At 35.6% G+C, this 54637-nt stretch carries 28 protein-coding genes (1 of these 28 running past the window's edge); 25 read left to right on the top strand and 3 right to left on the bottom strand.

The window, feature by feature from the left end:
• Positions 1-299: 299 nt before the first annotated feature.
• Both pelA and BOW55_RS04725 read right to left on the bottom strand, forming a co-directional pair.
• On the bottom strand, positions 300-1490 hold the full coding sequence (pelA, locus tag BOW55_RS04730) for a pectate lyase (RefSeq protein ID WP_129023193.1): 1191 nt from the start codon (positions 1488-1490) through the stop codon (positions 300-302).
• Positions 1491-1503: 13 nt separating this feature from the next.
• The gene (locus BOW55_RS04725) at positions 1504-3186 is read right to left on the bottom strand and encodes a glycoside hydrolase family 28 protein (RefSeq protein ID WP_129023192.1); all 1683 of its coding nucleotides are present in this window, start codon (positions 3184-3186) and stop codon (positions 1504-1506) included.
• Positions 3187-3616: 430 nt separating this feature from the next.
• Between BOW55_RS04725 and BOW55_RS04720 the strand changes: the two genes are divergently transcribed.
• The 3 genes from BOW55_RS04720 (at position 3617) to BOW55_RS04710 (ending at position 8947) form a co-directional block, all read left to right on the top strand.
• On the top strand, positions 3617-6130 hold the full coding sequence (locus BOW55_RS04720) for an L-rhamnose mutarotase (protein ID WP_129023191.1): 2514 nt from the start codon (positions 3617-3619) through the stop codon (positions 6128-6130).
• A gap of 175 nt (positions 6131-6305) precedes the next feature.
• A complete protein-coding gene (locus BOW55_RS04715) occupies positions 6306-7370 on the top strand; it encodes a Gfo/Idh/MocA family protein (RefSeq protein WP_129023190.1) in 1065 nt (354 codons plus the stop codon).
• Entirely contained in the window at positions 7367-8947 is a 1581-nt protein-coding gene (locus BOW55_RS04710) for a sodium:solute symporter (protein WP_129023189.1), read from the top strand. The genes BOW55_RS04715 and BOW55_RS04710 overlap by 4 nt, the downstream gene beginning before the upstream one ends.
• A gap of 365 nt (positions 8948-9312) precedes the next feature.
• Here the strand turns inward: BOW55_RS04710 and BOW55_RS04705 are convergent, their stop codons facing one another.
• Positions 9313-10524, bottom strand: coding sequence for an MFS transporter (locus BOW55_RS04705; protein WP_129023188.1), 1212 nt, complete (start codon positions 10522-10524; stop codon positions 9313-9315).
• 99 nt (positions 10525-10623) lie between these two features.
• Here BOW55_RS04705 and BOW55_RS04700 point away from each other — a divergent pair, with 99 nt between their 5' ends.
• The 22 genes from BOW55_RS04700 to BOW55_RS04595 form a co-directional block, all read left to right on the top strand.
• Entirely contained in the window at positions 10624-11442 is an 819-nt protein-coding gene (locus BOW55_RS04700; RefSeq protein ID WP_241686473.1) for a helix-turn-helix domain-containing protein, read from the top strand.
• Between the two features lie 476 nt (positions 11443-11918).
• Positions 11919-14105 (top strand): alpha-L-rhamnosidase C-terminal domain-containing protein, encoded by a 2187-nt coding sequence (locus BOW55_RS04695; RefSeq protein WP_129023187.1) that lies wholly within the window; start codon positions 11919-11921, stop codon positions 14103-14105.
• Between the two features lie 232 nt (positions 14106-14337).
• Entirely contained in the window at positions 14338-16017 is a 1680-nt protein-coding gene (locus BOW55_RS04690) for a hypothetical protein (RefSeq protein WP_129023186.1), read from the top strand.
• 155 nt (positions 16018-16172) lie between these two features.
• Positions 16173-17300 (top strand): glycosylase, encoded by a 1128-nt coding sequence (locus BOW55_RS04685; protein ID WP_129023185.1) that lies wholly within the window; start codon positions 16173-16175, stop codon positions 17298-17300.
• Between the two features lie 152 nt (positions 17301-17452).
• The gene (locus BOW55_RS04680) at positions 17453-20779 is read left to right on the top strand and encodes a glycoside hydrolase family 2 TIM barrel-domain containing protein (protein WP_129023184.1); all 3327 of its coding nucleotides are present in this window, start codon (positions 17453-17455) and stop codon (positions 20777-20779) included.
• 284 nt (positions 20780-21063) lie between these two features.
• Complete coding sequence (locus tag BOW55_RS04675; RefSeq protein ID WP_129023183.1) at positions 21064-24450, top strand: glycosyl hydrolase; 3387 nt, start codon at positions 21064-21066, stop codon at positions 24448-24450.
• An 82-nt stretch (positions 24451-24532) separates the two neighbouring features.
• Positions 24533-25957: a sialate O-acetylesterase gene (locus BOW55_RS04670; protein ID WP_129023182.1), complete on the top strand. Its 1425-nt coding sequence runs from the start codon at positions 24533-24535 to the stop codon at positions 25955-25957.
• 247 nt (positions 25958-26204) lie between these two features.
• Positions 26205-28535: a DUF5703 domain-containing protein gene (locus BOW55_RS04665; protein WP_129023181.1), complete on the top strand. Its 2331-nt coding sequence runs from the start codon at positions 26205-26207 to the stop codon at positions 28533-28535.
• Between the two features lie 15 nt (positions 28536-28550).
• Positions 28551-31010: a polysaccharide lyase family 1 protein gene (locus BOW55_RS04660; RefSeq protein ID WP_129023180.1), complete on the top strand. Its 2460-nt coding sequence runs from the start codon at positions 28551-28553 to the stop codon at positions 31008-31010.
• A gap of 178 nt (positions 31011-31188) precedes the next feature.
• Positions 31189-33207 (top strand): glycoside hydrolase family 127 protein, encoded by a 2019-nt coding sequence (locus tag BOW55_RS04655; RefSeq protein WP_129023179.1) that lies wholly within the window; start codon positions 31189-31191, stop codon positions 33205-33207.
• A gap of 138 nt (positions 33208-33345) precedes the next feature.
• A complete protein-coding gene (locus BOW55_RS04650; protein WP_129023178.1) occupies positions 33346-34332 on the top strand; it encodes a pectinesterase family protein in 987 nt (328 codons plus the stop codon).
• Between the two features lie 686 nt (positions 34333-35018).
• Positions 35019-38237, top strand: coding sequence for a SusC/RagA family TonB-linked outer membrane protein (locus BOW55_RS04645; protein ID WP_129023177.1), 3219 nt, complete (start codon positions 35019-35021; stop codon positions 38235-38237).
• 21 nt (positions 38238-38258) lie between these two features.
• The gene (locus BOW55_RS04640; RefSeq protein ID WP_129023176.1) at positions 38259-40271 is read left to right on the top strand and encodes a RagB/SusD family nutrient uptake outer membrane protein; all 2013 of its coding nucleotides are present in this window, start codon (positions 38259-38261) and stop codon (positions 40269-40271) included.
• 86 nt (positions 40272-40357) lie between these two features.
• Entirely contained in the window at positions 40358-42067 is a 1710-nt protein-coding gene (locus tag BOW55_RS04635; RefSeq protein ID WP_129023175.1) for a polysaccharide lyase, read from the top strand.
• A 189-nt stretch (positions 42068-42256) separates the two neighbouring features.
• Positions 42257-42946 (top strand): DUF3826 domain-containing protein, encoded by a 690-nt coding sequence (locus BOW55_RS04630; RefSeq protein WP_129023174.1) that lies wholly within the window; start codon positions 42257-42259, stop codon positions 42944-42946.
• A gap of 54 nt (positions 42947-43000) precedes the next feature.
• Positions 43001-44707 carry a thrombospondin type 3 repeat-containing protein gene (locus BOW55_RS04625; RefSeq protein WP_129023173.1) on the top strand — a complete coding sequence of 569 codons (1707 nt, stop codon included), beginning with the start codon at positions 43001-43003 and terminating at the stop codon, positions 44705-44707.
• 243 nt (positions 44708-44950) lie between these two features.
• Positions 44951-48052 carry a DUF6298 domain-containing protein gene (locus BOW55_RS04620; RefSeq protein ID WP_241686472.1) on the top strand — a complete coding sequence of 1034 codons (3102 nt, stop codon included), beginning with the start codon at positions 44951-44953 and terminating at the stop codon, positions 48050-48052.
• 316 nt (positions 48053-48368) lie between these two features.
• Positions 48369-49772 (top strand): glycoside hydrolase family 140 protein, encoded by a 1404-nt coding sequence (locus BOW55_RS04615; RefSeq protein WP_129023172.1) that lies wholly within the window; start codon positions 48369-48371, stop codon positions 49770-49772.
• Positions 49773-49968: 196 nt separating this feature from the next.
• Positions 49969-51537, top strand: coding sequence for a glycoside hydrolase family 28 protein (locus tag BOW55_RS04610; protein WP_129023171.1), 1569 nt, complete (start codon positions 49969-49971; stop codon positions 51535-51537).
• 79 nt (positions 51538-51616) lie between these two features.
• A complete protein-coding gene (locus BOW55_RS04605) occupies positions 51617-52534 on the top strand; it encodes a glycoside hydrolase family 43 protein (RefSeq protein ID WP_129023170.1) in 918 nt (305 codons plus the stop codon).
• Positions 52535-52610: 76 nt separating this feature from the next.
• Complete coding sequence (locus BOW55_RS04600) at positions 52611-54473, top strand: six-hairpin glycosidase (protein WP_129023169.1); 1863 nt, start codon at positions 52611-52613, stop codon at positions 54471-54473.
• 145 nt (positions 54474-54618) lie between these two features.
• On the top strand, positions 54619-54637 hold the 5' end (the start) of the coding sequence (locus tag BOW55_RS04595) for a glycoside hydrolase family 78 protein (protein WP_129023168.1). Its footprint extends 2762 nt past the window's final position; the window shows 19 of its 2781 coding nt (coding positions 1-19); its start codon is at positions 54619-54621; its stop codon lies off the right edge, out of view.

Below are 54637 nucleotides of genomic sequence, written 5' to 3'. Positions count from 1 at the left end.
TTTTTTTTGTTCTTCCTCTTTGTCAAAGTTCAAAATTTTGACAAAGATTCTACTCGCAAACTTGTCAAATATAGCCCTTGGTTTCAACCACGAGAGCACAATACGGGACGCTACAATATTTCGTCCCCGCGGTTGAAACCACGGGCTATGGATTTAAACGAGAAATTAGATTAATCTCGTCGTAGTATGTCATTTCGACCGAAGGGAGAAATCACACTAGTTTGTCTACAAAGATTAGCGATTCTCTTTGTGGAGTTCCTTGTGCGATTTCTCCCTTCGGTCGAAATGACAAAATATTCCTAATTCTTCAAAACATCATTTCCTGCGCCCCATTTTTTCTGCCAAGCGGGATACTTTTTTAATGCTTTTTCAGGTTTATCTGTATACCATGCATAACCGCTTCTACGCTCTCGGCTGACTTCTGCCAAAGAATACAAAAACTGGCTGTCTCTATCGCAGAATAAAGGTTTGTGAGTTCCTAATTCATAATATCTCGTCCAGATTGGCGGTGCAGTAGAATCAGTTACAACACGCACATCGTTGGTGATTTTCTTGTATTTGGAATCCATTTCTGGAGCTTGAAAACTTTCTACTCTGATATTGTATATTTTAGAATCCTGAAACCATTTAATAGCACTTTGAATCGAGTTAATTATTTTCTCATTGGGATTATCGATTGCCATTAAAAACAATACTACATCAACACTTTCGGCGTTACAGATACTTGGCGGTTCGAACTTTCGTGCCCATGCAGGTAAAAGCGTAATTTCATCATGCTGCTGGCACCAAGCCGTTAGTTTTCCATCTTCTTTAATCTGCATTTTTAAAATACAGTCGATTCCTTTTTCATACGAAACGGTCACTTTTTTTCTGGTTTTAGCATCAATAAATGCAAAATCAGGATCATTGTTGACGATCTTTTTCAAAAGATTCATAATGCCCATATAAGCACCGTCATTAAATGTAATATGTCGGCTGTAACCTTTTTCTAAAGGAAAATATTGAGGCCAGCCTCCGTTGTCGTATTGCGCTTCCAAAATAAAATCAATTCCTTTTAACGCGCCGTCTTTGTATTTAGCTTCTTTAGTCAAAGTATAAACCTGAGCTAGATAATTGACGTGCGTGTAAGTCGTTTCATTGTCAAAAGTAGTATGCAGAATCGGTTTGGTTGCAATAACTGTATCAATTTGCTTTGGAGTCAGAATTGCTTTCATATCGTAATTCTTCGGCCATCCGCCATTATTACGCTGAAAAAGCAAAATATTATCAGCAATTTTAGCGTAATCCGTTTCAGCATATTGAGGCTGATTCGGAATTGGATTTACGATATTAGTTTTGTCTTTAATATGGTACCAATGATTGGTCCCATCTGTAAAAACTTTTGTACTGATTACTGATTTTTCCTCTTTGTTAGTTTGTGCATTCGAATGTAGAAACGAGAAAACACAAAGACTTAAAACAACTGCTTTTGAACTATTGATAAATTTCATTTTGAAATCGTGATTAAAATTTTACAGCTCCTTTTGGAACATCACTTCCAAGTGTAGTTGTTTTTGAAAAATCTAAATTTTTAGAAGAAACTAATTCAATATTTGCGTTTCCTTCACCGTTTATATTTACGGCTTTAGCCGATGTAGAATTGAATTCGACATTTTTTAAAGACATATTTTTTACATTGTAAACTTCAAATACATTGCTGTTTTCGATATCTAATCTCGCATTGGTGATTTTGATTCCGTTTGCGTCAATAATCGAAAATCCTTTTTCAGCCGTAACTGTCAAGTTTGAAATTTCGATATTCTCTAAATTCATTTCAGGTAGACCTTGTAAAAATACCGCTTGCTGAGCACCTTTGATCGTAATATTTTTAATTGAAATATTTTTAAACTGAGGCGTTTCAACCGTTACAGGCATTGCTTTATTAATGATTTTATCTCCCCCTTCTTCTAAAGTTTCTGCTATCGATTTTCCTCCATAATACAAATTGAAAGAAATAGCCTGCGACGGAATATCAGTCATATAAACATCCGAAATAAATACGTTTTCTACGACACCGCCTCTTCCGCGTGCACTTTTAAAACGTAAACCAACATCAGTTCCCATAAAAGTACAATTTGAAACATGCAGGTTTTTTACACCGCCAGACATCTCGCTTCCAACCGTCACACCACCGTGTCCGTGATATACAATATTGTTTCTTACGATGATATTTTCGCTGGGAATACCTCTTTCACGACCATCTTTATCTTTTCCTGATTTAATGCAAATGGCATCATCACCAACATCAAAACTTGAATTTTCAACCAAAACATTTTTACAGCATTCTATATCAAGACCGTCTCCGTTTTGAGAATACCAAGGGTTACGAACCGTTACATTTCTCACAATTAAATCTTCAACCATAAAAGGGTGAATATTCCAAGCTGGCGAATTTTGAAAAACAGGACCGTCAAATAAAACTCTTTTACTGTTTTGGATACTCACCAATACAGGTCGTAAAAAGTCATGAATTTTTTCAAAATCTTCTTTAGTTTTTAAATCAGGACGCACGTTTTGATCTGCGCCTTTAGAAGCATTCATAAATATTTCTGATGGATACCAGCTCGTTTTTTGAGCATTTAAAACACCGCCTTTTGAAATTGCTTCTTTCCATTGGCTCTCAGTTAATTTGCTCTTTTTAATTTGTCTCCAAACTTCTCCAGAACCATCCCAAACACCATTTCCTGTAAAAGCAATGTTTTCAAGGTTTTTGCCATAAATAGGAGAGATACATCGCCAAGTGTTTAATCCTTCAAAATTAGTTTCGATAATAGGATATAAAGATTTATCTGTAGAAAATTTTATTAGCGCACCTCTTTCAGCATGTAATTCAATATTGCTTTTTAGAATAATTGGACCTGTAAGCCAGATTCCAGGAGGAATAATAACTTTTCCGCCGCCTTTTTTTGAAACCGCATCTATAGCATCGGCGAAAGCCTTAGTGTTTAAAACATAACCGCCGTTTACGGCACCAAAATCTTTTATGTTTACACTGTTTTTGGGAATAACCGGCTCTTTTATTTTGGTCATTTTAAATTCAATGTCTTTGTAAGTGTCAGATGCTTTTTGCGCCAAAACTGGTACAGAAAAACTTGCTGCCAGAATGGTCAAAGCTGTACAGAAAAGGTTAGTCAGGTTAGTTTTCATTAGAATTGTATTATGGTTAAAATTTACTTTTGATGTCGGTTAGATTTTTTATCTGCTATTTTTTTATTTGATGAATAAAAAAATCCGTTATAAACTATAATTTAACAATGTAATCGATTACACAAATTTATTAAAAAAATATTATCAAACGACAATTTTGATTTAATTATAACAGATTTTTTATGAATTTGATTTTTTTATGGGAAATGGATTAAGATTTCCATTTGAATTTCTAGATTAAAAGCTAGAGCAAAAATCTGATATTTATCCTAGTTACAGGAGGGTACAGGATACCTGTCATTTTATATTCTTATAAATTGTCCTAATTATTTGGTAAAAGTGTTAAAAATACATTTATTTGTAAAGATAATAATACTTAAAATTAATGCCTCGTAATTTTATCCCAATAAAAAAATCAATACTATAAATAATGCGTTTAATTCCTTTCAACAAATTACTAATCGTTTTTTTAACGGTATTTACAATTTTTTCGGCAAACGCTGCAGAAATTTGGGTTTCACCATCTGGAAATGATTCCAACCTCGGAACAAAATCAAATCCGCTGGCAACTGTTCATATGGCAATGCGAAAAGCCAGAGAACTACGCCGATTAAAAGATCCATCAATTAAAGATGGTGTTCATATTATAGTAATGAATGGTACATATTATTTAAATGAACCTTTGTTTGTAAGACCAGAAGATTCAGGAACTCTCGATAGTCCAACAACAATTGAAGCCGATGTAAACGCTAAACCCATTATAAGCGGTGGAATTGAAATAAAAAATTGGAAAAAAGTTAATATTTTAAATGGTAAAAAAGGTGTGTTTTGGGTAGCCGATGCGCCTCAAAAAGCGGGTTCATTAATTAATTACAGACAATTGTGGGTAAACGGAAAAAAAGCCGTTAGAGCCAAAAGTACGGCAGGAAATACAATGGACAGAATTTTGTCTTGGGATCATAAATCGCAGACTTGCTGGATTCCGTTTAAAGATAAATCGGTTAAGTTCGAACCGGGAATGGAAATGTTTATTGTGCAATGGTGGTCGATTGCGAACCTTCGAATTAAAAATATTGAAGTACAGAAAGACAGCGCCAGACTTTCGTTTGAAGAGCCTGAAAGCCGAATTCAAAGTGAGCATCCTTGGCCTGCACCGTGGATTTCTAAAAACAACGGAAATTCTGCTTTTCATTTAAACAATGCTCTTTCATTATTAAATGAACCTGGAGAATGGTTTTTAGATAAAAAGAATGCTAAAGTCTATTATATTCCACGTCAGGGTGAAGATATTAATTCGGTTAAAGTTACTGTTCCAGTTTTAGAAAATCTGGTTGAAGTAAAAGGAACGATTGATTCTCCTGTACATCATTTTCAATTTAAAGGAATTTCATTTCAATACAGCAATTGGCTTCGTCCTTCAGAACAAGGTCATGTGCCTTTGCAGTCTGGTATGTATTTATTGGATGCTTATAAATTGAAACAGCCAGGAACGCCAAATCAGGCGAGTTTAGAAAATCAGGCTTGGGTAGGAAGACCTCGCTCGGCAGTCGAAGTAAATTATGCCAATAATATTCAGTTTGAATCGTGTCGTTTTGAACACTTGGCTTCGACCGGTTTAGATTTAAATAAAGGAACAAATCATAATACTGTAAAAGGAAATTTGTTTAAAGATATCGGCGGAAGCGCCATCAATGTTGGTGTTTTCTCTGAAGAAGCTTTTGAAGCGCATTTGCCTTTAATCATAAAAGATGAAAGAGAAATGTGTTCGGATGAAGTGATTTCAGATAATTTAATCACAAACGTTACCAATGAAGATTGGGGAACTTTAGGAATCAGCGCTGGTTTTGTTAGAAATATTACGATCGAACACAACGAAATTTCGGATGTTTCGTATTCTGGAATGGCAATGGGCTGGGGTTGGACACACACGCCAAACGTAATGCAGAACAATAAAATTCTAGGCAATAAAATTCATCATTATGCAAAACATTTACATGATGTTGCTGGAATTTATACGCTTTCGGCTCAACCAAACAGCCGAATCGAAGAAAATTATATTGACAAGGTTTACAATAGTCCATACGCACACGATCCGTTTTTATGGTTGTATTTGTATACCGATGAAGGTAGTGAAGGTTTTACGATTAAAAACAATTGGATTGCTGAAAAGAAAATCTTAAAAAATCATAATGGTCCAAAAGGAAATATTTGGGAACATAATGATCCGTATGTAAGTGCTAAAATAAAAGATGCTGCAGGAATTAGAGCTCCTTACAAAGATTTAGAAAAAGAAGTCGTAATAGATGAAAAATGGGGATTGCAGGAAATGCCAAAACCGTATGCAATCGAGTTGATAGGTTCTGATTTTGATATCGCAAAAATCAAATCGACTTTAACAGGTTTTAGAATTGTAGGTCAGGAATTGTATCAATGGAAAAATCATTTAGTGATTTACGGGAAAATGAATCAGCCGGAAAGAACGAAGCGAAAGTTGGCAGGCGCTTTTCCTTCTTTAGAAATTAAAATCTATGAAGATTTGGTTTATGATTTCCAAAATTTCGAAAGATGTAAAGATTCAAAACCTGCATCAGACTGGGAAAATGTGGTTTTAACAGCCAATCTTCCTGCTGATGAAAAATTGCAAAAAGAATATATAGAGTATCATAAAACGCAATTCGAGAAATGGCCGGAAGTTGCCAAAGGTTTCTGTAATGCCGATTTTCAGCAATTACAGGTTTTCAAAAAAGAGAGACAATTAATTTTGGTAATCAGTATTCCGAAAGGCGAAAACTTGGATAAACTAAATCCAAAAAGCACAGAAAATAATCCAAGAGTAGATCAATGGAATGCTTTAATGAAAAAATACCAATCGGGAATTGAAGGTGCAAAACCAGACGAAACATGGATTTTCTTGAATAAGGTGAATGTAGAAGAGAAAAAGTAGAAGAAAGAGCCAAGAAGAAAGAATTTATTGGAGAATCAAGAAAAAAGAAAATCTGCTCAATCTACTCAATCTGCTCAATCTGCTCAATCTGCGTGAAAAAATAAAAACTAACCTCAAAGTAGGTTTCAGAAATAATCTAAAATCTAAAATCAACAATCTAAAATAACCACACCTCATGTTAAAAATAGCCATTCTGGGACTTGGAGAAGGACGAAGCACAATGTCGGCTGCTATAGAAAGTTCAAAACTAGAACTCGTTAAGATATGCGACCGAAACGAAGAATTGTGCAAACAGCGAGCAAAAGAATTCGATTTTCATTCGTACACCACCAATTACGATGATTTATTAAATGATCCTTCAATTGATATTATCGCCATTTATACGCCAGATCATCTTCACGCACAACATGTGAAACAAGCTTTGTTGCACGGAAAACACGTTGTTTGTACAAAACCATTTATCGATGATCTTTCGGATGCAAAGGAATTACTAGAATTAAGTAAATCAACAGGAAAGAAAGTTTTTATCGGACAAAGTTCCCGTTTTTTCGAGCCAGCCAAAAGACAAAGAGCCGATTATGAAGCAGGATTAATAGGAGATTTAATTACAATTGAAGCGCAATATCATGCCGATCACAGATGGTTTTTAAAGAAAGAATGGTCGCTTTTGCAATCGTTTAAATGGCTGTATGGAGGCTTGAGTCATCCTGTAGATTTTATCAGATGGTATTTGCCAAATATTCAGGAAGTAATGGGGTACGGAATGATCAGCAGTAACGGACAAAATGCAGGATTGAAGAATGAAGATACGATGCACTTTATTTTTAAAGCAACCGATGGAAGAATTGCACGTGTAAGTGGAGTTTATACTTCGCCAACTCAGCCAGCACAACGCGACAGTGGAATGAGCACGATTTTAAGAGCCACAGAAGGAGCAAGTCAGGCTGATTATCACGAATTGCGTTATGCCGTTACAGACAAAACTGGGGAAGAAAAAGTAATTACTTGGGGCGACAGTACGATAAAGTATTATTTCCGTTTTGAAGGACAAAGTCATCATGGCGGTGAATATCAGAATTATTTAGAATATTTTGTAGACAGTATTGAACAAGGTTTTGAAGCGTATCCAAACATGGAAGAAGGGATTGGAACTGTGGCTTTACTTCAAGCGATGGATAGATCGTTGCAAAGTGGCGCTCCCGTTAAAATTGCTAGTATTCTTAATGAATATGGATTATGAACAGTATCTACGATAAATTAACCACGCTAGATTTTGTAATTGTTGCCGTTTATTTAGTGGCTTTATTGGTCATTGGATATGTGGTAAGTATGAAACAGAGAAAGAAAAACGAAACGCTTTTCTTGGCCGGCAATTCATTAAACTGGTACAGCATCGGGTTTAATATGTGGGGAACCAACGTTGGGCCTTCGTCATTATTGGCTTTTGCGAGTATTGGTTACGCTACGGGAATTGTAGCAGGAAATTTCGAATGGTACGCTTTTGTGTTTTTATTGCTTTTGGCGATGGTTTTTGCACCAAGATATATTGCGAGTAAAGTAAGCACAATGCCCGAATATATGGGAAAACGTTACGGCGACAGTACGCAGAATATTTTGGCTTGGTACGCTTTGGTAAAAATATTAGTAAGCTGGCTGTCTTTAGGATTATTCAGCGGAGGCGTTTTAGTACGTCAGATTCTGGGAATTCCGATGTGGCAGAGCGTTACCGTTTTAGTGATTTTCTCTGGAATATTTACATTTGCAGGAGGATTAAAAGCGATTGCAAAAGTGAATGTTTTCCAAATGATTCTGTTGATTGTCGTTTCATTAACTCTTTCTTTTTTAGGTTTACAAAAACTGGGCGGAATCGATGTTTTAATTGCTAAAACACCTTCAAACTTTTGGAATTTAGTCCGTCCTTCAGATGATGCGCATTATCCGTGGCCGGCTATTTTGTTGGGATATCCTGTTGCGGCAGTTGCTTTTTTCTGTACTGATCAATCGATGGTGCAGAGTGTTTTAGGAGCTAAAAATCTAGAGCAAGGACAATTGGGCGTAAACTTCATTGGTTGGTTAAAAGTAATGGCTTTGCCGTTGTTTATTCTTCCTGGAATTTTGTGTTATGCGTTATATCCAGAATTAGGAAGCAACTCCGACTTAGCTTATATGACAATGGTTACGAATCTTTTTCCAAGTGGAATGAACGGTTTGGTAATTTGTGTAATGATTGCTGTTTTGGTGGGAACAATTGGCTCTTCACTAAATGCTTTAAGCACTGTTTTTACTAATGATATTTATGTGAAGAAAATCAACCCGACGGCAACGATTCAGGATCAAATTAAAATTGGTCGTTTAACAATTGCTGCTGGATGTGTTTTTGCGATTCTAATTGCTGTTGCGATTGACAATATCAAAGGGCAGAATTTATTCAATATATTTCAGGCGGTTTTAGGTTTCTTGGCGCCTTCGTTGTCTGTTGTTTTCCTTTTGAGTGTTTTCTGGAAACGTACTACCAAAAAAGCCGTAAATGCAACGCTTTCCTGGGGTTCGGCTTTTAGTTTGTTTGTAGGTGTTTTGTATTTATGGATTTTTCCTGCCGATAAATATCCAGTTTGGCCTCACTTTTTATTGATTTCGTTTTACATTTTTGCTGTGCTTTTAATTACAGCTGTTATTATTTCTTTAACCGATAAAAATCCTGAAGTCAATGTTTCAGATGAAACGGATATTCCTAAAACTAGTAAAAAGGTGAAACTTTTGTTTGGTTTACTAGGGTTGACGATTTTGGTTTTGTATTTGGTTTTTAATGGAAATTAATAAATTCAAAGAATTTCAAGTATAGCCCGTGGTTTCAACCACGGGAACACAATGTATAACATTACGTTTACGAAAATACGTTTCCCGTGGTTGAAACCACGGGCTATGTCTTGAAAAAGATTGTAAATACACAGATAAAATTTTGCTCGCAAAGCCGCTAAGGCGCAAAGTTTTTTATGAGTTGCCTCCAGTTTTAACTGGAAGTATATGTAAAAAGAATAGAAAAGGCTTTAACCAAATATCTATAATTTGGCTAAAGCCTTTTGAGCTTTATATTTTTTCTCATCCCGATTTATCGGGACGCAATTAAAACTTAATTTTTAAAATAAAACTTTGCGCCTTAGCGACTTTGTGGCATAAAAAAATTACTCAACCTTCTTTTTCTTCTCCAAATTAGGCAAGAACCCAGTAATAACACCAATCAAAGGCAAGAATGCACAAATTTTAAATACATATTCTATACTTGTAGCATCGGCGATTTTCCCTAAAATAGCAGAACCTAAACCGCCCATTCCGAAAGCAAATCCGAAAAAAAGACCAGCAACAAGTCCTACTTTTCCAGGCATTAATTCAGTTGCATAAACCAGAATCGCTGAGAATGCCGAAGAAAGAATCAATCCGATAATTACAGATAAAGTTCCAACCCAAAATAAAGAAACGTAAGGCAACATCAATGTAAACGGAGCAACGCCAAGAATAGAAACCCAGATTACATATTTTCTACCATATCGGTCGCCAATTGGTCCTCCAATTAAAGTTCCTGCAGCTACAGCACCTGAGAATAAGAATAAATATACTTGTGATTGCTGAATTGTAATGTGGAATTTATCTATCAAGAAGAAAGTATAATAACTTGTAATACTGCTCATGTAGAAATACTTAGAGAAAATCAGAACCAATAAAATTATCAACGAACCGATTACTCTATTTTTAGACAAATGATGCGTTTCAATTTTATGAGAAGCTTTATTCGCATTTCTTTCAGATAGATGTGCAGTATACCAAATCGCAATTTTATACAAAGCAAAAACACCAACTAATGCAATAATACAGAACCAAGCGATATAAGATTGTCCATGCGGAATAATGATAAAAGCTGCTAATAAAGGACCAATCGCACTTCCTGCATTTCCTCCCAATTGAAAAATAGATTGTGCCAAACCTCTTTTTCCGCCCGAAGCCAAGTGTGCTACTCTAGAAGATTCAGGATGGAAAATCGAAGATCCAATTCCGATTAAACTTACTGATAACAATAAATTGATAAAACTCGAAGCGATAGAAACAAAGAAAAGTCCAACCATTGTAAAACACATTCCGATAATCAATGAATATGGTCTTGAATTTTTATCAGTGTACATCCCCACAAATGGTTGTAAAATAGACGCCACCATTTGATACGTTAAAGTGATAATACCAATTTGAGTAAAACTTAGATTAAAATTTTCTTTTAATAGAGGATATATTGAAGGAACTAGAGCCTGTAAAAGATCATTAATTAAATGAGAAAAACTTATAATGAATAAGATCGAGTAGGTTGTTTTTTTTACTATATCAGGATTTGCTTTAATAGTGTCCATGCGTTATTTTTTTAATTTTAATTAGTGTTAAAACAACAATTGTGTTGTTTTTTGCAAAGATTAAAAGAATACTAATGTCAGAATTGCTATATTTGGACAATGAATAACCAGATTCGGACATATCGAATGGCGCAGGAACATGGATACAGAGTAGATCCATCGATTCCTGTTATTGGCTATACCGAAATGGTAACAAACGAAATGTGTATTTCGCACTCACATCCAAGAGGTCAGCTTATTTATGCAACTCGTGGCGTAATGAACGTTGTCGTTGGAAATCATATTTGGGTTGTGAATCCGTTGCAGGGCTTGTGGCTTCCGGGTGACGTAGAACATCAGGTTACTTTTCAGAAAGACGTTAATTACTACAGCGTTTTTATCGATCCGTCTGCAATGGAAGGATTGCCAACAAACAGTTTTTCATTTGATATTCCGATGTTTTTAAAGCAGTTGGTTTTCAAAATCATTTCTTTCGGAATAGAAGGAAATCTAACTCCGCCACAAAAAAGAATCATCGCAGTTTTCTTGGACGAATTAGCTTTAATTGAGCCAAGTGCGACTTTTTTGCCAACAACCAATCACGAAAGACTTCAAAAAGTAGTGGAACTGTTAATGGAAGATATTGCCAGCAAAAACACGATCGAATATTACGCCGAAATTTCTTTTATGAGTACCAGAACTTTATCCCGATTGTTTATCAAAGAACTGGGAATGAATTTCAGCGACTGGCGTACACGTTTAAAACTACTCGAAGCCATAAAACGTTTAGGCGAAAAGCAATCCATAAAGGAAATCGCCTTTAATTTAGGTTACGAAACTACAAGCGCCTTTATTTATATGTTTAAAAAGCATTTAGGCAAAACACCTTCTAATTATATTTTAGAAGATGAAAATGAATCAGATAGAATGATTGCTTAGCTTTTGAGCATAAAATTGAACGCAGATGAGACGGATTTACTTCGTAAAGACGCGGATTTGCACGGATTTTTTTAGTTTTATCTAGAATAACCACAATCATTGTCATTTCGACTGAAAGGAGAAATCACACTAGTAATTCTACAAAGATTGGCGACATACGTTGCGTAACCCCGCGTGTGATTTCTCCTTTCAATCGAAATGACAAAACTATATGGAAATTCCAAGTTTTACAGGAATGACAAAAAAGAGTAAAAAAAGAAAAAATCCGTTTTTATCCGCGTCTTTACGAAGTAAATCCGTCTCATCCGTGTCCTCTAAAATTGTAACATCATTTTTTTTAGTACTAAAAAAGTGATAACTCGTAATTTTTCCCTTAAAAAATTATCAAACATTGCATTTTTTTATGAAATAACAGGATACTACAGGTTGTGAAATGTAAAAATAACACTTATCTTTAGTCCCTAAATATACTAACTATGCTAAACCGCTTTTCTATTTTTAGGACTTTACTTCTTTTTGCTGGCCTTTTTTATTGTTCGCTATTATCAGCACAGGAAAAATCAAAAGAAGCGACATGGATCTGGTATCCAGGAGATTTTGAAGTTTGGTTAAGCAATAAAATGCAGGTAAGACGTACAGAACGTGAAGCTGTATTTCCTCCGCTTTGGCAATACTATAGTCCTTATGCTTTGGTCACTTTTCAAACAGAAGTAGATATTCCACAGCCAGACGAAGTAAAAATCTTCTCAGAAGGCCCTTTTCAGTTACTATTAGACGGCGTTCAAATTTACGGACAGCCAAAATCTATAACAATTCCTGCCGGAAAACATAAAATTTCTTTTAAAGCGTATAATCAAGAAGTGTTGCCTGCAATTTATATTAATGGTAAATATGTTAAATCTGATGCCTCTTGGAAAGTTACCAATGAGGATAAACTTTGGATTGATGAAACTGGAAAAGCACAGCAATCTGGTACACCTTGGGTTCCTGTTGGTTCTTGGAATTTTAATTCGTCAGAGAATAAGCCTTCTGAGTTTAAATTAACAACCAAACCTTTGAGTGCAAAGAAAACTGAAAAAATAGGAGCAGGTCAGTTGGTAGATTTTGGTAAAGAAACTTTTGGCTATATTAAAATTCACGGTTTAAAAGGAAAAGGCAAACTAGCACTTTATTATGGTGAATCTCGTGAAGAAGCTTTGGATTCTGCTAAATGCGAAACTTTAGACCATTTATCTTTTGATGGAAAACAGTCTGAAACCTATACACACGATGGGTCGAAAGCATTCCGTTATGTTCAGGTTCAAGCAGATGCAGGCGTAAAATATGATTCGATTTCGATGCTTTATGAGTATCTGCCATTAGACTATCGTGGTGCATTCAAATCTTCTGATCAACAATTGAATCAAATTTGGGATGTCTCAGCTTACACCATGCATTTAACGTCTCGCGAATTTTTTATTGACGGAATTAAACGTGATCGTTGGGTTTGGTCTGGCGATGCTTATCAGAGTTATTTAATGAATTATTATTTATTCTTTGATTCGGCTTCGGTAGAACGAACCATGTTGGCACTTCGCGGAAAAGATCCTGTTACAGCTCACGTCAATATCATAATGGATTATTCGCTGTATTGGTTTGTGGGTGTTTACGATTACTACTTGCATACGGGCGATACGAAATTCATCAAAACTTTTTATCCGAGAATGAAATCACTTATGGATTTCTGTTTAGAAAGAAGAAACAAAAACGGATTCCTTGAGCCATTAGAAGGTGATTGGGTTTTCATCGACTGGGCAGACGGATTGCCAAAAACAGGCGAAGTTAGTTTTGAGCAAATGCTTTTAGCCAGAAGTTTAGAAGCTATGGCAGTAAGTGCTGAAATTGCTGGCAAAACTGAAGACCAAAAACAATATCAAAAATTAGGAACTGATTTAAAAACCAAATTATTTGATGTCTTTTGGGATAAAAAAGAAAACGTTATGAAACACCAGCGTATCGATGGAAAAATCCAAAATATAGTAACTAGATATGCTAATATGTTCGGTATTTTCTTCAATTATTTTAATGAAGAACAAAAACAAAGTGTAAAAAATAAAGTGTTATTGAATAAAGATGTTCTTCAAATCACAACACCATATATGCGTTTTTATGAGTTAGAAGCTTTATGCGCGATGGGCGAACAGAATTACGTTTTAAAAGAAATGAAAGATTATTGGGGTGGAATGCTGAATGAGGGCGCAACCTCTTTCTGGGAAGAATACAATCCAAACAAAAAAGGAACTGAGCATTTAACTATGTACGGTCGCCCTTACGGGAAAAGCCTTTGTCACGCTTGGGGCGCAAGTCCAATTTACTTATTGGGAAAATATTATTTAGGTGTAAAACCAACTGCTCCGGGTTATTCCCAATACGAAATCAAACCAAATCTTGGAGGATTAAAATGGATGGAAGGAAAAGTGCCAACACCAAACGGAGAAGTTGCCGTGTATTGCAGTACCAAAGAAATCAAAGTAAAAGCAGGTGAAGGAGAAGGAAAATTGATTTTTGAAAGTACATCAAAACCAAAAACAAACTCTGGAATAATTACAGAATTAGCAAAGAATAAATATCAGTTGATTGTAAAACCCAATGTGGAGTATAAAGTGAGTTACAAAGTTCTATAGTACTTAGTGTATAGTTTATAACGTCGAGTTTGTCATTCCGAGGGACGAGGAATCACACTCGTAATCACAAAGATTGTCATGCCAGTTTTGTCATTTCGACGAAGGAGAAATCTTCGCAAGTAGCTCCGCACAGAATGTCGCCAATCTTTGTAGAGTTTCGCACGAAGATTTCTCCTTCGTCGAAATGACAAGATTGGGGAAATTTAGAAATCAAAAAAAATATATAAAACCAATGTTTTCAAAAAGTAAGAAATACAACTTCAAATTAAAAACTGCTTTCTTAATGCTATTAGCTTTCTGCATCCAAGCCACAGCGCAAACCACCGCATGGAAACCAGCATCATTTGAAATTGTAAAATCCAATTACAAAACTTTCAAAACGACACAATACGCTCATGTATTTTCAGGAAGCAAACACAATATTGTTCGTTTAGCCCCAGAATTACAAGGTTTAACAGGCGTTGAACTTCCTTTAGATAAATATAAAAATGGAACTAATTCTCCATTACAATTAAAATTTAAAGAACCTGTTACGGTTTTGATTGGTGTTTTTCAGGATAAAAATGCTGAGTATCTTCAATCCAATCAAATTGGAAATAATAATGAGATTCTAGAAAACGGAGTTACGATTACAGGTTTACCGCCAGTAAGCGTTTATGCAATACCTTACGGAAAAGGAACTCACACTATTTTACCAAATCAAAAAGGATTATTTGCTGTTTTGGGAGTTTTGAAAAGCGACCAGCAATTGAATGCAAGAGATGTTAAATTACCAGATGGTAAACTTTGGAATCCAACTTTTATCGTTGAAGGATTTTCAGATGAAAAACCACTTTTCGAAGTTATCGGCGGAGAAAACAAGCCCGTTATTGATGAAGGAATGTCTGGAACAGAAGGAATTCAGGGAGGTTTTGAAGGCGGGCGTGTGGTAAAAGTCGGAGACACTTATCATATGTTTCCAACCGAAAGAGCAGGAGAAAAAGGCGTTGATTATTATTACGATCGCGTAAAAACCAAAATCGGGCATTGGAAAAGTAAAGATGCCATTCACTGGAAAAGAGAATCTACAATCTATCAGGCAAGCGGAACTTACGCCTTTACCGAAGATGACAACCCAATGAACGATCGTCGTGGTGCAATTTGGTCATACATGCCAGTTTTCAATGAAAAAGCAAACAAATGGTACGGCTATTATTTAGCTTATACCGTAAGTAAAACAATAGAACCAAATCACTCTTTTGGAAGAATTTGGCGTTGTGAATCGATTGTAGAAGGAATCAACGGAATTGGCGGGCCTTATAAAGATATGGGAATTATTATGGAACCCGGATTAGATTCTCAGCCTTGGGAAGGGCGTCAAGGTGTTGCTTCGTTTTTTCCGTATCAGGTTGGCGATAAGTGGTTCGGATTTTATAGTGGCGCTTATCCGTTCAATTCTTGGGCAGATTATCCGAAGAAATCAGGAAAAGGCTGGTTTGTAGCTTTAGCCGAATCCAAAAGTTTAGAAGGCCCTTGGTTGAGAATGAATAAAGGTTTGGAACCCATTAAAACCATGCATCCACAGTTTGTTGAAAATCCAATTGTAAGTCAGTTGCCAAACGGAATGTACATTGCAATCTTCGATGGAGGCCCAGACGGTTGGGGACATCATTTACCAAATATGATTGCCTATTCATTATCAGCAGACGGTGTTAATTGGGCAGAAGCGCATTATTTACCAATCGAAACCAAAGTAGATAAATGGTGGGATATTATGAGAACTCCGCTTTGTCTAATCCCAGAAGGAAATGATGTTTACACAATCGTATACAATGCAATCGATCTAAAAAGAAGATTTCATCCAACAGGAATGGTAAAAGTAAAATTAAACAAAGACGTGATGGAATCTAAATTAAAAGAGTTAAAGAAATAGAAGAGAGTGGGAAAGAAGAAAGATGCAAGAAGCAAGATTTTAGAATATAGAGCATAGAAAATAGAAACTTTGCGACTCTGCGACTTTGCGAGATTAAATAATTCCCAAACAAAAAACTTTGAGCCTTAGCGCCTTCGTGGCAAAAAAACATAAAAATGAAAATTAAATATCTAATCGTTGCCATTTCAGCACTTGCCATTACCAGCTGTGCAACCAAATACAAGAAAAGAGAAATTACTGACAGCGTAATGCAGGAGATTTACGAAGAAATCAAAACGCCTTATAAATATGGTTTGGTGATGGTTCCAACAGACAACTCATACAAAATGGACTGCCCGAGTGTGTTTAGAAAAGACGGGAAATGGTATATGACGTATTTAATTTACGACGGAAGAGGTTATGAAACCTGGCTAGCTGAAAGCGACAATCTTTTAGACTGGAAACATCTAGGAAAAGTAATGTCTTTCTCAGAAAACGAAAAACATTGGGATGTCAACCAAAAAGCAGGATATATTTCGTTGCAGGATCTGACTTGGGGCGGAAGCTACGAATGGGAAAAATACGATGACAAATACTGGATAAGTTATTTTGGCGGAGACAGCAAAGGTTACGAAGCAGGTGTTTTATCAATCGGAATGGCATATACCAAAGAAGCGCCTACAAAACCACACGAATTTCAAAGATTAGAAAATCCGGTTTTAACCCCAAAAGACAAAGATGCTAAATGGTGGGATAACAGCACAATGTATAAAAACAGTGTGATTCGTGATAAAGATAAATTGACAGGACACAATTTTATCATGTATTACAATGCCCGTGGGGATAGTATCAATCCAGCTAAAGGTGCAGAACGCATTGCTATGGCAGTCTCAAATGATATGAAACACTGGGAGCGTTATGGTAATAAACCTTTAATTAACCATCATAAAGGAATTTCGGGAGATGCTTATATTCAGCGTATTAATGATACTTGGGTAATGTTCTATTTTGGAGCTTTCTGGACGGGTTGGAATCAAGGTGCATTTAATCGTTTTGCAGTTTCGAATGATTTAGTAAACTGGACCGACTGGAAAGGTGATGATTTAGTGAAATCATCTGAACCTTATGATGATATGTTTGCGCATAAGTCATTTGTGGTAAAACATGACGGCGTTGTCTATCATTTTTACTGTGCTGTTAACAAAGCAGAACAAAGAGGAATTGCAATTGCCACTTCTAAAGATTTAGGAAAAAGCAAATTGAATTTTGTAGCACCGCCGGAGAAGAAAGCAAAGAAGAATTAAGTATAGAGAATTAAGTATAGAGAATTAAGTATTAAGACCTAGTTTGTCATTTCGACTGAAAGGAGAAATCACACTCGTAACCACAAAGACTGTCGATTATAATTGCGGAATTTCTCGTTCCTCGAAATGACAAAAAAACTAAAAACAAAAGAATGTTTCAACCAATTCAAAATAATAACTGTTCAAGGTTTCGATTTTCGATGCTAAAATCAGTATTCACATTTTACATTTTACTGTTCACAATTTACACGCAAGGACAATCCGTAACAGGAGAACCAGCGGGAGTTCCAGAATTGCATAAAAAATACGAATTTGCACCTTGGGAAGATCCAACAGTTACAAGTATCAACAGACAGCCTTCAAGAGCAACAGCCTATTCATACACAAGTGTTGAAGACGCTTTAAAAGGCGACAGAACCAAAAGCCGAATCCAAATGTTGAATGGCGATTGGAACTTTAAATATGCAGTAAACTTAAATTTAGCTTCAAAGGATTTCTATAAAAATACTGTTTCAGGTTGGGATAAAATCGAAGTGCCTTCAAATTGGGAAATGAAAGGACACGATAACCCAATTTACAAAAGTGCCGTTTATCCGTTTAGACCTATAAATCCGCCTTATATTCCTAAAGATTATAATGGAGTTGGTTCTTACCAAAGAAGTTTTACCGTCCCTGAAAACTGGAAAGATATGACTGTAACTTTACATTTCGGAGCTGTAAGTTCAGGTTTTGAAGTATGGTTAAACGGAGAATTTTTAGGTTATGGAGAAGACAGTTTTTTACCATCAGAATTTGATGTTACACCATATTTAAAAGCAGGAGAAAATATAGTTTCAGTTCGCGTAATTCGTTGGACAGATGGTTCTTATTTAGAAGATCAGGATCATTGGCGTATGAGCGGAATCCAGCGAGAAGTTTTCATTATGGCGGAACCAAAATTGCGTATTCAGGATTTCTTTGTTCAAACAAAACTAGACAAAGAATATAAAGACGCGATTTTTAAACTAAGACCAAAAGTAGAAAACCTTACAGGAGAAAAAGTGAAAGATTATACCATGAATGTTCAGTTGTACGATGCCAATAATACGGCAATGTTCAAAGAACCGCTTCAAAGATCTGTAATCGATTTAATCAACGAAAGTTATCCTCGTTTGGATAATGTTCGCTTTGGATTCTTCCAAGAAAATATTAAAAATCCTAAAAAATGGAGTTCAGAAGAACCGAATTTATATACGATGGTCATTTCTATAAAAGACAAAAACGGAAATGTTACAGAAGCCAAAAGCTGTAAAGTGGGTTTCCGTTCGATTGAATTCTCGAAAGAAAACGGAAAAATGCTTATCAACGGAAAAGAGACTTATGTCTATGGTGTAAACCGTCACGATCATCATCCAACAAGAGGAAAAGCGGTTACGAGAGAAGATATCAAACAAGATATTACGACGATTAAGAAATTTAATTTCAACTTTATACGTACGAGCCATTATCCAAACGATCCTTATTTCTACGAATTATGCGATCAATACGGAATCATGGTAATGGACGAAGCCAATCAAGAAACACACGGAATTGGAGGTAAATTAAGCAACGATCCGCAGTGGACAAACGCTTATATGGAACGTATGATTAGAATGGTAGAACGCGATAAAAACCATCCGTCTATTGTGATGTGGAGTTTAGGTAACGAAGGTGGAAAAGGACCTAATCATGCTGCAATGTCAGGTTGGGTTCACGATTTTGATATTACGCGTCCTGTACATTACGAACCTGCACAAGGGAATGCAAAATTAGACGGTTATATTGATCCGCTTGATCCAGGATATCCAAAAACAATCGATCATGCTTACCGATTCGAAAATCCACAAGATGATTCGTATGTCGATATGGTAAGCCGTTTTTATCCAGGCGTTTTTACACCGAAATTTTTAGTCGATCAAAAGAAAGATACTCGTCCGATTATTTTCGTTGAATATTCTCATGCAATGGGAAATTCAGTTGGAAATTTAAAAGAATTATGGGATGAATTCCGTTCACTTCCAAGAGTTATTGGAGGTTGTATTTGGGAATTTAAGGATCAAGGATTAGTGAAATTTGATTCCAGATCAGGTCAGAATTATTTTGCTCACGGAGGAGATTTTGGCGAAAAATACCATGACGGAAACTTCAACACAAAAGGAATTGTAGATTCTAACGGAAAACCAAAAGGCTCTATTTTTGAGAATAAATGGGTGTATCAGCCAGCGATTTCGACTTTAAATGGCAATAAATTAGAAATCAAAAATCGTCAGGCAGTTAAATCTTTAGAAGATTATACTCCGATTTTAAAAGTTTTAGAAAACGGAAATGTTATCAAAACTCAGATCTTAAAACCATTAAAAGTAGAGGCAGGACAATCTATAACTTTAGATATTAGTTCGTATCTGCCAAAAATGAAAAATGGTGCCGAATATATTTTAAATATAGAATTCCAGCTCTCAAAAGACGAGCTTTGGGCTTCAAAAGGTTACGCTGTTGCGGAAGATCAGTTTGTGGTGAAAAGGAAAGAGGCAGTTTCGCTAGAATCCAAAAAAGAAATTTTAAACGTTTCAGAATCAGATTCAGATTTCAAAATCAAAGGAAAAACTTTTGATATTACAATTGGAAAAACAAACGGAGCTTTGAGTTCGTATGTTTTTAACGGAGAAGAACAAGTTTTTGCACCTTTATTGCCAAACTTCGTAAGACCACTTACGGACAATGATAAAAGAGGATGGAAATCGCAAAAGTTGTTGAAACAATGGTATAAAGCAAAACCAAAGTTGGTAAATATTGCTATTGATAAATCGGCTTCGGAAATCAAAATCACAAGCGATTACGAAATCATAAAAGACAGTGCGAACGTAAATGTTGTTTACAATATAAGCCCAGACGGAGTGATAAAAGTAGATTACAGTTTGAAAGCTTCGGACAAATTGCCAAACATTCCAAAAATTGGAATGCAGATGGGAGTTCAAAGAAAATTTGACCAAATTTCATGGTACGGTAAAGGAGAATTGGAAAACTACAGCGACAGAAGTTTCGGTTCGTTTGTTGGGAAATATTCGCTTCCAATAAATGATTTTATCGAACATTATCCAAAACCACAAGAAAACGGAAACAGATGTGATGTAAGATGGATGGCATTAAGTACTCTTCAGAAAAATAATGGGTTTTTAGTAGTAAACGATACCAAAGTTTTAAGTATGAGCGCTTGGCCATACACACAAGAAAATCTAAGCGCATCAGGACATACGTATGATTTGAAAGATCCAGGATTTTTGACTGTAAATATCGATTTAATCCAAATGGGAGTAGGAGGAAACGACAGCTGGACATTGGTTGCACAGCCATTGGAACAATATCAGATTAAATCAGGAGATTATCAATATAGTTTTTATTTAATGCCTTTCAGCGGTTCTAAGAATCAGTTGGAAAGTAGTTTGAAGAAGTTTAAATATTAGTAATTGATAATTTTAAAATTAAGAACTAAAGATTAAGCGATACAGTTTGTCATTTCGAGGAACGAGACCAGAGCGATAGCGAACGGGCGAAGCAAATCACACAAGAAATTCGACAAAGATTATCAAATATAGCCCGAGGTTTCAACCTCGGGAAACGTATTGTTAAATCACGTTGCGTCCCAATGGTTGAAACCATTGGCTATGTCTAATAATAACAAATTAATGTATAAACCCGACAGGTTTCAAAAACCTGTCGGGTTTACAAACGAAATAAAGCAATAATAATGTTTCAAAAAAAACACCTCTTTTTTATCCTCCTTTTGGCGAGTTTTGTCTCTGCACAGGAAGTCCATAAAAAAGAATCTTTTCAATCAACATTAGAATCCTCCAAAACTTGGGTGTATTGGTATTGGATGAAATCGGCGTATTCTAAAGCAGGAATTACAGCCGATTTAGAAGCTATGAAACAAGCAGGAATCGCAGGCGCTTATTTAATGACTATTAAAGGCCCGGCAAATCCACCATTGATAGACCCGCCGGTTTTACAGTTGAGTCCTGAATTTTGGGATATGATTCATTGGGCTTTTAAAGAAGCAGATCGTTTAGGTTTGAAACTAGCTTTTCACGGAGCTGACGGATTTGCTGTTGCAGGCGGGCCGTGGATTACACCAGAAATGTCAATGCAGAAAGTAGTTTGGTCAACAACTGAAATTTTAGGCGGAAAAAAAGTAACCTCAAAACTGCCAGTTCCAATCCATTACAAAGACTATTATAAAGACATTGCCACTTTTGCGATTCCGATTAAAGAATACGAAATCACTTCGCAGATGCAACTGCCAAAAGTAACGACATCAAACAATACTGATGCTTCGTTTTTGGCTGATCCGAAGAAAGACGAAAACTTTAAGTTTGCAGATGCAGGTTGGATTCAATACGAATTTGCACAGCCTTTTAACTGCAAATCTATTGTCATTGAAACAAAAGGAAGAGATTTTCAGGCACAACGTCTTATTGTAGAAGTGAGCGATGACGGAATCAATTTTAGATTCCACGAAAGAATGATTGCACCACGTCATGGTTGGCAGGATATGGATTTCCCAAATACACATACTATTACGCCAGTTACAGCAAAATATTTCCGATTTGTTTATGATCCAAAGGGAGCGGAGCCAGGAGCAGAAGATTTAGATTTTGCAAAGTGGAAACAGAATTTGAAAGTGAGTAAAATTACACTTTCGAACCAATCACTGATTAATAATTACGAAGGAAAGTCAGGAGCAATTTGGCGCTTGACTCCGCAGACTACTGAAAAAGAAATTCCAAACTCTGATGCATTCAAAAAAGCAGAAATTATCAATATTTCCAATTTCGTTGATGCCGATGGAAATTTGAACTGGAAAGCACCAAAAGGAAAATGGAAAATCATCCGAATGGGACATACTTCTACAGGACATGAAAATGCAACAGGCGGAGCAGGAAAAGGATTAGAAGTAGATAAATTCAATCCTGAATTAATTCGTTTTCAGCTAGATCATTGGTTTGGAGAAGCTGTTCGTTCGGCTGGGCCAGAACTGGCTTCAAAAGTTCTGGAAATCCTTCATTTTGACAGCTGGGAATGCGGAAGTCAAAATTGGTCTTCGGTTTTTCAGGCGGAATTTAAAAAGAGACGTGGTTACGATATTGTCGAATATTTGCCTTTAATGGCTGGAATTCCAGTTGAAAGTGCCGATTTTTCTGAGAAAGTTTTATACGATGTTAGAAAAACAATTGCCGATTTAGTTGCCGATAATTTCTACGGAACTGTAGCACAAATCGCCAAAGAATATAACGTTAAGTTAAGTTCAGAGAACGTTGCGCCAACAATGATGAGTGATGCTTTGTTGCATTATAAATATGTTGATTATCCGGGTGGAGAATTTTGGCTGAAAAGCCCAACGCACGACAAACCTTTTGATATGGTCGATGCCATTTCGGGAGGACATATTTACGGAAAAGATATTATTCAGGCTGAATCTTTTACGGCTCTGAGGATGGATTGGGACGAGCATCCCGGAAATCTAAAAACAACAGCAGACCGTAATTACACTTTAGGAATCAACCGTTTATTCTATCATGTTTTTGTGCATAATCCGTGGACGGACAGAAAACCAGGAATGACTCTGGACGATATTGGAACCTTTTTCCAAAGAGACCAAACTTGGTGGAAGCCTGGGCAAGCTTGGTTTGATTATTGTCAAAGAGTGCAGTTTCAATTGCAAAAAGGAAAACCTGTAATTGATCTAGCAGTTTTTATTGGCGAAGATTTTCCTTCCCGTTCTTTTGTTCCAGATCGTTTGGTTCCGTTTATCCCAAATGTGTTCGGAAAAGAAAGATTGGAAAGCGAGAAAATCCGTTTAGAAAATGAAGGTCAGCCAACGGCTAAAATGCCAAAAGAAGTGACCTATTCTAAAAACATAACCGATTTATCACAATGGATTAATCCGCTAAATGGTTATCAATATGATTCTTTTAATGCTGATGTTTTAATTAGTCGTGCGAAAGTTACAAACGGAAAAGTGACATTTGATGGAGGAATAGAATATGGCGCTTTATTCTTTCCGGGAAGCCACAAAATGGCACCAAATAAAATTTTGTCTTTGGCTTCAGCTGAAAAAATATTACAATTGCTAAAAGACGGAGCAACCATTTTTGTGGATGAAAAACCAAATATTCAGCCGGGAATTCAATCAGAAGCCGATCAAAAAAAATGGCAAAATGTAATTGATGAAATCTGGAATAATTCCAATTCATCAACATGGAAAATCGGAAAAGGAACAGTTATTAAATTACCGTATTTAGGAAATGATTTTGCTTCAATCGGAATTACTCAGGATATTTATTTCCCTAATTTAAAGCGTTCTGAAGCTGAAACATTGGCATGGACACATCGTAAATCGAATACAGAAGATATTTATTTCATTTCCAATCAAAAAGCGGAAAAACGTTCTTTCGAGGCATCTTTCAGAATTTCAGGAAAAGTGCCGCAATGGTACAATCCCGTAACAGATCAAACTACGGCTTTGTCCAATTGGAAAATAGAAAACGGAAGAACAATTGTTTCCATAACTTTAGAGGCCAACGAATCTGGTTTTGTGATTTTTAAAGATGAAACAAAAGAAGTTTTAACAAAAGGAAAATCATCTGAGTTTGAAAAAGTTGAGACTTTAGATGAAAACTGGGAATTGCAGTTTGATGCTGAATTTAAAGGTCCAAAAGAGGTTGTAAAAACAAATAAACTTTTTGATTGGAGCACTTTAAATAATGATCAGATTAAGTATTATTCTGGAACAGTAGTTTATAAAAAAGAGTTTGTTTGGAAAGGAAAAGATTCTAATAAAATCTGGTTGGATTTAGGAGAAATCTCAAATATTGCCGAAATCAAAATCAATGGAAAAGACTGTGGAACGCTTTGGACTTTCCCTTTCAAAACTGATATTTCAAAAGCTTTACAAAAGGGAAAAAATTCAATAGAAATTAAAGTCACAAATACCTGGGCAAATAGATTAATCGGCGATCAAAAATTGCCAAAAGAAGAAAGATTAACGTGGACAACAGCGCCATTTAGATTAGAAGGAGAACCGTTGTTAAAAGCGGGATTGTTTGGGCCGGTAAGTATTTTAAAAGAAAAATAAAATGTTAGCCACGAATTCACGAATTTTTTATTAATCTGAATTTAATAATAATTCGTGAATTCGTAGCGAAAAAAAATACAATATGAAAAAATCAATTATTGCATTATTAACGATTTTAGCAAGTTTTCAAATCAATGCAAAAATCAAATTACCAGCTTTGTTTACTGATAACATGATGCTGCAACAAAAATCAAACGCACCTATTTGGGGCTGGGCAGAAAAAAACGCCAATGTCGTAATTAAAACTTCTTGGGATTCTAAAATCTACAAAGTAAAAGCAGACAATTCTGGTAAATGGAATACAGAATTGAAAACTGTTTCATTTGGCGGACCTTACACAATTGAAGTTTCAGAAGGAAACGAAAAAGTAACCATCAAAAATGTTTTGTTGGGAGAAGTTTGGCTGTGTTCAGGACAGTCAAATATGGAAATGCCGTTAAAAGGATTTCAAGGACAGCCAGTTAAAAACGGGAACGAAATCATCGTAAGATCAACTAATAAAAACATTCGTTTAATTACAGTTCCAAGAGCAACGGTTTTAGAACCTTCACAAGATTTTGAAGGAAAATGGGAAGAAGCTTCTCCAAAATCGACTTCGAATTTTAGTGCTACAGCTTGGTATTTTGGATCGCTTTTACATGAAGTTTTGAATGTTCCAGTGGGATTAATTCATGTTTCGTACGGAGGTTCAAGCATGGAAGCGTGGATGAACAAAGAAATGCTGAAAGATTTCGCGAGCGCCAAAATTCCGACTACAAAAGAAGAATTAGCAAAAGCCCCAAACCGTGTGCCTACGACTTTATTTAACGGAATGCTTTCGCCTGTAATTGGTTACGGAATCAAAGGCTGTATTTGGTATCAGGGCGAATCGAATTACGAAAGAGCTTCTGAATATACTGCTTTAATGAAGAAAATGGTCAGCAGTTGGAGAACATTGTGGGATCAGGGAGATTTTCCTTTTTATTTCGCCCAGATTGCGCCGTTTAATTATGCTTCATTTCATCCAAAAGATTATTTAGAAAAATACAATTCGGCTTATTTGAGAGAAGCGCAGTTTAAGGCTTCAAAGGAAATTCCGAATTCAGCAATGGGAGTTTTAATGGATGTTGGAGAAGAAAATAACATTCATCCAATGGACAAGGAAAAAGGAGGAAACCGTCTGGCTTTTCAAGCTTTGGCAAGAACGTACGGAATTGAAGGTTTTGAATTCGAAAGTCCGAAATACAAATCGATGGAAATAAAAGATGGTGCTTTAACGGTTTCTTTTGATGATGTTAATAACGGAATTACATCTTATGACAAAGAAGTTTTAGGTTTTGAAATCGCAGGAGCAGACAAAGTTTTTTATCCAGCAAAAACGGTTGTAAGAAGAAAATCTGTGGTTTTGAGTTCTGATAAAGTAAAAAATCCAGTGGCAGTTCGTTATTTATGGAAAGATTTCGCAAAAGCGGAATTGTTTAGTGCGGGAGGTTTACCAGTTTCTTCGTTTAGAACAGACGAATGGTGATTTATAATGGTTAATTGTGAATTGTAAATTGTGAATTGATACCTAGTTTGTCATTTCGAGGAACGAGAAATCTTCGCGAGTAGCTCGACAAAGATTTAATGTTTTTATTTATAACTCTCGCAGATTTAGCTGATTTGGCAGATTTAGGAGATAAAAATAAATCTGCCAAATCAGCTAAATCTGCGAGAGAAAATTTTTTAAAAAAATAAACCTACAAGGTTTTAAAAACCTTGCAGGAAAGAAAACGATGAAAAATAATATACTATTACTACTTCTCTTCACAACGCTTTGCCTTAAAGCGCAGATTCCTGCGCTTGATAATTACAATCAAATATGGACGACGCAGAGCAATAATTCATCAGAATCGATGCCTTTAGGAGGCGGTGATATTGGTCTGAATGTTTGGGTCGAGAAAGGCGATTTGTATTTCTATTTTTCACGAAGCGGGACTTTCGACGAACACAATACTTTATTGAAACTAGGAAGAGTAAAAGTGACTTTAAGTTCGAATCCGTTTGAGGGAAAAGATGGTTTTCATCAGGAATTGAAATTGAAAGACGGCTATGTTTTGGTTGGGCAGAATGAAACTAAAATCAAACTTTGGGTGGATGTTTTTAAACCGATTATTCATGTTGATTTAGAAAGTAAAAATGCGTTGAAAATGACGGCTTCTTATGAAAGCTGGCGTTATCAAAACCGTTATCCGAAAGGGAAAGAAAATAACGCTAATTCCTATAAATGGGCACCTCAGGGAGAACTTATTACCTATAAAGATTCTATTTCGTTTGAGAATGACGGCATCAAATTTTATCATAGAAACAGAGAAAATACTGTTTTTGATGCAGCGGTTAAACAACAGAAAATGGAATCGGTAAAAGACCAAATGTTGAACCCGATTGCTAATTTGACTTTCGGAGGATTTATGAAAGGCGATAACTTAAAACCAGATGGAACGTATCTGGGAAAATATCAGGATACTGATTTTAAAGGTTTTAATTTAACAAGCATTAAACCATCCAAAAAGCATTCTTTAGAAATTTATTTAAACACCAATCAATCTGATTTTACTGCTTGGGATAATGGATTGAAAAGTTTGATTTCGGCAAACAAAAACACAACAAAACAAGCAGAAAAAAATACTCAAAAATGGTGGAATAATTTCTGGAATCGCAGTTTTATTTTCACTCAAAAAAATCAATCGACTGTTAAAGATTCGGTGTATCAAATTGGGCAGAATTATCAATTGTTCCGATACATGCTGGGATGCAATGCTTACGGAAAATATCCAACCAAATTCAATGGCGGACTTTTTACGGTTGATCCTGTTTACACGAATAAAGATCTGAATTTTACGCCTGATTTTAGAAATTGGGGAGGAGGAACTATGACGGCTCAAAACCAGCGATTAGTCTATTTTCCGATGGTAAAAAGTGGTGATTTTGATATGATGAAATCGCAATTGGATTATTATTTGACTATTCAAAAAAATGCTGAATTAAGAAGCAAAGTTTACTGGAAACATAACGGTGCATCATTCACAGAACAATTAGAAAACTTCGGACTTCCAAATCCAGCAGAATACGAATGGAAACGTCCCGCAGATTACGATCCGGGAATGGAATATAATGCCTGGCTGGAATACGAATGGGACACGGTTTTAGAATTCTGCCAAATGATGTTGCAGCAGAAAGAATATGCTGGAGAAGATATTCAAAAATACAATCAATTTATTATAAGCTGTCTTCGATTTTTTGATGAGCATTATCAATATTTAGCGAAACAAAGAGGAAGAAAAGCCTTGGATGGAAACGGAAAATTAATTCTTTTTCCGGGTTCTGGTGCAGAAACGTATAAAATGGCGAATAATGCCAATAGTACGATTTCGGCTTTACGGGTAATTACAGAAAGCCTTTTGAACCTTTCTGGAAATCAATTGTCCAAAGAAGATTCAGAATATTTAAAAGCATTTCAAACCAGAATTCCGCCTTTAAATTTCGGGCAGATTGAAAATCATAAAGTTTTACTTCCTGCAAAAACTTGGGAAAGAGTAAATAATTCGGAAGTTCCGCAATTGTATCCCGTTTATCCGTGGGGAATTTACGGCATTGGAAAACCTGATTTAGAAACGGCTTTAAATACATGGAAATACGATCCTGATGCTTTAAAATTTAGAAGCCATATTGGATGGAAACAAGACAATATTTTCGCGGCTCGTTTGGGATTAACTGAAGAAGCGATGAAATATAATACACTTAAAATGGCCAATTCAGAAAGACGTTTTCCAGCATTTTGGGGACCAGGTTTTGATTGGGTTCCAGATCATAATTGGGGCGGTTCGGGAATGATTGGAATGCAGGAAATGCTTTTGCAGGAAGCAGACGGAAAAATTTATCTTTTTCCAGCGTGGCCGAAAGAGTGGAATGTTCATTTTAAATTACATGCTAAACAAAATACTACGATTGAAGCCGAACTCGTGAATGGAGAATTGAAGGTTTTAAAAGTAATTCCAGAAGAAAGAAAAAAAGACATTATAAATCTGTTAGGAAAATCTGAAGCAGAGAAAACGAAATTAAACTAACTATTGCTAATTAAAATGATAAAGAAATTAATAAGTGCTGCAGTTTTGTCCCTATTTTTGACCACAAATGGACAAGCACAATCAGTTCAAAATACTGATAAACAAATTGTAAAAGTTGACTTTGACTTTTTTCAAAGAAGACTGGAAGAAGTTCATGCCCCAAGTTATGATTCGTGGGTGATTAATGAAGGTAAAGAAGCTGAAAAATCATTTAATAATGTATCATTTAAGTTAAAAGGAAACTTTACTTCTAAATGGTACAAAGTTGGAATGAGCGCTCCGTTTTACAACAAATTAGGAAGCGACGGTTTGGTTACTTCCGAAAATTTGGAATTAAAAATCAGTGGATTGAAATCGGGAAAACATACACTTTTGACTTTTCATAACGCTTTTGATGTCATTACAGGGAAAACTTTTTCTCCAATCAAAATCTTCATAAACGGAAAACTTCAGGAAACAGTAAATGCGAGTCAGAGAGCCAATGCTAAAATTGATGCTTCGATGGCGTATATTACTTTTAATGCTGAAAAAGGAAAAGATGTAATTGTTCGTTTTGAAATTGATCCGACTTCTAATCCAGATGTTGTTAAGCAAATTGTAATTAACGGTTTTGAAATTGATACACCAAATTTGATGAATCAGGCAAGAACTCCGGAACCTAAAAATAGAGACGAACATGTTGAAGTGGGTAAAACTTTAACTCTAAAATGGGACGCTGTAAAAAACGTAGCATCGCATAAAATTTATTTCGGTGAAGATAAAAATGCAGTAGAAAATGCAACTGAATCTTCAAAAGAATTTAAAGGAAAACTAACGGACAAATCTTTTACAGTTTCTGATTTATACAGTGGTACAACTTACTATTGGAGAGTCGATGAAGTTGATACTAAAGGTGAAGTGACTTTAGGAAATGTATGGTCGTTTAAACCTGCACAATTGGCTTTTCCGGGTGCAGAAGGCTATGGTCGCTATGCTGTTGGTGGACGTGGAGGAAAAGTAATTGAAGTAACCAATTTAAATGATGACGGACCGGGAAGTTTACGTGATGCGATCAATCAGGAAATTGGACCAAGAACGATCGTTTTTAATGTTTCGGGAAATATAAAACTGGCTTCGAGATTAGTGGCAAATCAGCCTTATATTACTATTGCGGGACAAACAGCTCCGGGAGAAGGAATCACAATCAGCAGAGCACCAATTGGATTGACAGGAAATGATGGAGTAATTCGCTTTCTAACAGTGCGTATTGGCGGAGGAACAACTTTTGACGGAATGGGATTAACAGGTGCAGATTATAGTATAATTGATCACTGTTCAATAAGCTGGACGATCGATGAATCGTTTAGTTCACGTGGTGCGCATCATATTTCGTTGCAAAGAACTTTAATTTCAGAAGCTTTAAATGTGGCGGGACATGATAAATATCCTACTGGAAAAATGCACGGTTTTGCTGCGACTATTGGCGGTGATATTGGTAGTTTTCATCATAATTTACTGGCGCATAATCAAGGTCGAAACTGGAGTATTGGCGGTGGTTTAAACGGTGACGGTTATTACACAGGAAGATTGGATATCACAAACAATGTGGTTTACAACTGGGGAGGAAGAACAACTGACGGAGGAGCTAACGAAGTAAATTTTGTAAACAATTTTTATAAACCAGGTGCTTCAACTACCATATTTGTGGCATTAAATGCGCAGCATGAAGGTGTTGGAAAAGGTATGCAGCGTTATTATTTTGTCGGAAACATTATGCCGGGTTATTTTGATGAGAAATCTCAGGATAAAGGCAGAAAATCGACTATAAGTCATAATGAGAAAGTAGAATATGAAACTTTCGTAGATAAACCGTTTTTTCCTTCTTACGTAGAAACACAATCAGCGAAAGCGGCGTATAAAAATGTACTTTCAGATGTTGGGGCGAATCAGCCGTTTTTTGATAAACACGATAATAGAATCGTAGATGAAACTTTAAAAGGAACTTTCACTTACAAAGGAAGCAAAAGTGGTTTAGGTGGCATGATTGATAACGAACAGGATGCAGGAGGATGGCCAAATTTTGCGTCGGAAACTCGTCCAGCAGATTGGGATACAGATCACGATGGATTGCCAAACTGGTGGGAAAAAGCTTTTGGTTTAAATGAAAATTCGAAAGCTGGAGATTTCTCAGATGCAAATCAAGATACAGATAAAGACGGATTTACGCAATTGGATAATTATTTAGATTGGCTTGCTCAACCTCATTATTTTGTGAATTCTGGAGATAAAAAGACTTTAAGTGCTGCAGATTATTTCAAAGGTTATGAAAACAAACCAGTGTATACTTTCTCGGATCTTAAAAATGGAAAAGTGGTTTTAAAAGGAAAAGAAATTCAGTTTACAGCTGTTGAAAAAGGATTTGCTTCTTTCGTAGTAACGGTAAAAGATGCAGACGGAGATTCTATGAGCAGAACCATTAATTTCTTTATTAAATAAAAAATGGTTTTGCCACGAATCGCACTAATTTCCACGAATTAGTTTTTTGCCACAGATTAAAAGGATTAGAATGATTTTTATACTAAATAATCTATGCTAATCCTTTTAATCTGTGGCAAGAAAAAGAAAAAATTAGTGCAATTAGTGTAATTCGTGGCAAACAAAAAATTAATTCAAAATGAAAAAGAACATCATCATATCCTCTTTATTTCTTTCAACTGTAATGTTTGCGCAGAACAAAGGTTTGGTTGCTAATTCACAAAGTCCGTATTCGAAACTGCAGAGTGTAGGCCTGCAAGATGTAAAATGGATAAACGGTTTTTGGAAAGAACAATTTGATGTAGAAACCAAAAACACCTTGCCTTACATGTGGGATTTGTATCATAACGATGAAGTTTCGCATGCTTACAAAAACTTCGAAATTGCAGCAGGAATAAGCAAGGGAACTTTTAAAGGACCTTCGTTTCATGATGGTGATTTCTACAAGATTTTTGAAGGAATGGCTGCGACTTATGCCGTTACAAAAGATAAAAAACTCGATGCGGAAATGGATAAAGCTATTGCGCTTTTCGCGAAAGTACAGCGTAAAGACGGTTATATTCATACGCCGGTTTTAATTGACGAACGCTGGGGAACTTTAGGGCCAGAAGAAGTGAAAAAACAATTGGGTTTTGAAAAATACAATATGGGACATTTAATGACTGCAGCTTGTATTCATTATCGTGCCACAGGAAAAACGAACTTCTTGAATATTGGAAAAGGAGTTGCAGATTTCTTATATGATTTCTACAAAAAAGCTTCGCCAGAATTGACTCGAAATGCAATTTGTCCGTCTCATTATATGGGAATTGTCGAAATGTACAGAACGACCAAGAATCCTAAATATCTGGAATTGGCCAATAATTTAATTGACATTCGCGGAACTACAAATGATGGAACCGATGATAATCAAGATCGAATTCCGTTCAGGCAGCAAACAACTGCAATGGGACATGCTGTAAGAGCGAATTACCTTTACGCCGGAGTTGCTGATTTATATGCAGAAACTGGAGAAAAGAAATTATTGGACAATTTAGAATCTATTTGGGATGATGTAACGTATCGCAAAATGTACATTACAGGCGCTTGCGGTTCTTTATACGATGGTGTTTCTCCAGACGGAACGTCTTATGATCCGACGGTAGTTCAGAAAATCCATCAAGCGTATGGAAGACCTTTTCAACTGCCAAATGCAACAGCACATACAGAAACCTGCGCCAACATTGGAAATGTTCTATGGAACTGGAGAATGCTTCAAATTACGGGAGATGCCAAATATGCTGATATCGTTGAATTAGCATTATACAATAGTGTACTTTCGGGAATGGATTTAGAAGGAGAAAAATTCCTTTATAACAATCCGCTAAATGTTTCTAACGATTTACCATTTCACCAAAGATGGGGAAATGAACGTGAAGGTTATATCGCTTTATCAAACTGTTGTGCTCCAAACGTAACCAGAACTATTGCTGAAGTTGGTAATTACGCTTACAATATTTCAAAAGAAGGATTGTATGTAAATTTATACGGAAGTAATCAATTAAAAACAAAATCTTTAAATGGAGAAGAAATCGAAATGGAACAGCAAACTAATTATCCTTGGGACGGAAAAATAACGTTGAAAATTGTAAAAGCTCCAAAAGATTTACAAAATTTCTTTTTAAGAATTCCGGGTTGGAGTCAGAACGCTGAAGTTTCGGTGAATAATTCAAAAATTAATGATAAAATCGTTTCTGGAACTTATTTGAAATTAAACCAAAAATGGAAAAAAGGAGATGTTATTGAATTGAATCTTCCAATGCCAGTTGAATTGATGGAAGCTAATCCGTTGGTTGAAGAAGTTAAAAATCAAGTTGCGGTAAAAAGAGGGCCTTTGGTGTATTGTTTAGAGTCAGATCAGCTTCCTGCAAAAACAAGCGTAAATGATGTTGCTTTAAAATTGAATTCTAAATTTACAACGAACCATTTTACTTTAAACAATAGAGACTTAGTAAGTATTGAAGCAGAAGCTTTTATAAATCCGAATAATTCATGGAATAAAACTTTATACAAACCGCTTTCTTCTAAAGATGCGACTTCGGTACCTGTAAAACTAATTCCGTATTTTGCTTGGGGAAATAAAGGGCAAGGAGAAATGACGGTTTGGATGTCGCATTAAAATGAAGTAAGCGAAAAGTTTGTCATTCTGAGGAACGAGGAATCACACTCGTAACTCGACAAAGATTGGCTGCATTCAGTACAGAATTTCTAGTGTGATTTCTCCCTTCGGTCGAAATGACAAAAAAATAAAAAACATATGAAATACATTCTAACCTTATTTTTAATAACAACACTTTCCCTATCAGCTCAAACGCTCGATAATAAATTAGCATTAACCGTTGCACAAGACGGTTCTGGAGATTTTAAAACTATTCAAGAAGCGGTGAATAATGTAAAAGACAATTCAGAAAAAAGAGTTGTAATTAGGATAAAGCCAGGAAAGTATGTGGAGAAATTAGAGATTCCAGCGACTAAGCCATTCATTACTTTAAAAGGTCTTGACAGAAATAAAACCATTATTTCATTTGATGATTATTCAGGAAAACCATTAAGAGAAATTGATGCATCGGGCAAAAAAGAGTTTGGAACTGGAACTTCGTATTCTTTTTTAATTAAAGGAAATGATTGTACGTTAGAAAATCTTACTGTCGAAAACACAGCAGGAAGAGTAGGACAGGCGGTGGCGCTTCACATAAAGAGCGACAGGGTTGTGGTGAAAAATTGCAATCTTTTAGCAAATCAAGATACGCTTTATTTATCAGAAGGAAATACCCGAGTTTATTTTGAAAATTGTTTTATCAACGGAACAACCGATTTTATTTTCGGTGCTGCAACGGCTTATTTTTATAAATGTACTATCGAAAGTTTAACGAATTCTTATATAACAGCAGCTTCAACACCACAAGGACAAGCTTACGGTTTTGTTTTTGTTGATTGCAAACTTACTGCAAAAGACAAATCGGTAGATAAAGTGTTTTTGGGAAGACCTTGGCGACCATACGCTCAAACAGTTTTCATTAATACTGATATTGGTTCTCATATTGCACCAGAAGGTTGGAACGCATGGATTGATACCAGATTTCCTAATAAAGATAAAACGGCGTATTATGCTGAATTGGGAAGTAAAGGATCGAGCGCAAAAGATTTGTCTCAAAGAGTTGTATGGTCGCATCAGCTAAAAAAAGCAGATGGTAAAAAATACACTAGGGATTTAGTTTTAAACGGATGGAATCCTAGTAAATAAACTTTAACCGCGACAAAAAAACTTCCTTTTCAAAAATATTTGATTGTTCTGCTATTCTAATAGTTTTTAGGTGAACTATTTTTGATGCGAATTCTGGATATTTGTTCATTTTACACTTATAAAAAGTATTGGTCAGAATTTACGTTTAAAAAAAAAATATTTTTTGTGAAATTTTTAAGGAATATTCAAAACCCATAAGCTGTAATATTTGTAAGTTTTATTACTCTAATATCTCTTGTTGAAGATAAGTAAAAACCTCTTATTTGAATTATAAGTGTAAAGTTAACGCTTTAAAATTCAGTGCTTCACAGTGTTATTTTGCAAAATTAACAGCTAATTTTTAGTTTTGATGAAGATACTGCTGCATTTCTTAAAATTGCTATCTTTCTATTTAATTATGCGTAAACATATTGCCTAATTTTTCGATATCGCATACATATTCTTTCTATTTTTTATTAATATTGTTTTTTTGAGTTGCTTTTTTTTAGATAATGCCATTAAAGCAGGATAGTGCAGGACGGTTGTAATGTATCATCGTTATATTTTTGGGATACAAAAAAATAAATGTGTTTTTAACATTTAATTTTATCGCTTTAAGTTTTCATTAAAATCTTAGAGAAATAAAGAGGCACATTTACCATGACTAACTAACATTAAATAATAACCTAACCAAAACAAAAACATTTATGAAACAAGCACTTATAAAAAGATGTAGTTTTCTTTTGTTTACACTGATGAGTGTGCTGAGTTATGCTCAAACAACAAACAGTCAAGGAACTGTAACCGTGACAGGAACGGTTACAGATAATTCAGGAGGAGTAATGCCTGGAGTAAACGTAACTGAAAAGTCTACAAAAAATACTGTCACTACAGATTTTAATGGGCAGTATCAGATTAAAGTAAAAGCTGGAGGAACATTAGTTTTTTCTTTTATTGGAATGAAAAAGAAGGAATTACCTCTTTCAGGAAGAACAGTAATTGATGCGAAATTAGAAGAAGATTCAAATCAATTAGAAAACATTGTGGTTGTAGGATATGCAAGTCAGAAGAAAAGCCATCTTACGGGTTCAGTAGTGACCGCTAAGATGAGTGAAATTTCAGATCTGCCTGTTGGTGATTTAGGAACTGCGTTGCAAGGACGAGTTTTAGGGGTTGGAGTTTCAGGTGGATCAACAAGACCTGGAGCAAAATCTAATTTAACAATTCGTCAGCCTTATTCATTAGCAAAAGATGGTGGAAATCTTAATCCATTGTATGTAATTGATGGTGTGTTACAAATTGATGCGCAAGGTTTAAACGACAGTACTTTGTTTGATAACTTAGACGCATCTGAGGTTGAAAGTATTTCATTTTTGAAAGATGCGGCTGCTGCTATTTATGGAGCTCGTTCTGCTCAAGGGGTTGTTTTAGTAACAACTAAAAGAGGAACAAAAGGAGATCCAAAATTTACTTATAGTGGTTCTTACGGTATCAATGACAAAACATACCAGACAAAAACGTTAAATGCATATGAGTTTGGAAAGTATGTGAATATAATGAATGGACCTAATGGTTACAATCAGCCTGTAACAGATCCTCAGTATTTCTTTTCAGACGATGAATTGGAATATTTCAAAACTTTAAAGAACACCTATTTAGATGATGAATGGAAGCCTTCTTTTAACTTAAGACAGAACTTAAATGTGAGTGGCGGAACAGATAAAGCTACTTATTTTGCTGGAGTTTCTTACTATAAACAAAATGGTAACTTAAGTACTCTAGATTATGAAAAATGGAATTTTAGAGCTGGTACTGATATTAAACTATCTAGTAATTGGAAAGCTGGAATTCAGTTGTCTGGTTTTTACTCAGATCAGACTAAAACGTTCAATAAAATTGGAGGAGAGGTTGAAGAGAATGATTACAATAAATTATTGATGCACGTACCGTACATTCCAAATTATGTAAATGGACTTCCAATGGAGCTTCCTAATAATAATGATGGTAATCAGCGTTATCACTATAACGAAATTAAACGTTTAAATAATCTTGCTGAAACTACAGCTACTACAATGACCATTAATATGTACACAGAGTACAAATTTCCTTTCGTAAAAGGATTAATGGCTAGAGGAGCATATGCTAGAACTATGGGTAGTGGAAGAGGAACTCAAGTTGGTACTGGATACACATTGTATCAATTTACAGGTTTGGGAACTAATGGTCATATTTATAATGACGATATCACAACACCACCGCTTAGATCAAAATTTTATGATAACGGAAATCGTTTGTATTTTTCAAATACAACAAATTTATCTCAACAGTATAATTTAAACTTTTCTTACGATCGTACTTTTGGAAAACATAATGTAAGTGGTTTGTTTGCAATAGAAAGATCTGAAGCAACATCTAATAATGAAGTTGTTTTTAAATCAAACGTTCTAGAAGGTACAAATGGGCAGTTTAATACAGCGACTGGGCCAATTGATGGTTCTACTACAAAAAGTGAATCAGGATCTTTATCATATGTTGGAAGGGTAAACTATGCATATGATGACAAATATTTAGCAGAGTTCTTATTTAGATCTGATGCTTCTACAAAGTTTGCTCCTGCAAACTACTGGGGTAATTTTTATTCGGCATCTGTTGGATGGGTAATGTCAAAAGAAGACTTTTTTAAATCTTCAGTTATAGATTTCCTTAAAGTAAGATATTCTGTTGGTCTTTTAGGAAAAGATGATACTAAGGCTTGGTTATGGAGACAACGTTATACTTTCCAAGGTTACAAAGGTGGTGTTTTTGGAGGAAATTCAGACTTGACAAATGGATGGAAAATGGAGGCTTCTCCAAATCCTGACGCAACTTGGAGTGATGAACTTAAAATGAACTTTGGTGTTGATGCTAGATTTTTAAATAATAGATTAAGTGTTACAGCAGAATCGTATTATAATGTAGGAACTAATTTGCTTTTAAACAAAACTGGTAATCTTCCTTTTACTATCGGAGGAACAGTAGCGGCACAAAATTATGGTTCGGTAGATACATATGGTTATGAATTATCTGTTGGCTGGTCTGATAAAATTGGTAAAGACACAAGTTATGGAATTGATTTACGTTTTGGCTGGTCAGGTGATAAAGTTATTAAAGGAGATTTTAATGATGAGGACATCTTAAAACCATGGAATCCTAAACCTGGATATTCATCAGATAATGGAGTTTGGGGATATGATTACATAGGTATGTTCAAAACTCAGGAGGATATAAATGCATATGTGAGTAAGTATAATATTACTTCGGTGTTTGGAACAGCAGTAGCAAATCTTAAACCAGGAATGTTGTATTACTCAGATGTAAGAGGTGCGTATTTAGGAAATGGAAAATTTGCAGCTCCAGATGGTATTATCGATGTAAACGATCAAGTACAGCTGGCTTCAAAAGCAAATACTCAATATTCTATAGGAACTACTTTGCGTTTTGCTTATAAATCATTTAGTTTGAATACAGTTGTTAATGCTTCGTTTGGAAATGGATGGAGCGATATTGGAAGCCAAGCAAGAAAATCTTTAAAAACTAAAATTCCGCAAATAGTAGATAATACAGTTTCAATTTGGAATGATATATATGATCCAACAGTTAATCCAAATGGATCAATGCCAAATCCAGCTTTTGAATCTATAAACTCAGTTGCATCTAAATTTTGGGAAGTTGATTCGTTTAGAATCGCTTGTAGAAACATAACACTAAGTTATGCATTGCCAGAAAATGCTTTAAAGGCTCTTAAAATGAATAGCTGTAAGTTAAATCTTGTGGCGCTTAATCCTTTTAATCTTTATAATCCATATAGTTTTCAGGAAGCTAACGGTAGTTATTTAGATTATCCTACTTTACGAACAATTTCTTTGGGACTTAATTTAGGATTCTAATAACTCATAAAATACGATATTATGAAAATAAAATATATAAAAATAGTAGGTTTAACTACAGTTTTAGCAGCTTTATCTTTGGCTAGCTGTAATGATGATTTTCTTGAAGAGAAAAAAGATTTTAACGGTGTAAATGAAGATGTGTTTAAAGTTCCTTCATTAGCTACTGGATATGTTGATTATGTTTATGGATTGTTTTTGCCGGGAAATAATGCAGCAGTTAATACATGGGATTTAGCAGCTGGTGGAAATGACGATTTTTCGCAAACAACAGAAGAGTTAACGGGCGAAGTAAACTGGAATAAAATTTGGGCAACCATTTCTCCAAACAATGCAAACTGCCTTCCTTACATTGGAAGCAGAGTTTCTTCAAGTATTGCAAACAATACTTGGACGAGATTAAGACAGATTAATATCTTCTTAGAGCAAATTGATAAAAACGGAATGGCGGATGCAGATAAAAATCCGTTAAAAGGACAGATGTATTTCTGGAGAGCGTATCAATATTATGAAATGGTAAAATTGTATGGTGGTGTGCCAATTGTATTAACCGCTCAAAATCCTATTATCGATGAAGGATCTACCGTTTCTCAAATTCCTAGAAGCCCAACATCAGTATGTATCGAACAAATTGTATCAGATTTAGATAAGTCAAAAGAATTATTGAAAGATGTAAAATGGACTACTGCAAACTGGGGTAGAATTACAGCAGGTGCGGCAGCAGCTTTTAAAGGAAGAGTATTATTAACATGGGCAAGTCCGCTTTTTAATCCAACAGATGATGCACAACGATGGAAACGTGCCTATGATGCAAATCTTGAAGCGAAAGCACTTTTAGAAGCAGATGGAAAAGGCCTTTTCTCAGTTGGAGGAACAGCAAATGGAACTGCATGGGGAAATATGTGGCTTGCAGAAGTAGGAAATCCTGAAGCAGTTATCGTTTTTGGATTTAACAATTCTACAATAGTAAATGCTCAAAAAAATAATGGATGGGAAAGAGCGGTAAGATCTAAAGCATCAGGAGGAAATGGAGCTATTTCACCTACAAAGCAAATGGTTGACGTTTTTCCTATGGCAGATGGTAAAAGCATAGTTGGAAATCCAGCTTACAATCCTGTATTATTCTATAAAAATAGAGATCCTAGATTTTATAAAACTTTTGCATACAATGGTGCAACTTGGAAATATGCTGAAAATACAGCATTTAAACAATGGACTTACAGCTGGTATAGTAAAGCACCAACTACTGCAGCACCAAATCCTGATAAATTTACAGAAACATTAGGAGCTAACTCAAGTGGTATTTATCTTAGAAAAGCAACAAATGAAGCATCAAGCAGTTCTGCAGGATATTTGAACAGCGGAACTGATTATATGGAAATGCGTTTTGCTGAAGTTGTTTTGAATTTGGCTGAAAGTGCAATCGGTATTGGTAGTTTGGCAGAAGGAAAAACTTTGATCGAATCAGTTAGAGCCCGTGCAGGAATTACAAACGGTGACGGACATTATGGTTTGGCTGCAGTAAGTTCAAGAGATCAACATTTTGCGGCAGTATTAAACGAAAGAACAATTGAGTTTGCATACGAAAATAAGCGTTTTTATGATTTAAGACGTTGGAAACTTTTTGATGCTGGTGCAACTACATCAAGACTTGGAGTTAAGCCATTGAATGGAACAAGAAGAACAGCTTATTACATTGTTGCAAAGAAAGCTGATGGTACAAATTACATCGGAACTGCTGATCCATTTTATGTAGCAACGGGTAATGCACCTGTGCTTAATAGAGAACCAGCTTCGTTTCCTGTAACAATAAACGGAACTACATTGGCTAATTTTGATGCGTATTTAGATTATATGTATACCAATTATTTTAAAATTGTAGAAAGAGATAATTTAGATCCTACAACAAACAATTGGAAGTTTACATGGTATAATGAATACTATTTCTTCGGAATTTATCAATCATTATTAGATTCTTCTCCATATTTAGAGCAAACTCAAGGATGGGGCGGATCATTTGACCCACTTAAATAATAGTTTATAATACAAAAAACAGTCACCTGTATCTTAAGAAATACAGGTGATTTGTTTAAAAAGAATTACCATAATTAAAAAATAACATGAAAAATTCCGCATTATTTATCACAGCTCTGCTTTTTTTGGGAAGTGCAAAATGTTTTGCTCAATATCCAAAGATAAGTCCGGAAGTTCAAGCGCAGGAAAAAGCAATTAAAGAAGAAGCCCAAAAACTTTCTGATGAAGCTTGGGAAAAAGCTTTAGTTATTATTGAAGAAGAAGCAAAACATGGAAAACCTTATATTCCGTGGGCAGCAAGACCTACAGATTTACCTCAGGCAGAAATTCCTGCTTTCCCAGGTGCTGAAGGAGGTGGAATGTTTACTTTCGGTGGTCGCGGCGGAAACGTTTATACGGTAACAAGTCTAGAAGACCGCGGGCCTGGAACATTGCGTGAAGCGTGCGAAAAAGGAGGAGCAAGAATAGTGGTATTTAATGTTGCTGGAATTATCAGATTAAAAAGTCCTTTAATTATTCGTGCGCCTTACATTACAATTGCAGGACAAACAGCTCCTGGAGATGGTATTTGTATTGCAGGAGAATCAACTTGGATCGATACGCATGATGTAATTATCAGACATGTACGTTTCCGTCGTGGAGAAACTTTCGTAGGACGTCGTGATGATGCTATCGGAGGAAATCCTGTTGGAAATATTATGATCGATCACGTTTCTGCAACTTGGGGATTAGACGAAAATATGTCAATCTACAGACATATGTACAATCCAGGACCAGGTTATCCAGATATTAAAGTTGGAACAGTAAATATTACAATCCAAAACAGTTTATTCGGAGAAGCATTAGATACTTACAACCACGCTTTCGGAAGTACTTTAGGTGGGGAAAACTGTTCTTTTATGAGAAATATGTGGGCGAATAATGCTGGAAGAAACCCTTCTATCGGTTGGAACGGAATTTTCAATTTCGTAAATAACGTAGTTTTCAACTGGTACAATAGATCTACAGATGGCGGCGATTACACAGCAAACTATAACATCATCAACAATTTTTACAAACCAGGACCTGTAACTGATTTAACACAGCCAATCAGTTATAGAATTTTAAAACCAGAATCTGGAAGAAGCAAATTACCATACATGGTTTTTGGTAGAGCTTACGTAAACGGAAACGTTGTTAACGGTAACGATAAAGTGACTAAAGACAACTGGGATGGAGGAATTCAGTTAGAAAATAAAAAAGGAGAGTTAATGGCGTATGATGAAGCAAAAGAGTATTTCGCTAAAATGAAAACAGATAAACCTTTCCCAATGCCATGGTTCAACAAATTCATGACTGCAGAAGAGTCTTATGAATTTGTACTTAAAAATGTTGGAGCAACTTTGCCAATTAGAGATAAAGTTGACGAAAGAATCGTAAGAACAGTAAAAACTGGAGTTCCAGAATATGCAAAAGGATTAGAGAAAAAAGAATTCTACCAATTCGAACACAGACGTTTACCGATGGATTCTTATAAAAAAGGAATTATTACAGATATTTCTCAAGTAGGAGGATATCCAGAATACAAAGGAAAACCTTATGTAGACACTGACAAAGACGGTATGCCAGATGCATGGGAGAAAAAATACGGTTTAAATCCAAACGATCCATCTGATGCAAAAGGAGATTTAAACGGAGATGGTTACTCTAATATTGAAGATTACATAAATGGTGTAAACCCTGCAATAAAAGTAAACTGGAAAGATTTAGCTAATAACAAAGAAACTTTAGTTAGACCTTTATTAGATTTAAAATAAGAAAAACAGAAAGAATTATTGAACACACAGAAACATAGATTTAAAGCTTTATTAAAAGAATAAAAAGAGAAATACATTTCTTTCACATAGCTTACTCTGTGTATTTAGAATAAGTGAAACGTCTTTAGACGTTATAAAAAACTATGTTTCTATGTGTTTAAAATAATTATGCTAAAAAGGAAAAAAATCATGGCACTAAATAAAATAAATGCTGGTTTATTATCGCTGGTTTTTGCATTTTCAACTTTAAATGCGCAACAACATTTGGATCCTGAATATGTAAAAGTTACTAACGAAAGAGCTGCAAAAATCGTTACCAAATTAGATTTAAAAAACGAAGCAAAAGAAAAAGCAGTTTCAAATATCATTGCTCAGCAATTTAGAGATTTAACTGAAATCCAAGACGGAAGAGATGCTGAAATCAAAAAAGTAAAAGAAGATACTTCTTTAGCTAAAGAAAAGCAAAACGAGAAAATTGATAAACTGAAAGCAAAAGCAGACGAATCAATTGCAAAATTGCATAAATCTTACATTAAAAAATTAAGTAAAGAATTATCAGAAGATAAAATCACCGAAGTTAAAGACGGAATGACTTATGGCGTACTTCCTATTACTGTGGCAGGTTACAACGATATGTTGCCAAATTTAACAACAGAGCAAAAAGACTACATCTACAAAGCTTTAGTTGAAGCCAGAGAACATGCAATGGACGGTGGTTCATCTAAAGAAAAACACGGCTGGTTTGGTAAATACAAAGGAAGAATCAATAACTATTTATCAAAACAAGGTTACGATTTAAACAAAGAAAGTGCTGATTGGCATAAACGTGTTGAAGAAAGGGAGAAGAATAAAGTAAAAGATTCTACTTCGAAAGAATAATTTTCTGTTTAAAACTTGCACCAAAAACTATTAACTACAACCACATACAATTCAATGCAAAATTTTTTCCCAAACCACAATTTAAAAAGAACATTTATGGCATTGTCATTTTGTTCTCTAGTGTCATCGGCATATGCCCAATATCCCGTGATTCCAAAACCTGTTCAAGAAAAAGCTGATGCTCTTTTAGCTGATGAAGAAAAAAGACTGAACGAAATTTGGAATGCCAATTACCACATTATAAAAGAAGAAGCAAAACAAGGAAAACCTTATTTACCTTGGGCTTCATACCCAAAAGATTTTGTAGTGGCAGATATTCCTGCTTTCCCGGGAGCTGAAGGCGGCGGAGCTTATACACAAGGTGGTCGTGGCGGAAAAATATTTGTTGTAACAAGCCTAGAAGACAGCGGAAAAGGAACTTTTCGTGAAGCTTGTGAAGCAGTTGGAGCAAGAACAATCGTTTTTAATGTTTCGGGAATTATCCAATTGAAATCAAGAATCAGCATGCGTGCACCATACGTTACAATTGCTGGACAAACTGCTCCGGGTGATGGAATTTGTATTGCAGGAGAAACTTTAGAAATTGACACACACGATGTTATAATCAGACACATGCGTTTTAGACGTGGTGCAACAGAAGTTACAAGAAGAGATGATGCCTTGGGCGGAAATGTAATTGGAAACACCATAATTGACCACTGTTCTGTAAGTTGGGGATTAGATGAAAATATTTCTTTATACAGACATCAATTTGCACCTAACGCAAAGTCAAAATTGGAGAAATTGCCTGCTTGTAATATCACGATTCAGAACACTATTTCATCAGAAGGTTTAGATACTTATAATCATGCTTTCGGAAGTACAATTGGCGGATTAAATAGTACGTTTATGCGTAATTTATGGGCAGATAATATTTCTCGAAATGCTTCTATCGGAATGCATGGCGATTTTAATTTTGTCAATAACGTAGTATTTAATTGGTGGAATCGTACTCTTGATGGAGGAGATTATCGTTCGATGTTGAACATCATCAACAACTATTTTAAACCAGGCCCAGTAACGCCGGCAAATGAACCTATTGCGTATAGAATAGTAAAACCTGAATCAGGATATATTGAACCAAAACAATATGGAAGAGCTTATGTTTCAGGAAACTTTATTGTAGGTTCTCCAGAAGTAACAGCTGATAACTGGAATGGCGGAGTACAATTGGAAAGTCTTCCTGAAGCTGAAACTAAAGAGTTTTTAGCCGCAATCAAACAGCCAAAACCGTTTTCAATGCCTGCATTTAAAATTATGAAAGCAGAAGAAGCATACGAATATGTTTTGACCAATGTTGGAGCAACAATTCCGAAAAGAGATGCTGTTGACGAAAGAATCCTGAAACAAGTTAGAACAGGAAAAATCGAAGTAAAAGATGGTTTAGAAAACAATATAGGAAAAGAGTTTATCAAAAGAAGATTACCTGCTGATTCATACAAAAAAGGAATTATTACACATCCTGATCAAGTTGGAGGATATCCAACATATAAAGGAAAAGCCTATAAAGATTCAGATAATGACGGAATTCCTGATGCTTGGGAGAAGAAATTTGGTTTAAATCCAAATGATGCTTCAGATGCCAATAAAGATGCAAACGGAGACGGATATACAAACATCGAAAAATATTTTAACGGTATCGATCCAAACAGTAAAATTGATTGGACGAAAATTGAAAATAATACTGATACTTTGGCTAGATTGAAATCATTGTTGCAATAGCAAATATTGGGAAGACCTAACTGGTTTTAAAAACCTGTTAGGTCTCTTAAATGTAATATATTAATCTAGTTTGTCATTCCGAGGAACGAAGAATCACACTAGAAACTCCACAAGAGTGCGTAAATCTCGCGTGAGATTTCTCCTTCGTCGAAATGACAAGATTGTGGAAAAAGACAAACCTAAAAATTATATGAGCTTATATTACTTATATGGTTTAATTTTAAAGTCTAAAAAAATAATAAGGTGAATTTTATCCAGTTAAAAAATACAATCTCTCTTCAAAAAGATAAAATAGTTTTATCTGGTTTGGCGATGCTTTTTAGTATAAACATCACAGCCCAAAACACTTTCCCGGATATCATTAAAACCAAAGAAGGAAAACTTTCTTTCACAACAGATAATCAAGGAAATCAAATCCCAGATTTTTCTTTTGCAGGATATAAAAACGCTGAAGTTGCCATTCCAAATCTGGAAAACAAGATTTTTGTTTCCAACCAAGAAGAAGATGCAACTCAAAAAATCCAAAATGCGATTGATTATGTAAGTTCATTAAAGCCAGACAAATCGGGTTTTAGAGGAGCAGTTTTGTTAGACAAAGGAACTTTCAAAATCAGCGGAACAGTATACATCAGAAAATCTGGAGTAGTTTTAAGAGGAAGTGGCAATTCGGAAAACGGAACAATACTTTTAGGAACTGGATTAGAAAGAGAAGCTTTAATTAGAATTTTAGGTGTAAACGATAAAGTGTATAAAGATTCATTTGAATTTGCAAACGCTTATACACCACTTGGAACTCAGAAAATCCAATTAAAAAACACTTCAAAATTAAAAGTGGGAGACGAAATCGAAATCAGCAAACCTTTAACGGATAACTTTATTAAAGAAGTAAACATGCAGGATTTCGGTGGAGAAACTTCCTGGATTGGATGGAAAAAAGGCGACTGGATTACAACATGGAATAGAGTTGTAAACAAAATAAACGGAAACGAAGTAACCATCAACGCTCCAATTACAATGTCTTTGGATGATGTTTTCGGAACTTCAAAAGTCACTGTATATTCTTGGCAAGGAAGAATTGAAAATAACGGAATTGAAAATATCTTAATAAAATCAACTTTTAATCCTTCAAATTTAAAAGACGAAGAACACCGTTGGCAGGCAATCAGTATTGAAAATACCAGAAATGCTTGGGTAAAACAAGTTAATTTCAAACACTTTGCAGGAGGAGCTGTTACGATTTTAAAAACAAGTCAGCAAATTACGGTTGAAGATTGTATTGCCACAGAACCAATTTCTGAAATCGCTTCATTTAGAAGACATACTTTTTATACCGAAGGTCAGCAGACTTTATTTCAGCGTTGTTATTCAGAATTTGGATATCATGATTTTGCCGTTGGCGGATTCGGGACAACAGGTCCAAATGCTTTCGTTCAATGCGAATCACATTTACCATTCGAAAACAGCGGTGCAATCGGAAGCTGGGCAACAGGAGTTTTATTCGATATTGCCAATATCGACGGAAAAGCGTTAAGTTATAATAACCGAGAACAAGGAGGAAGAGGCGCAGGATGGACAGCAGCCAATTCTGTAATATGGGAATCGTCGGCATCAAAAGTAGAATGTTATAGTCCGCCAACAGCACAAAACTGGGCTTTTGGAGTTTGGGGACAATTTGGAGGCAACGGACACTGGAAAGACGTAAACGGCCACATTAATCCAAGAAGTTTATTTTATACGCAATTAGAAGCTAGATTAGGAAAACTTCCAGTGCAGCCATTTATCTACGATTTAGGTTCAGAACCTTCTTCAAGCCCAACAATTGAAGTGGCAGAAGAACTGACTAAAAACTCGGCAACAACAGCAAAAAGTTTGCAGGAATGGATTGAAGAAGCTTCAAAAGCAAATCCAATAAATACAGACAGTAAAGGTTTAAAAAATGCAAATGATTTAAAAGTTGCTTCAAATAAAACAGAAAAATCTACTTCAAAAGTAACAACAGAAAATGGGTGGTTAACTTTTGAAGGAAAAGTAATTGCTGGAAAACAAACCAATGTAGCATGGTGGAGAGGCGATTTAACCGATGATTTCGTAAATAAATCGACACCACATTTAACACGTTTTGTTCCAGGAAGAACAGGAAACGGATTGACTGATAAAGTGCAGGAAACAGTTGATTATTTAACTAAAAACAATATTGTTGCCTTAGAACACAATTACGGATTATGGTATGATAGAAGAATGGATGATCACGAACGCGTACGCAGAATTGATGATGATGTTTGGCCTCCGTTTTACGAACAACCTTTTGCCAGAAGCGGAAAAGATTTTGCTTGGGATCACTTGAGTAAATATGATTTAACAAAATTCAACGATTGGTATTGGAACCGTTTAGCGCAGTTTGCAACATTAGCAGAACCAAAGGGACAAATGTTGATCAATCAGCAATATTTTCAGCACAATATTTTAGAAGCGGGAGCACACTGGGCAAGTTCACCTTGGCGTTCTGCAAACAACATAAACAGCACAGGTTTTCCGGAACCACCGCCTTATGCAGGAGACAAACGCATTTTCATGGCGGAGCAGTTTTACGATATTACGAATGCTCAAAGAAGAAAATTACACGAAGGGTTTATTAGAAAATCATTTGAAAACTTTCAGGAAAACAGCAATGTAATTCAGTTAACAAGTGCCGAATATACAGGTCCGTTACATTTTATGGAATTCTGGTTAGACCAAGCCCAAAAATGGAAAGACCAAACAGGTAAAAAAGGCTTAATTGGTTTAAGTGCCACAAAAGATGTTCAGGATGCTATTTTAAATGACGCCAAAAGAGTAAAAACCGTTGATGTAATCGATATTCGTTATTGGTATTACAAAGAAGACGGTTCAGCTTATGCACCGCAGGGAGGCGTAAATTTAGCACCAAGACAACACGCCAGAAAACTAAAAACCGGAAAAGAAACCGACAATCAGGTATATCGCGCCGTTCGTGAATACCGAGAAAAATATCCTGAAAAAGTAATTTTATATTCAACAGACGGTTCGTCAAGATTCGGATGGCCAGCATTAATGGCTGGAGCTTCATTGCCAAATATTCCGAAAATCGAACTGCCTCAGTTTTATGCCGCTTTAAGCGAAATGAAATTAGTTGACGGAAATACGTTTTCAGACAATCTTTGGAAGTTAGAAAACAAAGGAAAAAGTTATCTTTTTTACTTGAAAAACGATCAGGATATCACAATCGATTTATCAAACGAAAAAGGAACATTTGAAGTATTTGCAATCAATGCAACGACAGGAAATACAACAAAAAAACAAACATCAGCGGAGGAAAACAAATGGTAATCCCACAAGCTGAAATAAAAGAAAAAGTGCTTTTTGTAGTGAAAAAGTAAAAGAAGGGTTAGCCACGAATTGCACGAATTAGCAAGAATTTAATTTTGAATTAAATCTGCTCAATCTGAAAGATCTGCGAGAGTAAATTTTTCACGCAGATTTTAAAAAGATAAAAGCAGATTCAACAGATTTTTTAAATTTTGATCTGCGAAAATCTGCCAAGATCTGCGTGAAACAATAAACACAAGCAGAATAGAAATTAGTGAAAATTAGCGCAATTCGTGGCAAACAAACTTAAAAAACATAAATTCAAAAACAAACCAAAATGAATCTGAAAATTAAATCTTTATACGCTCTTAGTATAGGCTTTCTGTTAACAGCACAAAGCGGATTTTCGCAATCTGCCAAAACAAAAGCATCTCTACCTGAAATCAAAGTATCTAAAAATCAGCATTATTTTGTTACCGAAAACGAAAAACCATTTTTCTGGTTGGGCGACACAGGCTGGCTGGCATTCGGTAAATTGGATAGAGCTGGAATTGATCAATATTTTAAAGACAGAAAAGCAAAAGGATTCAACGTTGTTCAGGTGATGGTTTTGCATAATATAAATGCCGTTAACGTTTATGGCGATGCCGCTTTAATTAATGAGGATGTTTCAAAACCTTTAACAACAGCTGGAAACAACTTTAATAATAAGCAAGAATACGATTATTGGGATCACGTAGATTACACTTTAGACGTAGCTCAGAAAAACGGAATTTACTTGGCAATGGTTCCAGTATGGGGAACAAACGTTTCGAAAGGAAATAAAGTAAGCAAAGAACAAGCAATTGTTTATGCTAAATTCTTAGCTGATAGGTACAAAAATAGAACCAACATAATTTGGTTAAACGGAGGTGATACTCATGGAAATGAGTTTATGGATATTTGGAATGCCATCGGAAATACTTTAAAAACGAATAATCCAAACCAATTAGTGACTTTTCACCCTTTCGGAAGAACTGATTCTTCAGAGAATTATCATAACGAAAAATGGTTAGATTTTAATATGTTCCAATCGGGACACAGAAGATATGATCAAGATTCAGTAAAAACAAATTTCAAAGAAGACAATTACAAATTTGTTTTAAGAGATTTCGAATTAAAACCAACCAAGCCAACGCTTGACGGAGAACCTTCTTATGAAGGAATTCCACATGGTTTACATGATACTTTGCAACCAAAATGGAAAGACAGCGACGTACGCCGTTACGGATATTGGTCGGTTTTATCAGGTGCAGCAGGTTACACATACGGACACAACGCTGTAATGCAAATGTTCAGAAAAGGCGATAACCAAGCGTACGGAAACAAAGAATTATGGACATCAGCCATCAATGCTCCTGGAGCAAAACAAATGGTTTTTATTAAGAAATTAATGGAAGAAGTGCCATTTTTAGAAGGAGTTCCAGATGTTTCTTTAGTGGCCAATCAAGGAGAAAAGTACGATTATATTCCAGCTATAAGAGGAGAAAAATACGCTTTACTTTACACATATAATGGAAGAATAATAGAAGTAAAACTAGGAAAAATTGCTGGCGATAAATTCGAAGCGACTTGGTACAATCCAAGAAATGGCAAGAAAACAAAAATCGGAACATTTGATAACAAAGGAACTCAGAATTTTCAACCAGCTGGTAAAAAAGAAGATGGTAATGACTGGGTTTTGATTTTGAAGTCAAAGTAAGATAAGAGTTTAGAAACCTGACAGGTTTTTAAAACCTGTCAGGTTTAATCAAAATAGCCACAATCTTGTCATTTCGACTGAAAGGAGAAATCACATAAGAAACTCGACAAAGATTGACGAATTACTTTACGGAATTCTAGTGAGATTCCTCGTTCCTCGGAATGACAAAAGGTACGATTATCCAAAAAATACAACTATGAAAAACATACTGATAATACTCTGCTTCATAACCGGATTAAACACCACTTTCGCACAAGACGGCTGGCTTAACATCCTAAAAGAAGGCGGAAACAACAAAGGAATAAAATGTACACAAGCCATTCAGAATGCTATCGAAAAAGCATCTAAAAATGGCGGAGGAACCATCTTTTTTCCTGCTGGAGAATACTTAACAGGAGCTTTAACACTAAAAAGCAACATCACGATTCACTTAGATTCTGGAGCACTTTTAAAGTTTTCAGAGAACTTCGATGATTTTCTGCCTTACGTAGAAATGCGTTACGAAGGAATTGTAATGAAAAGTTTCCAACCTTTATTTTACGCCAAAGATGTTGAAAATATCACCATAACAGGAAGAGGAATAATCGACGGACAAGGAAAAGCATGGTGGAATGAAGTTTACAGAATCGAAACTGCCAAAGAACCATTGCCTCCAACAAAATACCAAACGATGTGGGAAGAGCAAAATAAAGGACTTTACACAGAACCGTATTATAAAAGAACAGTTGATAAAAAGTTTTTCAGACCATCTTTTTTCCAAGCTTACAATTGCAAAAATATTTTAATTGAAGGCGTAACTTTTAAAAACTCGCCTTTCTGGACAATCAACCCGGAATTCTGTGATAATGTAAACGTTACCGGAATCTCGATTTTCAATCCGCATTCGCCAAATACAGATGGAATCAATCCTTCTTCTTGTACCAATGTTCACATTTCAAACTGCCATATCAGCGTTGGAGACGATTGTATCACGATTAAATCAGGAAGAGACGGCGACGGACGTAAATACGGAAAAGCTACAGAAAATGTAACCATCACAAACTGCACCATGTTAAGCGGTCACGGCGGAGTGGTTATCGGAAGCGAAATGTCTGGCGGAATCAAAAAGATCACGATATCCAACTGTGTTTTCGATGGAACAGATCGCGGAATCCGTATCAAATCGGCTCGCGGAAGAGGGGGAGTGGTAGAAGATATTCGTGTCGATAATATTGTCATGAAAAACATCAAAGAAGAAGCCATCGTGTTGAGCCTTTTTTATGATAAAGGAACACAAGTTGAACCTGTAACCGAAAAAACGCCAATTTTCAGAAACATTCACATGAGCAATATTACGGCTTCAAACGTAAACAAAGCCGGACAAATTCTGGGAATTACCGAAATGCCGATTCAAAACATCACTTTCTCCAACATCAATATGGACGGAAAAGAAGGTTTTACGGTAAGTACAGCATCAGATGTTGAATTTCATGATGTAAAAGTAAACGCAACTGTAGGTTCGTCGTTCAAAATATCAGATTCAAAAAATGTGATTTTAGACAACGTTGGATCTTCAACAGCCATAAAAGGAGTTCCGGTTATTAAATTAGATAATGTTTCGAATGCTTTGATCAACAATAATTTTCCATTCAATCCAACCGATATTTTTATCGAAGCTGATGGGAAAGACACTAAAAATGTTTTCCTGAAAAACAATGTGTTTAACAATGTAACAACAGCGATAAAAAAAGGAAAAGATTTAAATAAAAAAGCAATTACAGAATAGATTATAATAACACAGATTTCACGAATTTACACCAATTTAATTTGTGATAATTCGTGAAATTAGTGTTCAATTTTATATCATGAAAAAAATATTCATTTTAGTAACCCTTTCCCTTTTTGCGATTAGTTATTCGCAGAAAAAGAAAGATCTATATCTTTTTACGTCGTTTAGGGAACCGGCAACAGAAGGTTTGTATTTGGCGTATAGCGAAGACGGATACAATTGGAAAGGATTAGAAGGCTCATTTTTAAAACCCGAAATTGGAGCCAGTAAAATCATGCGCGACCCGTCAATCACAAAAGGAGCAGATGGAACGTATCACATGGTTTGGACAACCGATTGGAAAGGCGGAAACGGTTTTGGTTACGCCAGTTCAAAAGACCTGATTCATTGGTCAGAACAGCAATATATTCCTGTCATGAAAAATGAGCCAGAAGTGGTAAATGTTTGGGCTCCGGAAATTTTTTATGATGATGTAAAAAAAGAATACATCATTATCTGGGCATCTACAATTCCGTTCCGATTTGAAAAAGGAGTGGAAGAAGAGAAAAACAACCACAGAATGTATTATGTAACGACTAAGGATTTCAAAACGTTTTCAGATACAAAATTATATTACGATCCAGGTTTCAGCGTAATCGATTGCGTAATCGTCAAAAAAGGAAAGAAAGATTATGTTTTGGTTTTGAAAGACAATACAAGACCCATGCGAAATATAAAAGTAGCTTTCGGGAAATCGCCTTTAGGTCCGTTTCAAAAAAGTTCAGAGCCTTTAACCGAGTATTTATCAGAAGGTCCAACAGTAGTGAAAGTCGATAAAAACTGGCTGTTGTATTATGACAATTACGGTTCAAAAAATTATAAAGCGTTAAGCACAACAGATTTTGTTCATTTTGAAGATGTATCCTCCAAAATAAGCCTTCCCGAAGGACACAAACACGGAACGATTACAACAATCTCTGATGATGTTTTAAAAGGATTAATTGATAGAAAATAAAGAGTTTATTCTCAACGTAAACCCGACAGGTTTTTAAAACCTGTCGGGTTTAATTAGGAGTTAAAAAATAAATAAAATGATTGCTTTCCAAAACATAAAAACCAACATCATCACAGCCACAATTATTTTGGCTTGTACCGCTGTAAATGCACAAAACGATACTGTTCGTTATGTTGGAAAAACACTTTCGAACATCGATTACCATCACGGACAGTTGAGTCCAGCAGTTGGAGTTCACGCTACACAAATCATGCGTGCAAGCCGTGAACATCCCGAAAAAGCAGATGGTTTTGGATGGACATACAATCACCAGCCGATGATGGCGTATTGGAACAATACCTTTTATCTGCATTATTTAAGCGATCCTTCGGGCGAACATATTCCGCCAAGCCAGACTTTATTAATGACTTCTAAAGACGGCGTAACGTGGACAAAACCTGAAGTGATTTTCCCTATTTATAGAATTCCAGACGGATGGAAGAAAGAAGGAGTTGAAGGCGTTGCCAAAAATCTGGATGCGATTATGCACCAGAGAATGGGTTTTTATACGTCTAAAGACAACCGACTTTTTGCGTTAGCGTATTACGGAATTGCGATGGATGAAAAAGACGATCCAAACGACGGAAAAGGAATTGGACGTGTCATCCGTGAAATCAAGAAAGACGGAAGTTTTGGCGAAATCTATTTCATCAGATACAATAAAACTTGGGATAAATCGAAATCAAAATTCCCATTTTATACCGCATCAAAAGACAAAGGTTTGAAAAAAGCCTGTGAAGAAATTTTATCAGAACCTTTAGTTTTACAGCAATGGGTTGAAGAAGCCGATCGTGACGACGAATTGATTCCGTTACAGAAACCATACAAAGCGTTTAGTTATTACCATTTACCAAACGGAAATGTAGTGGGTTTATGGAAACATGCTTTAACATCTATCAGTAGAGACGGAGGAAAATCTTGGGATTATATGCCGTTAAGAGCGCCGGGATTTGTAAACAGTAATGCTAAAATCTGGGGACAAAAAACGTCAGACAATCGTTATGCGACACTTTATAACCCGTCAGAATATCGTTGGCCTTTGGCGATTTCTACAAGTGATGATGGATTGAATTATAAAGATTTATTATTAGTTCACGGAGAAGTAAGTCCGATGCGTTATGGTGGAAACTACAAATCGGCTGGCCCGCAATACGTTCGTGGAATCACAGAGAAAAACGGAACTCCGCCAGACGGAAAAATCTGGGTGGGTTACAGTATGAACAAAGAAGATATTTGGGTGGCATCGATTCCAGTTCCCGTTACTTCGATAGTAACAGAAAATGTGAATGACGTTTTCAATAATCTTCCAGACGGGCAAGAACTAAAATTATGGAATACCTATGATCTTTCTTGGGCGTCAACCAAAATAGAAAAGAAAGCCGATGGTAAAAAATGGTTAACGTTAAGAGATCAGGATTATTTTGATTACTCTCGTGCTGAAAGAGTAATTCCTTTTGCGTCAAAAATGGAAGCCGTTTTCACAGTAAAACCAGAGCAAAACAATCACGGTTTATTACAGATTGAATTCCAAAACAAACAAGGTTTGCCATCGGTAAGATTGATTTTTGATTCGGATGGAGAATTAAAGGTCAAAAATGGTGCGCGTTTGAGTTCGGTTACAAAATACGAAGCAAACAAATCGTATACAATCACAGTTAAATTAGATGCTAAAAACCGTCAGTACACTATAAAAGTAAACGATGGAAAAGAATCAACAAAGATATTTTATGCGCCAACAGATGGTTTTGAGCGAATCATGTTCCGAACAGGAGAGCAGAGACATTCACCAGATCCGGATACAGCGCCAGACATAGACGATTACGACGACCTGCCTCAAACCGGAAAATTAATACCAGAAGCAGTATTCAATATCGAATCGTTGATTACTAAAAAGTTATAAAATTATGGAACGCGGATGAAACTGATTCGCTATCGCGAAAACGCAGATTGGCACGAATTTTATATTTTTAAAGAGAAAAAATCCGTTTTATCTGCGTCTTTACGAAGTAAATCAGTTTCATCAGTGTTCAATTTTAAAAGTTAGAATGAAGAATTTCAAAAACA

Origin of the sequence: Flavobacterium sp. YO12, from assembly GCF_004119495.1 — a bacterium.
Classification (GTDB): domain Bacteria; phylum Bacteroidota; class Bacteroidia; order Flavobacteriales; family Flavobacteriaceae; genus Flavobacterium.
Note: the sequence above shows the minus strand (reverse complement) of the source record. Positions and strands in the feature narration are given on the sequence as shown.

Coding starts and splice junctions, on each gene's coding strand:
- BOW55_RS04650 (WP_129023178.1), top strand. CDS start 33,346: ATGAAATACATTCTAACCTTATTTTTAATAACAACACTTTCCCTATCA.
- BOW55_RS04655 (WP_129023179.1), top strand. CDS start 31,189: ATGAAAAAGAACATCATCATATCCTCTTTATTTCTTTCAACTGTAATG.
- BOW55_RS04680 (WP_129023184.1), top strand. CDS start 17,453: ATGTTTCAACCAATTCAAAATAATAACTGTTCAAGGTTTCGATTTTCG.
- BOW55_RS04715 (WP_129023190.1), top strand. CDS start 6,306: ATGTTAAAAATAGCCATTCTGGGACTTGGAGAAGGACGAAGCACAATG.
- BOW55_RS04660 (WP_129023180.1), top strand. CDS start 28,551: ATGATAAAGAAATTAATAAGTGCTGCAGTTTTGTCCCTATTTTTGACC.
- BOW55_RS04720 (WP_129023191.1), top strand. CDS start 3,617: ATGCGTTTAATTCCTTTCAACAAATTACTAATCGTTTTTTTAACGGTA.
- BOW55_RS04705 (WP_129023188.1), bottom strand. CDS start 10,524: ATGGACACTATTAAAGCAAATCCTGATATAGTAAAAAAAACAACCTAC.
- BOW55_RS04625 (WP_129023173.1), top strand. CDS start 43,001: ATGCAAAATTTTTTCCCAAACCACAATTTAAAAAGAACATTTATGGCA.
- BOW55_RS04600 (WP_129023169.1), top strand. CDS start 52,611: ATGATTGCTTTCCAAAACATAAAAACCAACATCATCACAGCCACAATT.
- BOW55_RS04670 (WP_129023182.1), top strand. CDS start 24,533: ATGAAAAAATCAATTATTGCATTATTAACGATTTTAGCAAGTTTTCAA.
- BOW55_RS04610 (WP_129023171.1), top strand. CDS start 49,969: ATGAAAAACATACTGATAATACTCTGCTTCATAACCGGATTAAACACC.
- BOW55_RS04615 (WP_129023172.1), top strand. CDS start 48,369: ATGAATCTGAAAATTAAATCTTTATACGCTCTTAGTATAGGCTTTCTG.
- BOW55_RS04605 (WP_129023170.1), top strand. CDS start 51,617: ATGAAAAAAATATTCATTTTAGTAACCCTTTCCCTTTTTGCGATTAGT.
- BOW55_RS04645 (WP_129023177.1), top strand. CDS start 35,019: ATGAAACAAGCACTTATAAAAAGATGTAGTTTTCTTTTGTTTACACTG.
- BOW55_RS04675 (WP_129023183.1), top strand. CDS start 21,064: ATGTTTCAAAAAAAACACCTCTTTTTTATCCTCCTTTTGGCGAGTTTT.
- BOW55_RS04725 (WP_129023192.1), bottom strand. CDS start 3,186: ATGAAAACTAACCTGACTAACCTTTTCTGTACAGCTTTGACCATTCTG.
- BOW55_RS04700 (WP_241686473.1), top strand. CDS start 10,624: ATGAATAACCAGATTCGGACATATCGAATGGCGCAGGAACATGGATAC.
- BOW55_RS04630 (WP_129023174.1), top strand. CDS start 42,257: ATGGCACTAAATAAAATAAATGCTGGTTTATTATCGCTGGTTTTTGCA.
- BOW55_RS04710 (WP_129023189.1), top strand. CDS start 7,367: ATGAACAGTATCTACGATAAATTAACCACGCTAGATTTTGTAATTGTT.
- BOW55_RS04685 (WP_129023185.1), top strand. CDS start 16,173: ATGAAAATTAAATATCTAATCGTTGCCATTTCAGCACTTGCCATTACC.
- BOW55_RS04695 (WP_129023187.1), top strand. CDS start 11,919: ATGCTAAACCGCTTTTCTATTTTTAGGACTTTACTTCTTTTTGCTGGC.
- pelA (WP_129023193.1), bottom strand. CDS start 1,490: ATGAAATTTATCAATAGTTCAAAAGCAGTTGTTTTAAGTCTTTGTGTT.
- BOW55_RS04635 (WP_129023175.1), top strand. CDS start 40,358: ATGAAAAATTCCGCATTATTTATCACAGCTCTGCTTTTTTTGGGAAGT.
- BOW55_RS04640 (WP_129023176.1), top strand. CDS start 38,259: ATGAAAATAAAATATATAAAAATAGTAGGTTTAACTACAGTTTTAGCA.
- BOW55_RS04665 (WP_129023181.1), top strand. CDS start 26,205: ATGAAAAATAATATACTATTACTACTTCTCTTCACAACGCTTTGCCTT.
- BOW55_RS04690 (WP_129023186.1), top strand. CDS start 14,338: ATGTTTTCAAAAAGTAAGAAATACAACTTCAAATTAAAAACTGCTTTC.